Below are 57671 nucleotides of genomic sequence, written 5' to 3'. Positions count from 1 at the left end.
GGAGGCGCGTAAGTCGGTGGTCTGGGCTATCGTGCTGATTGGCCTCTTCTACCTCTTCACTCTGGTGCTGGGCTTCGGCGCTGCAGCTCTGGTGGGTGCGGATGCCATCAAGGCAGCTCCCGGCGGCGTCAACTCGGCAGCCCCCTTGCTGGCCTTCGAGCTGGGTGGTTCCCTGTTGATGGGTGTTATCGCGGCGGTTGCTTTCGCAACCATTCTGGCCGTGGTGGCGGGTCTGGCGATTACCGCGTCCGCCTCCTTCGCCCACGATATCTACACCAACGTTATCTGCAAGGGCAACGCTGACCCCGCCAAGGAAATCCGCGTAGCAAAAACCACCGTGGTTGTTATTGGCCTGCTGTCCATTGCAGGTGGTATCGGCGCTCAGGGGCAGAACGTAGCCTTCCTGGTGGCTCTGGCTTTCGCGGTAGCTGCCTCGGCTAACCTGCCCACCATCGTCTACTCCCTCTTCTGGAAGGGCTTCAAGACCCGCGGTGCCCTCTGGTCTATGTACGGTGGTCTGGGCATCTCGGTGATCCTGATTATCTTCTCCCCGGTGATGTCCGGTGCTGAGACCTCTATGATTCCCGGTGCTGACTTTGCCTGGTTCCCCCTGGCTAACCCCGGTATCGTAGCGATTCCTGCAGCCTTCCTGCTGGGCTTCCTGGGCTCACTCGGTGGCGATAAGGAAGATGAGATCAAGCAGGCTGAGATGGAAGTTCGCTCTCTTACCGGTGTTGGAGCCGAAGGAGCTATCGACCACTAAGAGCCGGTAGGCTCGCGCCCGCTGTAAACCCCCATTGCTGGCCACCCGTGGCAGGGTTCGTCGGTGGTGGGGGTTTCTGTGTGAGGTCGAGGGTATAACGCGGGGAAATGGTAAGCCAACACACTTGTAGCTTGCTTAGCTTTATCTTGGAATTTGATATAAACTAGAAGCACACTGAACAATTCGGGCTCATCCCCGTAACCCTATGAAAGAAGGAAAACATGTCAATTTTCGGTTGGATCGTTCTTGGTCTCATTGCTGGTGCCCTCGCAAAGCTGATTATGCCCGGTAAGCAGGGTGGCGGCATTCTGGTCACCATGGTTCTCGGTATCGTAGGTGCGCTTCTCGGTGGCTTTATCGGTAGCTTCATCCCCGGCCTGTCAGACGGCATCCAGAGCTTCAGCATCGGCACCCTCTTCACCGCCGTTGTAGGCTCACTGCTGGTCCTCTGGATCTACGGTGCCATCACCAAGAACAAGGCCTAAGCCCTAGCGGCCTAGCCCTAAGCACTCAAGCCCCGGCGGGCGTCCGTCCTTACCCAAGGACAAGACGCCCACCGGGGCTTTGTGCTACCCGCGTGGGCAAAAGAACACTGCCCCCTCAACCAGGTGGGCGGACGCCGGCGGTAGGGTAGTGGGGCACCACAAGAACACCGGCAGGTAGGGATTTTCATGAAAAGCATCGCCAGAATCGTTAGAGCCACAAAAGAGCTATGGCCCTACTTCGTAGGAATTATCATCTGTGCGGTGCTGACCAGCGCAACTTCCCTGCTGGCTCCCTTCATTATTTCGGGGGCAACCGATGCCGTTGTGGGGCACCTGAACGGTTCAGCCCCCACCACCGGCACAGCCATCGCCTGGTTCGCGGTTGCCTATCTGGCAGCCCAGCTGGTGAGTGTGCTGACCACCAACATCGGCGGCTATATCGGTGATGTGATGAGCCAGCGCATGCGCACCATCCTGTCGGTGCGCTACTACGAGAAACTGCTCTCCCTGCCCCTGTCCTACTTCGATACCGAGCTGACCGGCACCATTATCGCCCGCCTCAACCGCTCCATCACCGAAGTCACCAACTTCGTGAAGACCATGAGCAACACCTTCATCTCCCTGGTACTCACCACGGTTTCGGTGATTGTGATTAGCTCTATCTACTACTGGCCCCTGGGGCTGCTGCTCATTATTATCTTCCCGGTCTACTTCTGGCTCACCAGCAAAACCAGCGAAAAATGGCAGGTCTGGGAAGGTGAGAAGAACGAGAACATCGACATCGCATCCGGCCGCTTTGCCGAAGTTATCGGGCAGATTCGTGTGGTGAAGTCCTTCGGCCGCGAGCGCCGAGAACTCACTGATTTCGGTGGTCGTTTCGAAAAGACCATCGGGCTCACCCGCGCCCAGTCTAAGTTCTGGCACGCTATGGACGTTGCCCGGCTCTCCTTCCTCAACCTCATCTTCTTCGCCCTCTACCTGCTGATTTTCCTGCGCACCCTGGCCGGGGACTTCACCATCGGTGACATGGTGCTGCTCATTCAGCTTCTGGCCATGGCGGTAGCTCCCATTAATTCGCTCTCCTGGATCGTCGACACCGCCCAGCGCGCTATCGCCGGTTCTAAGGACTACTTCGAGGTCATGGAACGGCAGTCAGACGCCCGCGCCCTGGCCATTACCGCCGGGGCTGCCGGGGCTGCCGGGGCGCGTCCGGACTCCGCTACAAAAACCGCTACTGACGCCGCTGCCGCCAGCATCACCGCTGAACCCGGGGCTGAACTCGTCGGCTTTGAGGGCGTGACCTTCGGCTATGAGGGCGAAGCAGATGTGCTGCACGGGATTGATTTGGTGGTCAAACGCGGGGAGCGTATTGCCTTTGTGGGGGAGTCCGGCGGGGGCAAGTCGACCCTGATGGCCCTGCTTGAGGGTCTCTATGACCCGCGTGAGGGCCGGGTGCTGGTTGATGGTATGGATATTGCCGGCAGTGACCTGGCGCAGGTGCGCTCGCTGATTGGCATGGTATTCCAGGACGCCTCGCTCTTCTCGGGCACCATTGCCGAGAATATTGCCTACGGCCGCCCCGACGCTACCCGGGAGCAGATTATCGAGGCTGCCACTAAGGCGAACGCCCACGATTTCATTTCGAGGTTTGCGGACGGCTACGAGTCACTGATTGGTGAGCGCGGCCTGAAACTGTCGGGCGGGCAAAAGCAGCGCATTGCCATTGCCCGGGCTATGCTGAAGGACGCCCCGATTCTGATTCTTGACGAGGCGACCAGTGCCCTGGACACCAAGGCCGAGCGGGCCGTACAGAAGGGGTTGGAAGAACTGATGGAGGGCCGCACCTCCCTGATCATTGCTCACCGTCTTTCCACCATTGCCACCGTGGACCGCATCGTTACCCTCAAGGAGGGACGCATCGATGAGGTGGGCAGTCCGACTGATCTGGCGGCATCCGGCGGTATCTACGCTGAACTGCTGGGCCTGCAGACCGAGGGCGGTAAGGCGAGTAAGAAGAAGCTGCAGAGCTTCGATATCGTCGGCTAGCAGGGTAGGTACCATCTAGGTCAGAAATGACCATCAACTAGGTGGGTTTTTCTGACCTAGATGGTACCTACCGGGGTGTAAAACTTAAGGTATGAAGAAAAGCACCCTCACCACCTTAGCCGGTGGGCTCGCCCTCGCCACCGCCGGTCACTTTGCCTTTTGGGGCTACCAGCAGTATAAGTACGTCCACCCGGAGCTCCGCCACTGGAAGCTCTTTATCGCACCCCGCCCCGGTTACGTTGCCCTGAAAGGACGCCTGAAGCGCGAGCCCCAGCGCGCCTTTGCCGTCGTTGCGCCCCCGGCCCCCGGCGTCCGCGTCGAAATGGTCGATGTGGCCCAGCCCGACCTGCCCGGTGGCCTGCCCTGCTACCTCAACCTGCCCGAGCACCGCCAGTACGACGGAGCCGTGCTCTGGATTCACGGGGGCGGGCACGTGCTCGGTTCCGCGGGCCCCGACCAGGCAAAAGTCTCCCAGATGGCTGCCGACTTGGGCGTACCCGTCCTCTCCGTCGAATACCGCAACGCCGGTGAGGCCCCCTTCCCCGCCGACCTCGACGACTGCTACGCTGCCCTGCGCTGGCTGCAAACCCAGGCTGAAAAGTACGGCATCAACCCTGCCAAGATTGCCCTGGCAGGTTCTAGCGCCGGTGGCGGCCTAGCAGCCGCCCTGGCCCAAAAAGCCCTGGACACCGGCCACCCGGTCGGCTTCCAACTGCTTGCCTACCCCATGCTCGATGATCGCACCGACCGACCCGCTCAGCCCGGCCAGGGCCGCTGGCTCTGGACCGCCCTCGATAACAAACTGGCCTGGAATACCTACCTGGGCGGACGCGCGGGCGCAGCTTCCCTGCCCGACTACGCCGCCCCTGCCCGCCGCCACAACCTGGCGGGCCTACCGGCAACCTGGATTAGCGTAGGTGATATCGACCTCTTCTACGCCGAGAACTCCTCCTACCACCAGCGCCTGCTGGCCGCCGGGGTCGAAAGCACCCTGTATGAGGTACCCGGCATGTACCACGACGCCCCCGGCCTGAAGCCCACAGCCCCGGTCGTCCGCGAACTTGAAGCTGCCCAGCGGGCCGCCCTGCGGGCCTTCTTCGAGGGCAACTAGAGCCGATGTGAGAACATAGAACCATGCGATTTGGCTCAACTCAGCGCTTCGGCGCCTCCCGCGAAACCCTCACCGACCAGCTAGCAGACTTCCTGCAGGGCGGGCGGACGGTCACCCTGCTCGGCTCCACCGGGTCCATCGGCACCCAGGGCGTGCAGGTCATCGACCACCTCAACTCCCTGGCAGGAACCTCCACAGGTAGCGACGACGCTCCCGTGCGCGTCACCGCCCTCTCAGCCGGCTCCCGCTCCCTGCCCCTTCTGGCAGAGCAGGCCGCCCGCCTGCGTCCGCACCTGGTCGCTACCAGCGGCACCGAAGCGGACGCCGCCACCCTGCGCTCGCTGCTGGCTGAGCTGGCACCGGGCTACAGCCCCCAGATTGAGTGGGGCAAGGACGCCGCCACCGCCGCAGCCCGCGCCGGGGCGGACGTTGTGCTCAACGGCATTACCGGCTCTATCGGCCTGGAACCCACCCTGGCTGCCCTGCAGGCAGGCTCCCAGGTGGCCCTGGCGAACAAGGAATCGCTGATTGCCGGTGGCGAGCTGGTCAAGGCCGCCGTGGACGCCTCACCCCTGGACCAGCCCATGATTCCGGTGGATTCTGAGCATTCTGCCCTGGCCCAGGCTCTAGCATCGGGCACTGACCGGGAGATTGACCGGCTGGTGCTGACCGCCTCGGGTGGGCCCTTTAGGGGCATGACCTATGAACAGCTGCGGGAGGTCACTCCGGCACAGGCCCTGGCTCACCCCACCTGGGACATGGGGCTGGTGGTGACCACCAACTCGGCCTCTATGGTCAATAAGGCCCTGGAGGTGCTGGAGGCCCACCACCTCTTCGGCATTGACCTGGACCGCATTGATGTGACGGTTCACCGCCAGTCGGTGGTGCATTCTATGGTGCAGTTTGTGGACGGCTCGACCCTGGCTCAGGCGTCCCCGCCCACCATGCTGCTGCCCATTGCCCTGGGGCTGACCTGGCCCCACCGTATTCCGGGTATCGCGCAGCCCTGTGACTGGTCGCAGGCTACCGAGTGGACTTTTGAACCCCTGGATAACAAGGCCTTCCCGGCGGTGGAGATGATTAAGCGGGCGGGCCAGCGGGGCGGCACCTTCCCGGCGGTCTTCAATGCGGCGAACGAGGAGGCGGTAGCTGCCTTTCACTCCGGGGCCATTCGTTTTACTGACATGATTGAGGCAACCGGCCGGGTGCTTGATGAGCATGCTAGTTCTTCGGCTCTGGCTGAGTCTGGCTCCCTCACCTTGGACGCGGTGCTGGAGGCTGAGCGCTGGGCCCGTACCCGCGCCAACCAGATTCTAGGGCAGGTCTAGGCAGCTTGCCTTCTAGCTTCGATATTGCATGAGGACGCCCCCGACCCGGCTTCCTGCCCATTGGCAGGGGAACGGGTGGGGGCGTCCTTGTCTTCTGCGATTTAGAAAACGGTGAGCCCGCGTGCGCGGAAGATGTCGCGGGCGGCTTCGGTGGCTTCTTTGCTGGGCGGGTGGACGTCCTTGAGCTTGTAGTCGTAGCCCAGGGACTCCCACTTATCGGTGCCCATCTGGTGGAAGGGTAGCACCTCTACCCGTTCAACCACGTTGCGCCAGCGGCAGACGATGTCGGCGACCTTTTCAATATTGTCGGGGTCATCGGTGTAGCCGGGCACCAGCACAAAGCGGATCCAGATTTTCTTGCCCAGGGCTGAGAGCCTGTCGCCGAAGTCGATGGTGGGTTGTAGGGCGCGACCTGTGAGTTCCCGGTACACCTCTTCAGAACCCGATTTAACATCGAGCAGCACCAAATCAACGTTGTCAAGGAATTCGTCTGAAGCCTGAGCTCCGAGAAAGCCTGAAGTGTCGATGCAGGTGTGAATACCCAGAGACTTGGCACTCATGAGGATGTTCTCGGCGAAGGGGCGTTGCATGAGCACTTCCCCGCCTGAGATAGTGATGCCTCCGCCGGTGGCTTTGAAGACCTTGCGCATGCGCTTAATCTTTTTGATGAGGTCGGCTGCCATAACGGGTTTGCCGTCCTTCATGTTGAAGGTGTCGGGGTTGTGGCAGTAGAGGCAGCGCAGGGGGCAACCGTTCATGAAGATGGTCATGCGGGTGCCGGGCCCATCAACGGCAGTCACCAGCTCCCAGGAGTGTACTGAACCTAGCTGGCCTTCGCGCATGAGTTTGAGTTGGGCGGAGCGTTCGAGTTCGGTGAGTTCGCCGAGACCCCAGGTGCCTGCCCCGGAATGCCGGTCCGCCGGCGGAGCAAATGCTAGCTCGCCGGCGGTATCGGTTATCTCGTGAGAGATATCAAGTGACATGAAGAATCACTAGGCTCCGTGGTGGAAGGTGCGTGAGAGTACGTCGAGCTGCTGCTCGCGGGTGAGGCGCACGAAGTTGACGGCGTAGCCCGAGACGCGGACGGTCAGGTTGGGGTACTTGTCGGGGTTCTCCATGGCGTCCTCGAGGGTTTCGCGGTTGAGGACGTTGATGTTGGCGTGGTAGAGGCCCTTGGGGGCGGTCTTGTTGGCGCGGTTTGCCTTCATGGAAGCGAGGCGCTCTTCGTAGGTCTTGACGGCCATGATGTTCTCCTTTGAGAGTGATGTGGTTGGGATATTGAGGCGACCCAGGTTCGCGGCGAAGCTGCTGGCTCGGTGGCTGGCGTGAATCGCTGGTGATGAGCACCGAGATTCCGAGCGCGCGAGGAAAATAAATCTCGGCGCGAATCTGGCGAGCATGCGAGCCAGCTATCGAACCAGGTGAGAGGGTCGGCAGCGAGCGCGAACCTGGGGAGCCGTTCTGTAGTTTTAGTCCTCTTCAGGAATGAATCCTGCGTCCAAGATTCCGACCAGGTTGGTGACCTGTTCTTCCTTGGTGCGGCCGAGGGCGGTGGGGGTGATGGTGTTGGTCAGGGAGATGCCGTCGAGGGCGTCTTCGTAGTCCAGCTTGCCGACCGAGAGCATGGAGGCGACCATGCCGTGGGTGTCCATGCCGTTTTCGGGGTTGGCGCCGGGGGAGAAGGGGGTGCCTGCGCGGTGGCCGGAGGGGAAGTTGCCAGTTGCTTTGCCGTAGACCACGTTGGAGGTGATGGTCAGTACCGATTGGGTGGGGATGGCGTCGCGGTAGAGGGGGATGGCTTTGATTTTCTCCATGACGGTGTGGACGATGGTGGCGGCGATGTCGTCGGCGCGGTCGTCGTCGTTACCGTAGGCGGGGAAGTCGCCTTCGGTGATGTAGTCGACGATGAGGCCGGTTTCGTCGCGGACGGGGGTGACGGTGGCGTACTTGATGGCGGCAAGGGAGTCGGCGACGATGGAGAGGCCGGCGATGCCGCAGCCCATGGCTCGGATGATGTCTGAGTCGTGGAGGGCCATTTCGATGGATTCGTAGGCGTACTTGTCGTGGCTGTAGTGGATGATGTTGAGGGCTTCAACGTAGGTGGCGATGACCCAGTCGAGCATCTCTTCGTATTTGAGCCAGACTTCGTCGAAGTCGAGGGGGCCGTCGCCCTTGATGGGTTCGTAGCCTTCGACGATGAGTTTGCCGGTCATTTCGTCGCGGCCGCCGTTGATGGCGTAGAGCAGGGCTTTGGCTGCGTTGACGCGGGCGCCGAAGAACTGCATCTGCTTGCCGATTTTCATGGGGGAGACGCAGCAGGCGATGGCGACGTCGTCGCCCCACTGTTCGCGAATCTGGGGGTCTGATTCGTATTGGATGGAGGAGGTTTCGATGGAGATGGCGGAGCAGAATTCCTTGTAGCCGGTGGGTAGGTTTTCGTCCCAGAAGATGGTGATGTTGGGTTCGGGGGCGGGGCCTAGGTTGCGGAGGGTTTGCAGGAGGCGGAAGGAGGTTTTGGTGACGAGGGTGCGGCCGTCGTCGGCGAAGCCGCCGTCTGACCAGGTGGCCCAGTAGGGGTCGCCTGAGAAGATCTGGTCGTAGTCGATGGTGCGTAGGAAGCGGACGATGCGGAGTTTGATGACGAGGGCGTCGATCATTTCCTGGGCGTCGGTTTCGGTGATGAGGCCGGCTGCGAGGTCGCGTTCGAAGTAGACGTCGAGGAAGCCTGAGAGGCGGCCGATGGACATGGCGGCGCCGTCCTGGGACTTGACGGAGGCCAGGTAGGCGAAGTAGGTCCACTGCACGGCTTCCTGGGCGGTGCGGGCCGGGCCGGAGATATCAAAACCGTAGAGGGCAGCCATCTTCTTGAGGCGCTTCAGGGCCTTGATCTGTTCGGAGTGCTCTTCGCGGTAGCGGGCCCAGTGCTCTGAGAAGCCTTGATCGGCAACGGCGTGCTTGGCGCGTTCTTTGTCGGCGATGAGATTGTCGACGCCGTAGAGGGCTACGCGGCGGTAGTCACCGATGATGCGGCCGCGGCCGTAGGCGTCGGGTAGGCCGGTGATGATGTGGGAGGAGCGGGCCGCGCGGATGCGGGGGGTGTAGATGTCGAAGACTGCGTCGTTGTGGGTCTTGCGGTATTCGGTGAAGATTTTCTTGATGTTTTCGTCGGGTTCTTTACCGGCTTCGCGGATTGCGGTTTCGACCATGCGCCAGCCGCCGTTGGGCATCATGGCGCGCTTGAGGGGTACGTCGGTTTGCAGGCCGACGATGACGTTGTCGTCCTCTGAGATGTAGCCTGCGGGGAAGGCGTCGATTTCTGCGGGGGTGTGGGTGTCTACGTCGTAGACGCGGTTTTTGCGTTCGACGGAGAGGTAGTTCTTTTCGAGGGTGTCCCAGACGCGCAGGGTCTTGTCGGTGGGGCCGGCGAGGAAGGCTGCGTCGCCTTCGTAGGGGGTGTAGTTAGCAAGGACGAAGCCGCGCACGTCGATGCTGTCTTGCCAGGGGCCGGGGGTGAAGCCTTCCCAGGCGCTTGCGGATTGTTCGTTGACAAAAACTCCCGTTGCGGGGGCTTCAACCTGTGCAGTCATGATGAGTGCTCCTCGTGAAGTGATGGGGGTGGCGCCTTTGCTGAGGCGGCGCGCTTTCTCCTTCTATTGTGCCTAGTTTGCCCGGTGAAACAAAATAGGTATGGTAAATGCTTAAAAACGCCAATGTGTACTATTGTGTAGTATTTCTCCATGTCAAGGCGACTATTCTGGGCTTATGGCCCCTTGTGGGGCACCTGCCCCCTGCCCGAATGAGGCAGAGAAAACCCTTCTTTAACACTTTGTGACGTAAAGGCTTTTTTGACCCAAAAGTAAAGGTAAAAACCACCCCAAAGCCCTGCTCGCCCTCCCTCTTTGTGGGCAAACTCCAAGGCCATCTAAGGCGACAGCTCCCAGCCCCATGGCGTACTCTGGCAGATGACCTGCCCAACCACCACGGGCGCCGCATCTACAAGGAGCACCCTCGCGTGACCGTCCTACTGTTCATCATCGGTGTAGCGCTGATGGCCCTGGCTATCGCCGCATCTATTGCCCTGCACGAGCTGGGGCACCTGGTGCCCGCCAAACTCTTTGGTGTGCGCGTACCCCAGTACATGATTGGGTTCGGCAAGACCCTCTTCTCCTGGCGGCGCGGCGAAACCGAGTACGGCTTCAAGGCCCTGCCCTTAGGCGGCTATATTTCGATGATTGGCATGTACCCGCCCGGCAAAGACGGGGCGGACGGACGCGCCGGCGGCACCAGCCCCCTCCAGCAGCTAGCCCGCGAGGCAAGGGAAGCGGACGCCGAGCGTATCACCGAAGCCGACCAGGGCAGGCTTTTCTACCAGCTACCGGTCTATAAGCGCATCATCATTATGCTGGGCGGGCCTTTCATGAACCTGCTCATCGGTGTGGTGGCAACCGCGGTGCTCGTGACCGGCTTTGGCTCCTACCAGCCGACCACCAGCGTCCAGAGCGTTGCCCAGTGCGTACAAACCGTTGACTCCACCAACGCCGACACCGCTAACTCCACCGAGTGCGGAGCCGAAGACCCTCGGTCACCCGCCAACGCAGCGGGCCTGCAACCGGGGGATACCGTCACCGTCTTTGCCGGGCAGACCATTACCAGCTGGGACCAGCTGACCGAGCTCATTCGCACTAATGCCGATACCGAGGTGCCTCTCACCGTAGAACGCAAGGGGCAGAGCCTAGAGCTCACCATCACCCCCCTGCTGACCGTACGCCCTATCTACGATGAACTCACCGGAACCTACCTCACTAACTCCGACGGAAGCTACCAAACTCAAGAGGTCGGCTTCATCGGCATTGGCCCCACCAGCGAACTAACCCCCGGGACCATTGGCGAGGTACTGCCGACAGTAGGGGAGTCGCTGCAGCGTATTGGAGCCACCCTCATCAAGCTGCCCGCCCGCGTCTACGGGGTAGCCGTCACCCTGGTCACCAACGGCGAGCGCGACGCCAACAGCCCGGTCTCAGTCGTGGGTGTGGGGCGTATCGCCGGTGAAATTGCCGCCCACGACCAGATTATTCTGCGCGATAAGGCAGCCTCCCTGGTTTCCCTGGTTGCCCAGATGAACCTCATGCTCTTTGCCTTCAACCTCATACCCCTGCTGCCCCTTGACGGCGGGCACGTTCTGGGCGCCCTCTGGGAGGGCTTCCGCCGCAAGACCGCCAAACTGCTCGGACGCCGCGACCCCGGCCCCTTCGACCCCGTCAAGCTCCTGCCCCTGACCTACCTGGTCGCTGGTGCCTTCCTGCTGATGACCGTGATTTTGGTAGCCGCCGATATCTTCAAGCCGGTGAGTATTTTGTAGGGGATAGAACGGACGAGGCGGGGACGCCCACTAGCCGACTAACCTTCTTGAGCTCGCGCCGGGGCGCTCGCGGTTTATTGATGCTAGCCTCACAAGCTCAGCTAGTTGATAGCTGGCTTGTTGTAGCGCTCGCACTTGAAAATTATTACCGCGCGGCATAAAGTTGGTAGTGCGGATCCCCTCTCCCGTACGTGGAGAACCAGGGGATCTAGCTGTTTAACGCTCTGGTAACTGGATAGGGGCCCTCCGTGGGTCTCTTGCCGCTAGATAGTCTTGGTACCAGTCCCAGGCAAACTCTTGACTTTCATGCCGGTTGATAGCGCTATAGGCACTCCAGGCTACCAAATCAGCCATCTGAATTAGTTGAGAATCTTTGGAACTCAGCATTACCGGGTCTTCGATGATGTTTCTGTCCTGTAGCTTCAGCTCTCTATGTATGTGGCGATACATATCATCTTCACCATCTAGGTAGATTTGCCCAAGCGAATTATCAATCTTTAGCTGACCATCAATATCTGCTACAAGCAGCCTGTATAGGTCGGTTCTAGTTTGGGCAAAATCTTCTGGCTTACCCCGGCGGTAGCAGGCTCCTACGCGAACGCCACGGATACTAGAAATTTGTAGAAGACATTCTTGAGCAATGAACTTTCCGAAGTCTTTTTTGTAGGGTGTTCCGTCTGGACCTCGGAATTCGTCGGGAAACCTTTTCGACAGGTCGCCACGACCGTTGGCGAATTCAGTAGTGTGGAGTTCTTTATCAACTGGAATTTTGTATTGACGCCAAAGACGCTTTCTGAAGTCTAGCCAGGATCTCATGACGGCATGCCATTCATATTGCGAAAACTCAATCCATCCATAAACGACTAACCCAGACTGCGGGCGCCCAGAATCATCGATATAAATCATTTTCGCCTCTGACCCAGCGTGCAAAGCACCTCCAACGAAGTATCGAACATATGTCTTATATAACCATATAATAGAATTTATGTTCGATGACTTTAAGTTGGTATTGCTAGATTGCGATTTCAGCGTGGACTGGCTTCCCTTTCTGCCCTTTGGCCTAAGCAGCCTCTCTGCTGTGTGCTTTACCTCAACCGCTCTTTGAGCTGAAGCGTGGCACAATAGATAGTTGAACAGGTGCGCAAGACCGCACCGCCAAAGAACCTTTGGAGGAAGATTTGACCTCGGTCGCCCTTGGAATGCCCGCTGCTCCGCCGCCCGTTTTGGCTCCGCGCCGTAAAACCCGCCAGTTTAAGGTCGGTAGCGTAGGCGTTGGCTCAGAATCTCCTATCTCGGTGCAGTCCATGACCACCACCAAAACCCACGACATTGGCGCGACCCTGCAGCAGATTGCTGAGCTGACGGCTGCCGGTTGCGATATCGTGCGCGTTGCCTGCCCCACCGATAAGGACGCAGAAGCCCTGCCCATTATCGCTAAGCAGTCCCAGATTCCCGTTATCGCTGATATTCACTTCCAGCCCAAGTACGTCTTCGCCGCTATCGAAGCCGGCTGCGGTGCTGTGCGCGTGAACCCCGGTAACATCCGTAAATTTGATGACCAGGTCAAGGAAATCGCCGCAGCCGCTAAGGATCATGGCACCTCGATCCGTATCGGTGTGAACGCCGGTTCGCTCGATAAGCGCCTGCTGGAAAAGTACGGTAAGGCGACCCCCGAGGCGCTCGTCGAATCAGCGGTGTGGGAGGCCTCCCTCTTTGAGGAGCACGGCTTCCAGGACTTCAAGATTTCGGTTAAGCACAACGACCCCGTCATTATGGTTGAGGCCTACCGCCAGCTAGCTGCTGCCGGTGACTGGCCCCTGCACCTGGGCGTCACCGAAGCGGGCCCCGCCTTCCAGGGCACCATTAAGTCTGCGACCGCCTTCGGCGCCCTGCTCTCAGAGGGCATCGGCGACACCATCCGCGTTTCCCTGTCTGCACCCCCGGTTGAAGAGGTCAAGGTCGGCTCCCAGATTCTTGAGTCCCTGAACCTGCGCCCCCGCAAGCTCGATATCGTTTCCTGCCCCTCCTGTGGCCGTGCCCAGGTGAACGTGTGGGAACTGGCTGAGAATGTCACCAAGGGTCTTGAAGGCATGAAGGTGCCCCTGCGCGTGGCCGTCATGGGTTGCGTCGTTAACGGCCCCGGCGAAGCCCGCGAGGCCGACCTGGGCGTAGCTTCTGGCAACGGCAAGGGCCAGATTTTCGTCAAGGGTGAGGTCATTAAGACCGTGCCCGAAGAAGACATCGTGCAGACCCTGATCGAAGAGGCCAACCGCATCGCCCGCGAGATGGAAGAACGCGGCGAAATTGACCTTTCAGGTGAACCCACCGTCTCAGTCTCCTAAGTAGCTGAAGAAAAGCCCACCGTGACCGTCTTTTCACGTTTCTCCCGCGGGGCAGAAGATGCCCTAATCCGCCCCCTTACCATCGATGACCGGGCGGAACTTGAAACCATGATTGAGTCGGACCCGGTGGGCTTTCTCTTTGCCGCCGAGCACCTGCACCACTTCGGCCTACCAGCCCCTAGCGCTCTGACGTCGCTGAAAACTCCCCACGGTTTCATGGGGGTCTTTATGCCTCGCGAAGTCCCCGGAGAGATGGGACCAAAGGACGCTCCCGCCGGGGTGGCTGCGCACCTCACCGAAACCGTGGGGGAGCGCCTGCCCGCCCGTGTGCGGTCCACCCTTGAGGGGCTGTTTGCGAAGGCAGCCGCCAGGGTCGGCACCTCAGCTGGAGCCCACTTTGCCGAAGAGGCAGCTGCTCCGCGCACCGCCATACCAGGTCTGGCAGAGACTCTAGTGCCTGCGTCCGCGCGTACCCCGGCGATTGCCGAACCCCGCTACTGCCTGGTGGGGGCCTTCTGGCTGGGAGCCAACTGCGTTCCGCTCACCCTGCCCGAGGCCCACTACCGCCAGGTTGCAGCCTATATCTGGCGGCACAACCGGCGCATCGGCTCCATCTTTGGCCACCGCGAACCGGTCATGGGAATCTGGTCGCACCTCGCTTCGCGCATGCCCACCCCCTTTGACGTGCGCGAAAACCAGCCCCTGCTAGAGCTGCCCGTGACCGCTGACCTGAGCGAGCTCGTCCGCGCGCCCCTGGCCCGCCCCTCCCTGGGTGCCCCTGCCATCACAGAGCCGGTGCGCTGGGCCCGAACCGACGACAGACCCAGCCTGCTGCGGGCGTCCGTTGCCATGTTCACCGAAGAAGTGGGCTACGACCCCATGACGCGTGACCCGGCAGGCTACACCCGCCGTATCGACGAACTCACCCGTACCGGCCGCACTCTGGTGGCCGTCAACAGCGAGAACGTGGTCATTTTTAAAACTGACCTGGGCTTAGCTCACGACTCCACCTGCCAGCTCCAGGGAGTTTGGCTGCACCCGGCCTATCGCGGTCAGCGCCTAGCCCCCGTGCTCCTAGCGCAGGCCAGCCACCTCATCCGCCAGCGCTTCCCCCATCTCTCCCTCTATGTCAACGACTACAATGCCCCCGCCCGCGCCCTCTACGCAGCAACGGGCTGGCAGCAGCACTCAACCTTCGCAACCGTCCTGTTTTAAACAGACATATCCCCCAGTGGGGCCACATGTGTCCCCCAAAGGGCTGGTTTGCTGGCTGAGTATTAGCTGGTAGTTTTGATGATGCACACTTTTTACCTCTGCATCGCAGGTCTGAAACCCCACCCACCCCAATTTCGGACGCAGAGCACCTGATCCACGAACTTTTAGGGAAAGCATTGAAGAGCCTCCGCACACCTCTTGGCGTCACCACCCTGCTTGGTCTTTCACTGACCATGGCCCCCGGCGCCTTCGCCGCAGAAGCCGTGACCGTAGATACCGACACCCCCATCGGCGCTTACTGGGAAAAGAACAAGGACGCCCTGGGCGCAGCAACCGGTGAACAGCAGACCTTCGCCAACGGCGCCACCCAGCAGACCTTCGAAAACGGTGTAGTCACCCAGGGTAAGTACGGCGGCGTGCAGGCAGTTACCGGCGCAGCGGGCGAGGCTTTCATGAAGGCCGGCGGCGCTGAGAAGTTCGGCAACGCTGAATCAGCCCCCTGGAAGCACAGCCACTGCGGTCTCTCTATCACCACCCACGACGGCAAGACCCGCTGGCTCGTAGTGCTGGATGAAAAGACCCAGGCAGGCTCCTACATCAACCTCAACTCGGCAGAAGCCAAGGCTTGGCAGGCAGAGCGTTCCAAGACCCGCGCTTGCTTCACCAACAACGCTGTTGTTGAAACCACTCCCGTGCTGCCCGAGACTCCTGCTGAGCCTGTAGCTCCTAAGACTCCGGCTGAACCCGAAACCCCGGTTGCCCCTGTTGAACCGGTAGCACCTGAGACCCCGGTTGTTCCTGAAACCCCTGCCGAGCCTGTAGCACCTGAGACCCCGGCTGAACCCGAAACTCCGGTAGTCCCTGAGACTCCTGCCGAGCCTGTAGCACCCGAGACTCCCGCTGAGCCCGAGACTCCCGCCGACACCAATTTCGGCGATGCCGCCAACAAGATTGCTGACGCCCGCGCGGTTGCTGCTGCTAACGGCGTAGCCGTTGCCGAAACCGGCGGTGAGCTGACCAAGGCAACCGCTGACCTGGTAACCCAGAACTTCGGCGGCAACGTCTCTGCGATTTACTCCATCGCCCAGGACCGCGCGCTGATGATCAACACCGACGCGCTCGCATCCTACCTGGCTAACCCCGGCCAGTACGGCACCTACCTCTACCAGAACGAGTACACCAAGCACTGGAAGACCGGTGCCCTCGAACTGCGTGCCCTCTTCTACAACACCACCGCCGAGAACTGCTCAACCCCCGTTACCTGGGATGACCACGGCTACGCCCTGTTCTCCACCGGCACCGCGGTCATTTCCCACTACTTCATCCAGTACGACGATTACGGCACCTGCATCAACTGGGACAACCAGACCACCGCCTCTCCCGTCACCTGGGGTGCGGGTCTGATGGACCGCGCCGCTACCGGCACCGAGATTGACGCCACCTACGACTGGTCAGCTGCTAAGTACATTCCTCTGCAGCAGGTTCTCGAGCTGCGCGTAGACGCCAACAAGATTGTCTACATCAAGGCTGACGCTCAGGGCAAGCCCCTGGCAGGTGCTAAGCCCGTTGAGTCCTCAGCCCTCACCGAGGCGCTCAACCTCTCTGACCGCGGCCGTTTTTCTTCCTACAACGACTGGGCAGCCGGCGGTAACTGGAACATCTGGAACGAGATGACCATGCTCGGTGCCCCCGTTGCTGAAGCAACCGAAGCAACCGCTAACGGCACCACTATCGTGACCCAGCAGTTCGAAGGTGGCACCCTGGTCTGGACCAAGGGCACCGCTTTCATGAACGCCGAGCTCAACGACCTGGGTCAGGCCAAGCTGGCTTGGTACACCGCCCTGGGTCTCTAAGCCCCTAGACTGAGCAGATTTTTCTGCGCGGACGCCGGTGCCCACCTACCTGCCCACGGGCAGGGGAGTGGGTGCCGGCGTCCTCTCTTTAAGGCGGGGTACACACCCCGCCGGTTGGCGGTAAACTGGTAGATAAGTATGCCCACCCCGGCCTGCACGGTCGGTGGACGGGCCCCGTACGAGAGAAGCGAGAAACCACTTGGTCCAGCGCCTGTCCCACCTGTTCCTGCGCACCCTGCGTGAAGACCCCGTCGACGCCGAAGTCGCAAGCCACAAGCTCCTGGTACGTGCCGGCTATATCCGCCGTGCCGCCCCCGGCGTCTACACCTGGCTGCCTCTGGGGCTGAAGGTGCTGGGCAAGATTGAGAACATCGTGCGCGAAGAAATGAACGCGATCGGTGCCCAGGAAGTTCACTTCCCCGCTCTGCTTCCCCGCGAACCCTACGAAGCGACCAACCGTTGGGAAGAATACGGCGACAACCTCTTCCGCCTGAAGGACCGTAAGGGCGCAGACATGCTGCTGGCCCCCACCCACGAGGAAATGTTCACCCTGCTGGTCAAGGACCTCTACACCTCCTACAAGGACCTGCCGGTTTACCTCTACCAGATTCAGACCAAGTACCGCGATGAAGCCCGCCCCCGCGCCGGCCTGCTGCGCGGCCGCGAGTTCATCATGAAGGACTCCTACTCCTTCAACGTCGATGATGAGGGCCTGGAAGAGGCCTACCAGGCCCACCGTGCCGCCTACATCAAGATTTTTGAGCGCCTGGGTCTTGAGATCGCTATCGTCCAGGCACAGTCGGGTGCTATGGGCGGCTCCCGCTCCGAAGAGTTCCTGCACCCCACCCCGATTGGTGAAGACACCTTCGTGCGCTCCGAGGGTGGCTACGCGGCAAACGTTGAGGCCGTCACTACCGTGGTGCCCGAGCCCGTAGATGCGTCAGCCACCCCCGCTGCCCGCGTTGAGCTGACCCCCGACTCACCGACCATTGAAACCCTGGTTGACCAGTCCAACGCCCTGCACCCGCGCGAGGGTGAGCCCTGGACTGCCGCCGACACCCTGAAGAACGTGGTGCTGGCCGTTATCCTGCCCGACGGCAGCCGCCAGCTGGTTGCCATTGGCGTGCCCGGTGACCGCGCTGTTGACCTGGGCCGCGTCGAGGTCAACGTTGGCGCCCTGCTGGGCGTCGGCGGCGAGGTTGAGGTCGAGGCTGCCAGCGAAGAGGACTTCAAGAAGTTCCCGCAGCTGGTCAAGGGCTACATCGGCCCCGGCCTGACCCTGACCGAGAAGCTCCTGGGCACCGAGTCAGCTACCGGTATTCCCTACTTTGTTGACCCCCGCGTGGTTGAGGGCTCTGCCTGGATTACCGGTGCGAATGAAGACCAGAAGCATGTCTACGACCTGGTGCTGGGCCGCGATTTTGAGGCTGACGGCGTGATCGAGGCTTGCGAGGTACGCGAGGGCGACCCCGCTCCGGACGGCTCCGGCCCCCTGATTGCAGCCCGCGGCATCGAGATGGGCCACATCTTCGCCCTGGGCCGCAAGTACGCAGAAGCTCTGGGTCTGAAAGTGCTGGATCAGAACGGCAAGCTGCAGACCGTCACTATGGGCTCCTACGGTGTGGGCGTGACCCGCGCCCTGGCTGCCATCGCCGAGGGCAACCACGACGATAAGGGCCTGATTTGGCCCCGTAACCTGGCACCGGCCGATGTTCACGTGGTGATGACCGGTAAGGGCACCGAAGTCGCAGAGGGCGCAGAAAAGCTGGTTGCTGACCTTGAAGCTGCCGGGCTTGACGTCATGTTCGATGACCGCCCCAAGGTATCTCCCGGTGTGAAGTTTGGCGACGCTGAGCTGCTGGGCGTGCCCACTATCGTGGTGGTCGGCCGCGGCTTTGCCGAGGGCAAGGTTGAAATCAAGGACCGCCGCAGCGGCGAAGCCCGCGAGGTTGCCGTAGCGGACGCCGTGACCGAGCTGCTGGCCGAGATTCAGGGCTAACACCCGCAGTAGGTACCATCTGAGTCAGAAAAGACCACCAACGAGCTGGTCATTTCTGACTTAGATGGTACCTTGTGGTTTAACCGCACTCCCAGGAAAGGCAGAAGCGTGCTCGATACCCTCGGCTTTGACTCTCTCGGCCTTGAGCCGACCACGCTAGTTTTGTTGCTTCTGGCTGCCCTAGCCGCTGGCTGGGTGGACGCCGTTGTGGGCGGCGGCGGCATGATTCAGCTTCCTGCGGTTCTCATGGTTCCTGGGCTTTCACCGGTGCAAGCCCTCGCCGTGAACAAGCTGGGGTCTGTCTTCGGTACCCTCACCAGCGCCGCAACCTACCTGCGGCGCACCCCGGTTGATGTGCGCACCACCCTACCTGCGGCGTCCTTGGCCTTTGTGACCAGCATGGGCGGGGCCCTGGTCGCCACAGCCCTCCCCGAAGAACTCTTCAAGCCCATCATCGTACTGGCGCTGATGCTGGTGCTGGTCTACACAGTGTTCAAGCCTTCACTCGGTGAACTGACCCAGCTAAAACACCGGGGGCTCAAGCACCTCATGGTGGGGCTGGGAATCGGCGCGATCATCGGTTTTTATGACGGGCTGCTGGGCCCTGGCACCGGCTCTTTTCTGATGATGGCCATGGTGTCGTTGATGGGCTACAGCTTCTTGCAGTCAACAGCCCAGACCAAGATTATTAATGCCGCTACTAACCTGGGAGCTCTGGTGCTGTTTGCGGTGGCAGGTCAGCAGGTGTGGGCTCTTGGCCTTTTGCTGGGAGCAGCGAATATGGTGGGTGGCTACCTGGGAGCGCGTACGGCGCTGGCCCGGGGGAGCCGCTTTATTCGCTGGATGATGATTGTGGTAGTCAGCGCCCTCATTATTAAGCTGGGCACCGATATTCTGGGTACCCTTTAGGCAGCAAGCTCCTGGCTATCGAGGGCCAGAATGAGGGCGAGGGCTTCAATATCATCTGCTGACGTTGCGAGGGTCTGGTCGGCCAGGGCAGCGCGGGCGTTGGATTCAATAGCCGCGGTGAAGTCGGTGATCTGCGGGGAAGCGTCCGCTGCTTCGACAAGGGGGTAGGACGCCGCGGGCGCCTCAAAGACCCCGTAGCAGGTCAGCACGGGGGCAGCTAGGTGCCCCATATCGGTGGTAGCTGTTGCTAGCTGAGCTGCCTGGGCTGCTACGTCCGTATAGCCCTGCTCGGCACGGGCGGCGTAGATCTCGCTGACGTAGTTGAGCTGATAGATACTCTGCTGCAGGGGCAGTAGGGAGGCAGGCTGTACAACCTGTTCACTGCCTGAACTATCGGGGGCACCGGCAGTAAGCCCCTCATCACCACAGGTGTAGCTACTGATATGTGCTATCTCATCGGTCAGGGCCTCGGGGTAGGCGGCAGTAGTCAGCCCGTCCTGGCGGGCAGCCTGCCACACATCCGCAACGGCTGTGAGAGCCCGAGCCCGATCACCGGCGTCCTGGGTCGCAAAACCTAGCTCCAGCAGGGCCGAAACCGTGCTCTGGAGCTGCTGCTCTACCGGCTCATACTCCGTAACCGTTACGTCCTGAGCCGCAGGGGCAAGGGTCTCAAGGGCGGCCTGCGCCGCCTGCCCCAGCGCGTCCTGACCCGACTCATCAGCTGCCTGCTGCAGGGCGGTCAGCTGAGCAGCCATGGTGCTCTGATCGCTAAGGTCAGCGCGGACCTGCTCCGCCTGCCGCTGCGAAAACCAGCCCACAGCAAGGAGCACCACCAGCAGACCAGCTAATAGAGCGGCCACAAGTACCGGGGTCAGACGAACAGAGCGATTCATAGGCAGCTACCTCTCACACAAAACAGACGGGCAAGAGCCCACCTCCCATTCTGCCAAAAAGTCCCGTAGCCTGCCCGCCCTCAGCGAATTCTCGGCTGACGTACTGGGAGCCGGTGGTAGGCTTGAATGGATTTACCTACCCCTAGACACCAGGAGCTACGCGCGATGGCATCACCCAAAGCCAGTAAAAAGGACGCCCCCAACGCCCGCGAGCGCCGGGCCGCTGCCCGCGCTGAGCAGGGCATCACCAAGAAAGCCCCTGCCGGTAGCTTTGTGAGCGTCGAGGGCGTGCGTGAGGCCGTCACCCGGGTGGTGGAGCAGGAGTTCAAGCTGGTGCTGGAGAAACTGACCGCTAAGGGCAGCGGCGCTAACCGCACCCTAGAAATCGTGGTGGACTACCCCGAAGACCGTACCGATGCCCTGTCTCTCGATACCATTGCTGAGGTTTCCCAGGCCCTGTCAGCCGCTCTTGATGATGCTGATGACGGTGAAGTGCCCTACTCCCTTGAGGTGTCATCGCGCGGTGTGACCAGTCCTCTGACTGAGACCCGCCACTGGAAGCGGTCTATCGACCGTCTCATCGAGATTACTGAGGCTGGGGGAGAGAAGTACCTGGCCCGACTCGATTTTGTGACCGAGGAAGGCCCGGTCCTGCGCCGGAAGAAAGAAACCAAGAAGGGCCAGCCCGAGAGCTACCGCGATGCCGTCACCCTGCCCTGGGCTACAATTTCTGCCGCAAAGGTAGAAATTGAATTCAACCGCTAGCAAGTACTCGCTAGAATATAGAAACAAGACCACAACTCAATACTTTTGAGGCCGCGTGCCTAGGCGCGCGAACATACACCGCAAGCGGTGCCGGAGCTTTTTGCCCCGGCACCGTGTTACACGGAAGGGCCAACCATGGACATTGATTTGAGCAACCTCCGCCTGCTCGAAAAAGAGCGCGACATCTCAATCGACAACCTGATCCCGATGATTGAGAGCGCCATCCTGCTGGCCTACCAGAAGCAGCCCGGTGCCATCCGTGGCTCACGTGCAGAGCTTGACCGCACCAGCGGTAAGGTCACCATCTGGGCTCCTGAACTCGATGAGAACGACCAGCAGATCGGTGAGTTCGACGACACCCCCAACAACTTTGGTCGTATCGCGGCTTCTACTGCCCGCCAGGTCATCCAGCAGCGTCTGCGCGATGCCCAGGATTCAGCCGTGCTCGGTGAGTTCAAAGACCGTGAGGGTCAGCTGATTTCAGGTGTTATCCAGCAGGGCCCCAACCCCCGCATGATTCACGTTGATTTAGGCACCCTTGAAGCTGTGCTGCCCACCAACGAGCAGGTGCCCGGTGAGCGTTACGCCCACAACACCCGCATCCGCGCCTACGTGCTGGAAGCCAAGCGCGGCCCCAAGGGCCCCTCCATCGTGCTCTCTCGTTCCCACCCCAACCTGGTGCGCCGCCTCTTCGAGCACGAGGTCCCCGAGATTGCTGACGGCTCGGTAGAAATCATGGCGATTGCCCGCGAAGCTGGCCACCGCACCAAGATTGCAGTCCGCGCCACCAAGCCCGGCGTCAACCCCAAGGGCTCCTGCATCGGCGAGATGGGTGCCCGTGTGCGCGCCGTGATGGGTGAACTCAACAACGAGAAGATTGATATCGTCGATCACTCTGAGAGCCCCGAAGAGTTCATCGCCGCCGCCCTTTCACCGGCCAAGGTCAGCGAAGTCACCGTGACCGAGCGCAAGACCTTCTCTGCCCGCGCGATTGTGCCCGATGACCAGCTTTCACTGGCTATTGGCAAGGAAGGGCAGAACGCCCGCCTAGCCGCTAAGCTCACCGGCTGGCGCATCGACATCATCTCAGCCTCCAAGTACGAGGCCGCGATGGCAGCAGCCCGTGCAGCGAACGAAGAGGGTGCTGAAGAAGCCCCCGAAGCTGCCGCTGAATAAGAGAGCTGACTAACATATTTGCCGTTAGCCCCCGCAAGGGGGCTAAACTGGTCTATAGAGGTCACACCACCATAGAGTGCTCATGACTGGTCGGCGGCCAGCCATGCCCGCAGGTTCAGCACTAAAGAGCCTGCTGGAAACAAGCGAACAACACGAAGGGAGCGCTCCAGCTGTACACCCCCGTCCGCACCTGCATCGGCTGCCGAACCACAGCACCCGCCCACGACCTCGTCCGTATCGCCCTCACACAGACTGAACCCCCGCGTGCAGTCTTTGACCGGGCCAAAAACCTCCCGGGGCGTGGAGCCTGGCTCCACCACACACCCGAATGCCTTGCCCTTGCGCTCAAAAAAAATGCGCTGGCCAGGGCCTTTAGAACCCGGGTCGAAGCCAACGAACTGGTGATCCCCGCATAGGGGAGGGCCGGTTCGACCCCGCCAGGGGTGGCGAACCAACAATGTCAACGAGTTTGACGACTTACTGTGTACGAAAGCGAGTCAGAAAACTGATGGAAACCCGATGAGTGCCGCGCAATGAGTACTTTCCTGTGCTCACCCACCGGCAAAAACCCAGCTGAACCCCAGCTGAAACCTCATACAAACTGAAGGTTCGCCCCTGTTCGGTGCGAACCAGAACAGGAGAAAAGTGGCTAAGCCCCGCGTTCACGAGATCGCTAAAGAACTCGGAATCCCCTCTAAAGAAGCTGTCGCTAAGCTTCAGGAACTTGGCGAGTTCGTCAAGGGTGCATCATCAACCCTTGAACCGCCCGTAGTTAAGAAACTGCGTGCCGCCTTCCCCAACGCCGGTGCCTCCGCAGAGGCCCCCGCCGCTGAGAAGAAGGCTGCTACCCCCGCGTCCGCCCCCAAGCCCGGTGCATCTGCGCCGAAGCCGGGTGCGTCCGCCCCTAAGCCCGGTGCTGCAGCACCCAAGCCGGCAGCCCCTGCTGCCCCCAAGCCCGTAGCTGAGGCTGCACCTGCCACCGAGAAGAAGGACGCCGCCGCTAAGCCCGCTGGCCCCCGCCCCGGCAACAACCCCTTCTCAACCACTCAGGGTATGTCTGCTCCTAAGCCGGCAGCTCCCAAACCCGCAGCCCCCAAGCCTGCTGGCGCTAAGCCCGGCCCCCGCCCCGGCAACAACCCCTTTGCCCCCTCACAGGGCATGGGCAAGCGTAACGACCGCAATGAGCGCGGCGAGCGCTCAGGCGGTCCCCGCCCCGCAGGTGGCCGTAACGCCCGAGGCAACAACCCCGGCGGCCCCCGTCCTGCCGGTGCAGGTGGTCCCCGCCCCGCAGGCGGACGCAACAACGCCCCCCGCCCCGCCGGTGCAGGTGCCGGTGGCCCCCGTCCTGCCGGCGGCGCACCCCGCCCCGCACCCGCAGGTGGCGGCAACCGCCCCTCACCCAACATGATGCCCACCAAGATGAGCGGTAACGTCGGTGCCCGTGGCGGCGCCGGTGCCCCCTCAGGTGGCGGCCCCCGTCGTGGCTCAGGCGGCCCCGGCGGCGGTAACGGTGGCGGCGGCTTCAACCGCGGCCCCGGTCGCGGTGGCCCCGGTGGCGGTCGCGGCAACGCCCAGGGCGCCTTCGGTCGCGGTGGCGGCAAAAAGAAGAAGGGCAAGACTAAGTCAGCTCTGCGTCGTGAAGAGCAGCTGCGTCAGCCTACCATCGGTGGCGTAGCCGTACCCCACGGCGACGGTACCACCGAGATCCGTATGCGTCGCGGTGCCTCACTGATGGACTTCGCCGAGAAAATTGGCGCAAACGCCGCAGCCCTGGTGACCGTCCTGATTCACCTGGGTGAAATGGCAACCCAGACCCAGTCCCTCGACGAGGACACCTTCGAGCTGCTCGGCGCTGAACTGGGCTACGTCATCAAGATCGTTTCCCCCGAGGACGAAGAGCGCGAACTGCTCGAATCCTTCGACATCAACCTGGCTGCCGAAGCCGAGGCTGAGGACGACGAAGTACTTGAAGTACGCCCGCCCGTTGTCACCGTCATGGGTCACGTCGACCACGGTAAGACCCGCCTGCTCGACGCCATCCGCAACACCAACGTCATCGACGGTGAAGCCGGCGGCATCACCCAGCACATCGGTGCTTACCAGATCCACACCGAGGTCGAAGGCGAAGAACGCTACCTGACCTTCATCGACACCCCCGGTCACGAGGCCTTCACCGCCATGCGTGCCCGCGGTGCCAAGGTCACCGACATCGCAATCCTGGTAGTCGCAGCGGACGACGGCGTTATGCCCCAGACCGTTGAAGCCCTCAACCACGCCCAGGCAGCTAACGTGCCGATCGTTGTTGCCGTCAACAAGATCGATAAGGAAGGCGCTAACCCCGACAAGATCCGCGGTCAGCTCACCGAATACGGCCTGGTACCCGAAGAATACGGTGGCGACACCATGTTCGTAGAGGTCTCAGCCCGCCAGGGTAAGAACATCGACGAACTGCTCGCAGCCGTCACCCTGACCGCCGACGGCGCCCTCGAACTGAAGGCTAACCCCAACAAGGAAGCCCGCGGCGTAGCCATCGAAGCTAACCTCGACAAGGGCCGCGGTGCCGTCACCACCGTCCTCGTCCAGTCCGGTACCCTGCGCGTCGGCGACGCCATCGTCGCAGGCTCCGCCTACGGCCGCGTCCGCGCCATGTTCGACGAAAACGGCAACAACGTCGAAGAAGCCGGCCCCTCACGCCCCGTGCAGGTACTCGGCCTCAACACCGTGCCCCGCGCAGGTGACACCTTCCTCTCCACCGAAGAAGAGCGCACCGCCCGCCAGATCGCTGAAAAGCGTGAAGCAGCCGACCGCAATGCCCAGCTGGCCAAGCGTCGCAAGCGCGTTACCCTCGAATCCTTCGACGCCGCAGTGGCAGAAGGCAAGATGGACACCCTCAACCTCATCATCAAGGGCGACGTCTCCGGTGCTGTTGAAGCACTGGAAGAGTCCCTCATGAAGATCGAGGCAGGTGGCGACGAAGTTCAGCTGCGCGTCATCCACCGCGGTGTAGGTGCTATCACCCAGAACGACGTCAACCTGGCAACCGTCGATAACGCAATCATCATCGGCTTCAATGTGCGCCCCGCCGAACGCGTGGCAGAACTAGCCGATCGTGAAGGCGTAGAAATGAAGTTCTACTCCGTCATCTACCGCGCTATCGAAGAAGTCGAAGCAGCCGTCAAGGGCATGCTCAAGCCCGAATACGAAGAAGTCGAACTCGGCTCCGCCGAAATCCGCGAAGTCTTCCGCTCCTCCAAGTGGGGCAACATCGCAGGCTCCATCGTCAAGACCGGCATCATCAAGCGCAACTCCAAGGCCCGCCTGGTGCGCGACGGTGCGGTTGTCGCCGATAACCTCACCATCGAATCCCTGCGCCGCTTCAAGGACGACGCCACCGAAGTACGCGAAGGCTACGAGTGTGGTATCGGCCTGGGCTCCTTCAACGACATCAAGGAAGGCGATGTCATTGAAACCTGGGAGATGCAGGAAAAGCCCCGCGTCTAGGCTTCTACCTGGTTGATTATTAAGGACGCCGGCGGGCGGGGCGCCCCACCCGCCGGCATCCCTTAACGCCAGACCCGGCCAGCCGGCTCTGGGGCGCCCCGCCCCGCCGGTATGCCGGGTACATAACCTAGCAATCACGCTAAGGCACCCTAGGGTTCGCGCTTGCTGCAGACCCTCTCGCCTGGTTCGCTTCGCTCACAAGGCGATTCACGCCAGCCGCCGAGCCAGCAGCTTCGCCGCGAACCCTAGGGTGCCTTTACACTTAAACATAGAAACCTCTCTAGAGAAGGAGAACATCATGGCAGATCCGGCACGCGCCGCCCGCCTAGCCGACCGCATCAAGGTCATCGTTGCCCAGGCCCTCGAACGCCGCATCAAAGACCCCCGCCTCGGCTTCATCACCGTCACCGACGCCCGCGTCACCAACGACCTCCAGCACGCCACCATCTACTACACCGTCTTCGGCTCCGAAGAAGAACAGGCATCCACCAAGGCTGCCCTCGAATCAGTCAAGGGCATCCTGCGCTCAGAAGTTGGCAAGAACATCACAGCGCGCCTGACCCCCACCCTCACCTTCGTCCCCGACGAAGTACCCGTCAATGCAGCCCACATCGAAGACCTGCTGCGCAAGACCAAGGAACGCGACGCTGAACTGGCTGCCGCCCGCGAAGGTGCCGAATACGCCGGTGGCGAGGACGCCTACAAGAGCACCGAAACCGAGGAAGACGAAGCCTAAACCGTGGCCAAGAAAGCACCCACCGGGCCCTCGGGCCTCATCGTCGTTGACAAACCCGCCGGACTCACCAGCCACGACGTGGTCTCCAAAATGCGGTGGATCGCCGGCACCCGCAAAGTCGGGCACGCCGGCACCCTCGACCCCATGGCCACGGGGGTGCTCATCCTTGGCGTCAACAAGGCAACCCGCCTACTCACCTGGGTCGTAGGGGAGACCAAGACCTACACCGCCACCATCCGCCTCGGCGTCTCAACCCTCACCGACGACGCAGACGGCGAAGCCACCGCCGTCGCTAACGACGGCGCGTTGGATAGTATCAGCGAGGACGCCATCAGGCAGCACATTGCGGACCTCACCGGCGACATCATGCAGGTACCCTCTGCCGTCTCGGCCATCAAAGTCAACGGGGTACGCTCCTACGCCCGCGTGCGCTCAGGGGAAGAAGTCGAACTCGAAGCCCGGCCCATCACCGTGCACTCCTTCGACCTGCACGAGGCTCGCCCCGCCACTGCCACCTACCAACTGGGCGACGAAGAGGTGAGCACCAGCGTCCTTGACCTCGACGTCACCGTTGTCTGCTCAGCAGGCACCTACATCCGCGCCCTAGCCCGCGACCTCGGTGCAGCCCTAGGGACCGGCGCCCACCTCACCGCCCTGCGCCGCACCGCCATCGGCGAAATCCGTGCCGAAGACGCCCACACCCTCGACGAACTCATCGCCGGGCGAGAAGCAGAACAGGCAGCCCCCCTGCTACCCATCGAAGAAGCAGCCCGCCGCCTCTTTGCCGTCCGCAACCTCACAGCAGCCGAAGCCACCGACCTCGCCAACGGCCGCCGCATCATCCCCACCGAAGGCAGCCCCGCCACCACCGCACCCAAAACCGGCTCTACTGGCGGGTACGACAAACCCACCACCACCGGCCTCACCGCCGCCTTCGCCCCCAACGGCACCCTCGTCGCCATCATCGAAAACACCCGCTTCCGCCGCGAAAACGTAGCCGCCCCCGTGCTCGTCTTCGAAGCCGGAACAACCTTCAAGGAAAACTAACCCGCCATGATGATCGCCGGACTCGACCTCTGGTTCTGGGCCATAACCGCGCTCGGCCTAGCCTCCTTCCTCATCTGCCTCATCCGCTTCCTGCGCGGAGCAGCCCCCGACGACTGGTCACAAGGCTCCGTCATCCTCCTTGAAGCCTTCCTCATCATCTACCTGATCGGCTCCATCATCATGCAGGCCACAACGGACGGCCCCAGCGGCGACTGGCTCGAATACTACGGCTACCTACTCACCGCCATGATTATCCCCGTCGGCACCTTCATCTGGTCACTCTCCGAACGAACCCGCTGGTCAACCCTGGTGCTGGGGCTAACCGGGCCGGTGCTGATTATCATGGTGCACCGTATGAACATGCTCTGGTACTACTATTAGGTCGATGCAGCCACAGGTGAGCGCAGGGCGTGCGCTCTCGCCGACTAACCTTCTTGGGCTCGCGCTGGGGCGCTCACCCAATTCATGCCAGCCCCAGCCAGTCGGCTACAAGCGCACGCCTTGCGCTCAAGGCCAGAAACGCCAGTAAGAGCAGCATCAACATTGCTTGGGAGATGGAAGAAGACAATGAATCAAACACAGAACAAAGCCTCCGCTACAAAAAATAGCGGCTTTGGCCGCCTGCTCGTCGTCATCTACGGCGTCTTTACCCTGTCGGCGGGGGCCCGGGCCCTCTATCAGGTCATCCGTAAGTTCGACGAAGCCCCGCTTTCCATCAGCCTGTCAGCTCTCTCAGCTCTCATCTACCTGGTCGCCACTATCGCCCTGGCCAAGAAGGAGGAGGGGGCATGGAAGGTCTCTCTGCTTGCTGTCGGTATCGAAATGGCGGGCGTGCTCCTGATTGGCGTCTTCTCCTACCTGCAACCCCAGCACTTTGAGCTAGCCTCTGTCTGGTCCCACTTCGGTTCCGGCTACGGCTACATCCCCCTGATCCTGCCCATGGTAGGCCTCTGGTGGCTCAACAAAACCCGCCCCAGCCGCACCCGCTAACTACCGGCGTCCGCCTGCCCTCAGCAGAAGGCCCCAAATACGCGTAGTATAGACACGAAGCAACCCAACCGAGGAGCACAGTGAAGCGCTTTACCGATCTCGCCCAGATCCCCGCCGACTTCGGCCCCACCGTGGTCACCATCGGCAACTTCGATGGCGTACACATCGGCCACCAAAAAGTGCTCTCCACCCTGGTCAATACTGCCCGGGTCCATGGGCTGTCCTCCGTTGCGGTTTCTTTCGACCCCCACCCCGCCCGCGTCCACGGGCCAGCCGGGGTGCATATTGAAATTATGGGGCAGGACGGCCGCCAGCAGATTCTTGCCGACCTCGGCGTCGACTACTATCTGCTGCTGCACTACAACCTTGCCTTTGCCGCCCAAACCCCCGAAGAATTCGTCAAACGTACTTTTGTTGACGCTCTCAAGGCAAAGTTCGTGGTTATTGGCGATGACGTGCGCTTTGGCACCAAGAACTCCGGCGATCTGAACACCATGAAAGAGCTTGGCCAAAAGTACGGTTTTGAAGTGCTGGTGGTTGAAGACCTGCTCGCCCACGATGACCGCCGCTGCTCATCCACCTCTATCCGCCAGCTCCTAGCTGAGGGCAGGGTCGCTGACGCTGCCTCAATTCTGGGCCGCAACCACTACATGAGCGGCGAAGTCGTGCACGGCGCTGCCCGCGGCCGCGAACTCGGCTTCCCCACAGCCAATATGGACGTCGACTCCATTGGCCTCGTACCCGGCGACGGGGTCTACGCAGGCTGGCTGATTGACGAGGCCGGAACCCGCCACCCCGTTGCCGTATCGGTGGGCACCAACCCCACCTTCGAAGGCATCACCACCCGCCAGGTCGAAGCCCACGTCATCGGCCGCCCCGAAGAGAAGGTTGAAGACTTCAACCTCTACGGGCAGCACGTCACCCTAGAATTCGTCGACTACCTGCGCGGCATGGTCGCCTACACCGGCGTCGAAGCACTCATTGAGCAGATGCACGCCGACGTTGAACAGGCCAAGACCATCCTCGGCATCGGCTAGAGAACATATAAAAAGTTCCCGGGATAAGAGTTCTTATTCCGGGAACTTCTTTATGTGGGATCCTTGCTCTTGCGGGAAAAGGTAGGAAGGGCGGCAGGCTCACAGCGAAGCTGCTGGCTCGGGGCTGGCGTGAATCGCCCTTGTGAGCGCTAGCGAACCGGGCGAGAGGGTCGGCAGCGAGCATGAGGCTGCTGCCCCTCCTCCATCTCTTCCTACATCTCTTCGTGAGTATTCGGGTCAAACCCGCGGCCTACGCCAGCTTCGAGTGCGTCGATGCGGGCGATCTGGTCGTCGGTGAGTTCCCAGTCGAAGACTGCCATGTTTTCTTCCATGCGCAGGGCGTTGGAGCTCTTGGGCAGGGGCACCAGGTTCTTCTGGACCTCCCAGCGCAGTATCACCTGGGCTACGGTTTTACCGGTCTCGGCGGCGATGGTTTCTAGGGCGGCGTCCTTGAGCAGGTCGGTTTTGCGGCCCAGGGGTGACCAGCACTGGGTGAGAATGGCGTGGTCGAGGTTGTAGGCTGCCCAGTCCTGTTTCTGGGAGTAGGGGTGCAGCTCGATCTGGTTGATGGCGGGGGTTACGCCGGTTTCTTCAATCAGACGGTCGATGTGCTCGGGCAGGAAGTTAGAGACGCCGATGGACTTGACCAGCCCTTCTTCCTGGGCTTTGATGAGAGCCCGCCAGGTGTCGACATAGAGGCCCTGGGAAGGGTTGGGCCAGTGGATCAGGTAGGCGTCGAGGTAGTCAAAACCCATACGGCTCAGGGTGCCTTCGAGAGAGCGGAGGGCTGGCTCGTAGCCGTGGTCGCGCCCCGGCAGCTTGGACTGCACGAAGATTTCATCGCGTGCAGTGCCTGAGCGCAGGACGCCGCGGGCAACACCCACCTCGTTCTCATAGTTCACCGCGGTGTCAATGAGGCGGTAGCCGCGGGCGATGGCCTCAGAGACGGCGACCTCGGCGTCTACGTTGTTGAGCGGGTAGGTGCCTAAGCCCAGGGGAGGGATTGAGGTGCCGTCGCGCAGGGTATGGTTTTGCATTGGTTTTCCTCTCGGGTGGAGCGGGGGGCGGACGCGGGCTAGCGGCTGAGCAGGTCAAGCACCAGGGTGGCGCTTCGTTCGGCCACGATGGGGGCATCCATGTGGAAGTCCTGGTCGGCTGCCGGGCCGCAGAGGTCAGAGATACCGCGTACCGCGATGAAGGGTAGGGAACGACTGGAGCTAACCTGGGCCAGGGCGGTGGTTTCCATGTCGGTAGAAAGTGCCTGGGGGAAGAGTTGGCGGGTGTCTTTGACGTTATGGGCGGTAACAAAAGACCCACCGGCTAGCATCTGCCCAAAGAGGGCGCTACCTTCACCGGTGTAGGCCGCCGCGGCAGCGCGGGCCTTCTCAACCAGCGCCGGGTCGGTGGCGTAGGTTGCGGGCATGCCGGGAACCTGCCCGAACTCGTAGCCGAAGGCGGTGGCGTCCGCGTCCGTGTAGGTGTAGTCGGTGCCGATAGCCAGGTCGCCCACATTTACGTCGGCGCGCAGGCCGCCGGCGGTACCGGCAGACACAATGACGCGCGGGGTGGGTACCAGTGCCAGCGCAACAGACAGGGCAGTGGCAGCATTGACCAGGCCAATCTTTGAACGCACCAGCAGAATCTTCAGCTCGTCAGTACCGGTAGCAAGCCCCCGGGGGTAGAAGAGGGCCTCACCCAGGGCGTAGGCCTCACCGACCGGCTCGGTCTTGGCGAGGAAGGGGGCAGCCTCTTCGTCCATGGCTACCTGCACGATAGCGGCGTTATCAAAACCGCCGGGAAGATCAAAAGCCGACACTAGGCCATCACCTGCTCCCACTCGTCCTTCTTCTCGAGGAAAGCACGAACCGCAGCCTGGGCCTCGTCGAGCGAGTGGTTAGCACCCCAGCCGCACTGCACCTCGTTCGCTGCCGGAACCTCATCGGCCTCCAGCAGATCATTCATGGTAGCTTCAAGAACCTGCATAAAATCGGCAGGCTCAAGGCCCAGGGTCAGGGCGTAGAAACCGGTCTGGCAACCCATGGGGGAGAAGTCAATCAGAGCGTCGGTGTGATTGCGCATATGGTGGGCGGTCATGTGCTCAATCGAGTGAACCGCTTTCATGCCCAGGTGACCCTTGTTCGGCTGGGTGAAACGCACATCGTACTTAATCAGGACGTCCCCACCCGGCAAGGTCTTACGGTCAGCTACGCGCACGTAGGGGGCCGCCACAGCGGTATGATCCAGGTCGAAAGACTCAACGTTAGTCTTCTGCTTCTCAAAATTCTCAGTGATTTGCATGCTTACTATTCTCCCAGGCTCAGGGCACAAGCGCTAGCTGCGGAGTAATCTACTCACTGTAGGCATATTCAGCAGGCTATGAAGGCTCGTGCACTGCAGGTTGCACAGGCTCACGCTCGCTGCCGACCCTCTCGTCTGGTTCGCTAGCGCTCACGAGACGATTCACGCCCCGCCTTGCGGCGGATTCCGTTCGCTCTTGTGTGCTGACGCACCCGCTCACTCTATCGAGCCAACAGCTTCGCTGTGAGCCTGCTTCACCTGCTCAACAAACCCAACAAAACTGTGGAGTGTAAACCATGAACGTACTGATTCCCACCGCTGCTGCCTCAGCCGGCCTAATGGGCGGCTACAAGGTTGCCCGTGTTACTAACGTCCGCGCCCTGGGCGGGGTCGCCCTAGCCGCTGGTGGTGCTGCTGCCTTTGCCGGCTGGAAGAAGAACGCCGGAACCGGCACCGCCGCTGCCCTCACCGCCGTCTACCTCGGCGCCTTCGGCTACTCCCACGCCCTGCACAAGAAGATTGGCCCCTGGCCCGCCGTCTGCGCTGTCACCGGCGCTACCGCGCTCGCTTCCCTGGCCTTCGGCCGCGAAAAGAAATAGCAAGGGGAGGTCTCCCCGCCGGCTTGACCAGGTTTGTACCACGCCCTGCCCGCAAGCGGTACTAAAAATGGGCCGCGCGTGGTACAAACTGTTGTTGCGGGCATGGCCAATAGAGCGGAGCAGGTGAGCAAGCTACCACCGGGGCCTCTCTTCCCGGTGGCTAGCTTGTGCTGTAGAGTTGACTATGCATGTGACTGCAGTCCGTGGCAGTTACCTGCAGCGGGAAAGCCGCCCACCGGCGTCCTTGCCCCTCAACCCGGCAGCAAAAATGTTGACCGGGCCGCACACGGCACTAACTCTAGGAGTTAACCCATGGCTCTTGATCCCAAGATCAAGCAGGAAATCATGAAGGAATACGCAACCCACGAAGGTGACACCGGTTCACCCGAGGTTCAGGTTGCAGTTCTGACTCGTCGTATCACCGACCTGACCGAACACCTCAAGTTCCACAAGCACGACCACCACTCACGTCGTGGTCTGATGATTCTCGTTGGTCGCCGCCGCAACCTGCTCGGCTACCTCAAGAGCGTCGACATCGAGCGTTACCGCGCCCTCATCGAGCGTCTCGGTATCCGCCGATAACACAAGGTTTGTGAGCGTGAGGGCGACACCGCAACCCGCGCATCCGGCTTGATAGCCGGACGCCGCTGGTCGAGGGTGACGCCCTCACCCACACCTACCACCCACAGAATAGAAATAAGTCGCCGCGTGCTTTGACGGTCCTCGGTAGCGGTTTACAGAAAGCCCCATTGGCGGGGTCTGTGAGCCTCAATCGATGACCGAAGGCGCGGCGCAGACAACAGAAATGGAGGAACCTTGGAAGGTCCCGAAATTCAGTTTGCAGAAGCAATCATTGACAACGGCAAGTTCGGTAAGCGCGTAGTGCGCTTCGAAACCGGCCGCCTCGCCAAGCAGGCCGCAGGCTCTGCCCTGGTCACTATCGACGACGACACCACCCTGCTCTCAGCCACCGCTATCGGCAAGAGCCCCCGTGACGGCTTCGACTTCTTCCCCCTGACCGTAGACGTTGAAGAGCGCATGTACGCAGCCGGTAAGATCCCCGGCTCCTTCTTCCGCCGTGAAGGCCGCCCCTCAACCGAAGCGATCCTGGCTGCCCGTCTGATCGACCGCCCCCTGCGTCCTGCCTTCAAGAAGGGCATCCGCAACGAGGTGCAGGTCGTCGTCACCGTGCTCACCATTGAGCCCGACGAAATCTACAACACCGTAGCAATCAACGCAGCCTCCTGCTCCACCACCCTCTCCGGTGCCCCCTTCGCGGGCCCCGTTGGCGGTGTGCGCGTTGCCCTGATCGACGGCCAGTGGGTTGCCTTCCCCAAGCACTCCCAGCTTGAGAACGCTGTCTTCGATATGGCTGTTGCCGGTCGCGTTGTGACCAAGGCTGACGGCACCGAAGACGTCGCCATCATGATGGTTGAGGCTGAAGCTACCGATAACTCCTGGAAGCTCATCAAGGAAGACGGCGCCACCGCACCGACCGAAGAAGTTGTTGCTGAGGGTCTCGAAGCTGCTAAGCCCTTCATTGCTGCCCTCTGCAAGGCCCAGGCTGACCTGGCTGAGCGCGCTGGCAAGCCTGCCCTGGAGCTGCCCATCTTCGGTGAGCGTGCCGCAGAAATCGACGAAGCCGTCAAAGCTTTTGAACCCAAGATCGTTGAGGTCTACTCCATCGCCGGTAAGCAGGACCGCGAAACCGCGTCCGCTGACCTGCAGCAGGAAATCGTAGAGTCCCTCGCCGGTGAAGGTAAGGAATTCGAAGGCCGCGAGGACGAAGTCAACGCAGCTTTCAATGCCCTGACCAAGCACGTTGTGCGTCAGCGCATTCTCACCGACCAGGTCCGTATCGACGGCCGCGGCCTGACCGACATCCGTCAGCTCACCGCTGAGGTTGAGGTACTGCCCCGCGTCCACGGCTCTGCTATCTTCGAGCGCGGCGAAACCCAGATCATGGGCGTCACCACCCTGAACATGCTCAAGATGGAGCAGCAGCTGGACTCCCTCTACCCGGTCAAGTCCAAGCGCTACATCCACCACTACAACTTCCCGCCCTACTCAACCGGCGAAACCGGCCGTGTGGGCTCACCCAAGCGTCGCGAAATCGGCCACGGTGCTCTCGCTGAGCGCGCCCTGACCCCGGTTCTGCCGTCACGCGAGGAATTCCCCTACGCTATCCGCCAGGTCTCTGAGGCCCTGGGCTCTAACGGTTCTACCTCCATGGGTTCCGTCTGTGCCTCCACCCTCTCCCTGCTGAACGCCGGTGTGCCCCTGCGCGCACCCGTCGCCGGTATCGCTATGGGTCTTGTCTCTGACGAGGTCAACGGCGAAACCCGCTACGCAGCCCTCACCGATATTCTCGGTGCTGAGGACGCCCTGGGCGATATGGACTTCAAGGTCGCAGGTACCTCTGAGTTCGTGACCGCTATCCAGCTGGACACCAAGCTCGACGGCATCCCCGCCTCCGTTCTGGCCGGCGCTCTGACTCAGGCCCGTGAAGCCCGCCTGCACATTCTTGAGGTCATCAACGCAGCGATCGACGCACCCGACGAGATGAGCGACTATGCACCCCGCGTGATCTCCGTCCAGGTTCCCGTTGCCAAGATCGGTGAGGTCATCGGCCCCAAGGGCAAGATGATTAACCAGATCCAGGAAGACACCGGCACCGACATCTCTATCGAGGACGACGGCACCGTCTACATCGGCGCTACCGACGGCCCCTCCGCCGAAGCAGCCCGCGCAGCAATCAACGCGATTGCCAACCCGCAGGTTCCCGAGGTCGGCGAACGCTACCTGGGTACCGTCGTGAAGACCACCACCTTCGGTGCCTTCGTCTCACTGACCCCCGGTAAGGACGGCCTGCTGCACATCTCCGAGCTGCGCAAGCTCAACGACGGCAAGCGCGTGGACGACGTCGAGGACGTCGTCGGCGTAGGCCAGAAGGTCCAGGTCGAGATCTCCAAGATTGACGACCGCGGCAAGCTGTCACTGGTACCCGTCGTAGCCGAAGGTGAAGAGAGCGGCGACGAAGAGTAATGACCGCTCCGTAGCTTCTACCGTACGAAGCAGATAGAGGGGGCAGACACCCGGTGTCTGCCCCCTCTTACTCATTCAATTTCTTACTTTCCCCATCAGAAAGACCTGACTGATATGCCCGTCCTTCTACCCCTTGAAACCGCTGACCTCACCGACGAGCTCAATTACCGCACCGGCCGTCTCATCTACGCCGGTGGGGGAGGCAACGAAGTGCGCCGTTCCGTGCTGCCGGGCGGCGTCCGCGTCATCACCGAACGTATGCCCTCCCAGCGCAGCGTCTCCATCGGTTTCTGGGTAGGGGTAGGCTCCCGCGACGAACAGCCCGGCATGCTGGGCTCCACCCACTTCCTCGAACACCTGCTCTTTAAGGGCACCGAAAGCCGCACCGCCCTCGACATCGCCCACGCTTTTGACCGGGTAGGCGGCGAATCCAACGCCCTCACCGCTAAGGAGCACACCTGCTACTACGCCCGTGTGCTCGATGAGGACACCCCCATGGCTATCGACGTTATCGCCGACATGGTCACCGGAGCCAAACTAGACCCCGCCCTGCTTGAACAGGAACGCGGCGTCATCCTCGAAGAAATCGCCATGGATCAGGACGACCCCACCGACGTAGCCTTCGAATCCTTTATCGAACAGCTCATGGGCAGCAACCCCCTGGGGCGCCCTATCGGTGGCACCCCGCAGGAAATCACCGACGTTGCCCGCGATAAGGTCTGGGAGCACTACAAGAAGTTCTACACCCCCGACCGCTTGGTCATTTCCGCCGCCGGTAGCCTCAATCACTCAGAGATCGTCAACCTGGTTCTTGACTCTCTGGCCAACCGCGGCTGGGACCTGACTGAAGGTGCCCTACCTGCCCCGCGCCGCGTCCGCCAACAGAGCAACATCGTGCCCGGTGCCCGCGAAAAAACCCTCGAAAAGGGCTTTGAACAGACCAACATCGTGATGGGCTGCCCTGGCCTCATCGCTGGCGACGAGCGCCGCTACGCCATGAGTGTGCTCAACTCCGCTCTGGGCGGGGGCATGTCGTCCCGTCTCTTCCAGGAAATCCGCGAAAAGCGCGGCCTGGCCTACTCCACCTTCTCCTTTACCGGATCCTACTCAGACGCCGGCTACTTCGGCATGTACGCTGGCTGCCTGCCTGCCAAGGCAGAGCAGGTCACCGAGCTCATGCGCTCTACCTTCGATGAATTTGTGCGCTACGGTATTACACAGGAAGAGCTTGAGAAGGTCGTCGGGCAGCTCGGCGGTTCTACCGTGCTAGGAAGCGAGGACGCCGGCTCCCGCATGAGTCGCCTGGGCCGGGCAGAACTGGACTCGGGCAAGTTCCTCTCGATTGATGAGCTGCTCGATGGGGTTCGGTCAGTAACCGCCGACCAGGTTAACGACCTGGCCCGCTATCTGGCAGACCAGGAGTGGGTCACCACCATCGTCAAATAAACTTTAGGGAGGGCGCCTGCTTATCTGCGGGCGTCCTTCTTTTTTGCGCTCTCTACGGGTACCTTGCCGCTTTGTACCGCGCCCTGCCCACTTTTGGGGCTAAAACTGGGCAGTACGTGGTACAAAGTGAGGGGAAAGCAGGGCAGGCGGACGGGGCTCCTCCCCGAAACGGGTAAACGACAGCCGGTCAACCCCTGTGGATAGAAGGCGAAACAAAGCGTCTTCACTGCACCAAAAGAACGCCCCAAAGACCCCTGGCTAGGCCCAAGATCCTTATCCGCTATCCACAAGCTGCCGTATGGTAGAAAACCTCAGACACCGTGAGCCAAACTCACCCTATGCGGATCGCTGAACCTCTAACCTTCGTTTCCACCCGTGCCGAACTTGTAGCCGCCGGCCTATGCAACTCCACCATCACACGCAAAATGCACCGCGGCGAGCTCGTGCAATTACGCCCCGGCATATTCTGCCCAAGCTCTATCTATAACTCTCTGCGACCAGCTGAGCGATACCCCTACGCCATAGCTGCCTATGCAAAACAGAACCCTGATGCTATCTTCAGCCACAGGAGCGCTGCCTGGCTCCATGGCCTTAGCGTCATTGCTTCAGAGAACCTGGTCGATATTCTGGCTGGCTCGAATACCCGAGGCCGCGCTCAAGGAATCATCAAACATTACACTGTAAAACCTTCTGTGCCTATCGCATACATATCAGGAACAGTGCGAGCAACTAGCCTGCTACAGACACTCGATGACTGTGCGAGATACCTGGAGCTGAGCGAATCGGTGTGCATTATCAACTCGGCTTTGAACCGGCAACTTACAACGAGTGAAGCTGTAGAAGAGCGGCTGTATAGGCTCAAGGGCCGGGGAGCACGCCGAGCGCGGGCTACACTTCCGTATCTCAGTAGCCTGTGCGAAAGCCCCGGTGAAACTCTTCTATTGATCGCAATTATTGACGGTGGCCTACCGAGACCTGCACAGCAAGTAAATGTAGTGGTTGGAGGTAGGGTATATAGACCTGATTTTCTGTACGAGGATGAGAAGGTCATTGTCGAGTTTGACGGCCACATCAAATACACGGACTACGGGCCTACTGATCGGGCTGTTATGTCAGAGCGCAGGCGTGAGAAACAGCTGCAGAATCAGGGCTGGATTGTTCTTCGGTATAGCTGGGCGCAGGTGAGAAACCATCCGGAGCAGGTAGCCAGTGAAATTGCTGCAATGCTTGAACTGCGCAGAGGGGCACCGCTCTAGCTACTTTGTACCGCGCCCTGCTCACATTTGGGGCTAAATATGGGCAGCACGTGGTACAAAGTGAGGGGAAAAGCGGGCAAACGCGGGAAAGACGCCGGGAGCCGGGAAACAGCCCGTGACACGGCACAGACCTGACGGCCCGGCCCTGCAACGACCTTATCCCGCCAGCGTCTTCGCCACCGCGTCCTTGACGGTCTGAGCATAGACGGTCAGGCCCTCGCCCTGAGGGTGCACGCCGTCGGAGACCAGGTACTCGGGGTGGCCCTTGGCAGCGGCCTGCCAGTCAGCGATAAAGACCGTGCCGGGGTTCTGCGCCGCGAACTCGCGAATTACCTGGTTAGAGGGCTCAATCCAGGTCAGGTTTGCCGGGCCAACGCCGGTGACCAGCACAATCTTGCGCTCCCCGTTGGGCGACACCGAGGCCTTGAGCTGTTCTAGCTGGGCAACGGTGAAAGTAGAGTTGGCGGTTACCGATAGTACAAGTACCTCACGCATCTGCCCCGAATCTACCAGCTGCTCCACAACGGGCAGGGCAGCTGCGCTGGTGCGGGAAACTTCCGCATTGACCAGGGCCTGAGGCATAGCCTCCCCCAGAGCAATCGATGAAGCCAGTGTGACCGAGTCACCCACAATCGTCACCTGGGAACCATCAACGTTAGCGGACGGTGTGGTGGACGAAGCAGGGGAGGGGCTGGCACTTTCCGTCGGTTCAGCTGAGGCGCTGGGGCTGGCAGAAGAGCTGGGAGCGGCTGGGACAGCGGTCGGCTGGGGCGCCGGTGCGGACGCCTGCGCGTAGTTGGCACCGGCTGCCACCACAGCTTCAGCCTGGGTCATGGTAGGTGCGGTACGCACCGCAAAAACGGTGGCAATCAGGGTTACTCCGGCAAGGACGGCTGCGCCCACCGGTAGGGCCCGGCCAGTCGGTGCCACCATGGCTGAGAACCAGGCTGAAAGCGCTCCGCGGAAGCCCAGCTGGCGCACGGGCTGCTCCACATACATATACGACAGACCCGCAACAATCAGGGTTAAGAACAGCACACCGACGTTCACCCAGGGGGAGCGCGCCGCACCAAAGGTGTAGTGGGCCAGCACCATCAGGGGCCAGTGCCAGAGGTAAATACCGTAGGAGCGCTGGCCGATCCAGCGCAGGGGAGCTAGGGACAGCAAGCCCCGAAAGAGCCCGGAGGTGCCGCCGCGGACGTCCGGAAGCAGGGCCTGAATAATGCCCATACCCAAAAGAGAACCCACCAGCAGGCCCCAGGGCATGAGCCAGGAGCTGTGGTCTGAAAGGGTCAAGGCAAAGGGCAGAACGGCGACCAGGCTCACCCAGCCGACCAGCTGGCGCAGCCAGCCCCAGATACCGTTGCCGTAGCCGACCAGGGGGTAGAGGCGGTCATCAACGGGCGGGTACATGGACCAGGGAATCATCATGGCCAGCAGGACGCCCAGCATCAGGCCGTAGAGGTGGGTGTCGGTGCCGTAGTAGAGGCGGGTGGTGGAAGCACCCAGTAGGCCCAGCACGACAGCAGCCAGCAGCGACAGGGCCCCCAAAACACCAGGAACAAGAGCCCGCTGCCACCACTTGGCGGTAAACATAAAGACAAAGACCATCACCACGGGCCAGAACAGGTAGAACTGCTCTTCAACTGCCAGTGACCAGAAATTGGTCATGAGCTCAGGAGAGGTTTGCGTGAAGTAGTCGTTACCGGCCCAGATCAGCAGCCAGTTCGACGAGTAGGTAAAGGCACCGAGAATCTGGCGGCCCAACCCCACCTGGGCGTCCCCACCCACCAGCAGGGCCAAGGACCCCACCACCAGCGTCAGCAGGGCAAAAGCCGGTACCAGGCGGCGCAGGCGCCGAACCCAGAAAGAGACGATATCCATCTTGCCGGTATAGGCACCCTCACGTAGCAACAGAGCGGTGATGAGGTAACCAGAGATGACAAAGAAAATATCGACACCAATCATGCCCCCGGGTAGATACTGGGGCCACAGATGGTAGACCAGCACCAGCAAGACCGCGATAGCGCGGATGCCATCAAGACCGCGCAAGACGAAGCGTCGCTGCCCCTCATGGGGGTGCACGGCGGAGTAAAAAACGTGGTCGTCTTTCATAGTTCCCTTGGGTTGGTGAGCTGGGGTGCAGGCGCACCTTTCTAGTGTAAGAGTTTGCCGGGTTTTCTTGCGTCGCACCCGCCGGGTAGTTTTCGCAACAGGCAGGCCAAAGGCAGTTCCGGATGCTGAAATATCCCGGTCTGGCCGTAGATGTTCTCGCAGGTGACATAGCCCTTGGGTGAGGTAAGGCGTGCGGTGGGGCTCCCCTCTTCGCTAGAGTAGTGTGATGTGGCTTGTTGATGCGATACAGGTGCCAGCCGGTGCTATGCGTGTGAGCGAGTACTGCCAGGTGTCACCCGGCACCCGTAACATCAACGTACTAAAGGGGTAAAGAAGGTATGAGCAAGATTTGGAAGGTCGCTGTTGTCGGCGCCGCAGGACGTATGGGCTCAGAGGCGGTCAAGGCCGTCAACACCGCAGAAGACATGGACCTGGTAGCTGCCCTGGGCAACGGAGACTCCCTAGATCTCTTAGTCGAGTACGGCGCGGACGTCATGATTGACCTGACCGTCCCCTCCGCCACCGAGGCGAACGTACGCTTTGCCGTTGAACACGGTATTCACGCGGTGGTCGGCACCACCGGTTGGAACGAAGAGCGCCTAGCCTCCCTCGAAGCCCTGCTTGCCGAGCATCCTCGGGTGGGCGTACTCATCGCCCCCAACTTCGCCATCGGCTCCATTCTAGCTACCGAATTTGCCGCTAAGGCAGCAAAGTTCTTCGAGTCAGTAGAAGTCATCGAAATGCACCACCCCAACAAGGTCGATGCGCCCTCGGGCACAGCCGTCCACACCGCCCAGAAAATTGCTGCTGCCCGGGCTGAAGCCGGGGTGCCTGCCTCACCTGACGCCACCGAAACCGATGAGGGCGGCTCCCGCGGCGCTAAGGTTGCCGGCGTCAACGTACACGCCGTCCGCCTGCGCGGCCTCACCGCCCACCAAGAAATCCTGCTCGGTGACGCCGGCCAGCAGCTGGTCATCCGCCACGACTCCTTCGACCGCACCAGCTTCATGCCCGGCGTCCTGCTGGGCGTCCGCCAGGTCGAACAGCACCCCGGCCTGACCGTGGGCCTTGACCGCTACCTCAACCTGGACTAACCCATGACCTCGCTGCGCGCCTTCACCGCCGGAGCTATTACCCTGGCCGTCCTCACCGTACTGATTTTGCCCCTACCCCTGGGCACCCGCCTCTTCCTGCTGGCAGTAGGCGTGTTCTGCGCGGTCTTCATCGCGGTGGACGCCGGTGGGCGAGGCAAAGCCTTCGCCGCCCTGGTGACGGTAGCCCTCAGCCTCTACCTGGTGCTCACAGTCCAAAGAGGCTTCATCTTCCTGCAGAACGCGGGGGCACTAGGCGCTCTGCTGGGTGGGGCCCTCATCGTCCTACCCGTCCTGGGTGCCTGGGCCATGGTTCGCGAAATTATCTTCGGCTCCCGCACCCAGGCGCTGGGCCAAGAACTTGCCGCAACCGGGGAACTGCCCGAAGACACCTTACCCCGCACAGAATCCGGCCGTATCGACCGTACCGCCGCCGACGCCCAGTTTACTCGGATTGCCGCAGCAACCGAGGCAGAACCCACCAACTGGAAAAACTGGTTCCACCTCTCCCTGGCCTACGACGCCTCCGGCGACCGAAAACGCGCCCGCAAAGCCATGCGCACCGCCATCGCCCTTCACCGCGGCAAAACCCCGGCCCAACTCTCCGTCTAGAAGCTGCACGCAGGCGTCCGCCCCGCCAAGCCACCTAGCTTTAAGCAAACTCACCCCACCCCACCCAGCCAGATAAGGTAACGTAGTAGATATGTCTGAGACCGCACAGAACACCTCAACCGCAGCAGAACCCGTCTTCGGGCGCCTGCTCACCGCCATGGTCACCCCCTTTGCCGCCAACGGCGAAGTGGACGAACAAGCAACCGCAGCGCTCGCGACCAACCTGGTGGACCGAGGCCACGACGGTCTCATCGTCTGCGGCACCACCGGCGAATACTCCACCATGACCGATGAGGAAAACGAAAATGTCTTCCGCATTGTCAAAGAGGCCGTCGGCGACCGCGCAAAAATCGTAGCTGGCGTTGGCTCCAACGACACCGCCCACACCCTGCACCTGGCCTCCCGCGCCGAAGCAGTAGGCGTAGACGGCCTGCTCGTGGTCACCCCCTACTACAACAAGCCCACCCAGACCGGCCTGGAAGCCCACTTCCGCACCGTAGCTGACGCCGTCAAAACCCCCGTCATGCTCTACGACATCCCCGGTCGTGCAGGCATCCCCATCACCCCTGCTGTCTACCGTGCCCTGGCAGACCACGAGAACATCGTGGCAGTCAAGGACGCCAAAGCAGACTTCACCGCAGCCACCGAGGTCATGGAAACCACCGACCTCGACTACTACTCAGGCGATGACGGCCTCACCCTGCCCTGGCTCGCCATGGGCGCAGTCGGTCTTGTAGGCGTCACCTCCCACGTAGCCCCCGAACACTTCCGCCAGCTCATCGACGCAACCATCGCCGGTGACCTGGCAACCGCCCAGAAACTGCACCTCGACCTGGCCCCCGTCGTCCGCGCCGCTATGAGCCGCGTACCCGGCTGCGTCGCCGCCAAGCAGATTCTCACCTGGCAGGGCATCCTCGACTCAGCTACCGTGCGCCTGCCGCACGTACTGGCTACCGACGAAGAAGCCGCCCTCATGCGCTCCGACCTCGAAGGCTCCATCATCGCCTCAACCCTGGTCAAGTAAAAACGTACTGCGGGTACCCGGCGGGCCCACCCAAAATCACGGCGATTTTGGGTGGCCCGCTTTGCCCGTATTCAGAAAAAGAAAAACGAACGAAAGAGAAACTATGCAAACAGTTGAAAGCCCGCACCTTCCCCCCAAACTGAAAAAAGACACCCTGCGTGTAGTACCCCTGGGCGGTCTCGGCGAAGTTGGCCGTAACATGACCGTCTACGAAATCAACGGCAAACTGCTCGTGGTCGACTGCGGCGTGCTCTTCCCCGAAGAGTCCCAGCCCGGCGTAGACCTGATCCTGCCCGACCTTAACTACATCAAGGACCGCCTGCAGGACATCGTGGCGATCGTGCTGACCCACGGCCACGAAGACCACATCGGCGCTGTACCCTACCTGCTGCGTATGCGCCCCGATATTCCCCTGGTAGGCTCTCAGCTGACCCTGGCCCTGGTGGAAGCCAAGCTCCAGGAACACCGCATTAAGCCCTACACCATGGACGTTGTTGAGGGCCAGGTTGAGCGTTTCGGCCCCTTCGAATGTGAATTCGTAGCCGTTAACCACTCCATCCCCGATGCCCTGGCAGTCTTCATCCGCACCAAGGCGGGCAAGGTCCTGCACACCGGCGACTTCAAGATGGACCAGCTGCCCCTGGATGGCCGCATCACCGACCTGCGTCACTTCGCCCGCCTGGGTGAAGAGGGAATCGACCTCTTCCTGCCCGACTCCACCAACGCAGAGGTTCCCGGCTTCACCCCGACCGAAAAGAACATCGGCCCGGTGATTTCCAACGTTATGCGCGATGCTAAGCGCCGCGTCATTGTTGCCTCATTCTCTTCCCACGTGCACCGTGTACAGCAGGTGCTCGATGCAGCTGCTGAACGCGGCCGCAAGGTGGTCCTGGTCGGCCGCTCCATGGTACGCAACATGACCATTGCAGAGAAGCTGGGCTACCTGAACGTACCCGAAGGCATTCTGGTTGACCTCAAGAAGGTCGATGACTACCGCCCCGAGCAAATCGTCATGATGTGCACCGGCTCCCAGGGCGAGCCTATGGCGGCTCTCTCCCGTATGGCCAACGGTGACCACAAGATCCAGGTCGAAAAGGGCGACACCATTATCCTGGCCTCATCCCTGATTCCCGGTAACGAAACTTCTGTCTACCGCGTGATCAACGGCCTGATGAAGCTGGGCGCCAACGTGGTTCACAAGGGCAACGCTAAGGTACACGTCTCGGGTCACGCTGCTGCCGGTGAGCTACTTTACTGCTACAACATCCTGCAGCCCAAGAACGTCATGCCCGTGCACGGTGAAGTCCGCCACCTGCTGGCCTCAGGCAAGCTGGCTATCGAAACCGGAATCAAGAGCGACCGGGTGATCATTGGTGACTCCGGTACCGTCGTCGATTTGCGCGACGGCCGTGCTGACATTGTCGGTCAGGTACCCTGCGAATATGTCTACGTTGACGGTAAGTCTGTAGGTCACGTTACCGAAGATGACCTCAAGGACCGCCGCGTCCTGGGCGAAGAAGGCTTCGTCTCTATCGTCACCGTAGTTGACCGCGCCACCAAGCGCGTGGTCACCGGGCCCGACATCCATGCCCGCGGTATCGCCGAAAATGATTCCGTCTTCGACGACATCACCCCCAAGATCACCGCAGCCCTTGAGGACGCCCTGCACCGGGCTCCTGAGCGCGTGCACACCACGCATCAGCTGCAGCAGATCGTCCGCCGCACCATGGGGGCTTGGGTAGCCCGCCGCTTGCGTCGCAAGCCCATGATTGTGCCCGTGGTCATCGAGACCCACACCCCCGAGGCTGACGGCAACTAGCAACCTCTGAGCTTACCCGGCGGCAGTTTTACCTGCCGCCGGGTAAGCTATTTAAACGCAACCGATCATCAAGCAGTATTGGGAAGAATGGCTCCGCGAAAGTCTGCATCGAGTAAATCAGCCCCCCGCGCCGCGGGGAGCCGCTCCAAGACGTCCTCACGTCGCTCAACCTCAGCTCAAGGTAGAAGCCGGAAGGCCTCGTCAGCACCCCCGCAGGAAAGTAACGCCTTTGTGCGTGCCCTGGTAGGAGCCTGGCAGGCCCTGGCCTTCACCGTGGGCGGTGCTGTACGCCGTATGGGCGAGCTCCGCACCGATATTGAACTCCACGAACGCCGCGACGGCGGTGCCCTGCTGGTGCTGGCTATCGGCCTGCTGACCGCCGGCGTGGAATGGTGGGGCTGGCGGGCGGACCCCGCGAACCTGGCCTGGTACGAGTGGCCCCTGCATCTGTGGCACATCGCTGTGGGCGGTCTCTTCGGCCAGGGCTCCCTGCTGATTCCTATCCTCTGCCTGATTTTCGCTATCCGTATCTTCCGCCACCCGCTGGAGGTGCGAGCTAACAACCGCATCGCCATTGGCTTTACCATCATGACGGTCTCTGCCTCGATGATGGGGGCTAAGGTGGCGGGCTACCCCTCTTTCTCATCGAGTTTTGATGAATTCTGGGGCGGCGGCGGTACCGTTGGTGTGCTGATTGGCACCCCCGCCAGCCGTATCGTAGGCGGCGTGAATGTGCTGGAATGGCTCCTGATTGCCCTGGTTTTCCTGGCCGGTCTGCTGGTGGCCACCGATACGCCCCTGCGCCAAATCTGGCCCAAGGTCGTGCATATTTTCGGCCTGCTGCTGGGCGAAAAGCCCCACGGCTCTGTTGCCGACGCCGGGCGTCCTTCCCGCGCCTCCCGTTCTCAGGATGAGGCCGAAACTCGCGTGCTAGAGGGCGAACACGACCGCTCCTATCTCTACGAGGACGCCCCCGCCCCGGCTCCCCGCCGTCGCGGTGGCTTACTGAGCTGGTTGGGCTTTGGCCCCCGTACCGAGAGCGACCGCAGGTTAGACCGCTACGAGGCGGACGAGGCCTACCAGACCGCTGTGATCGATGACGGCTCTGAGGCTGACCCCGAGACAGCCCGCGTTGAGCAGGTGGCCCCGGCACCCCGCCGTGCTGCCCAGAACGCAGCCCGCCCGGTGGAAGCCTTTGACGTTGAGGCCCCCCGCAAGCAGACCTGTAAAGAGAAGAAAGCAGCGGCTAAGGCCGCCAAGAAACAGGGCGAGCTCTTTGACCAGGGCCTGTGGGAGAGCGAGGACGAGCTCGCGGCCAGCTACGCCGAGCAGGAGCGTTCGGACGCCCCCGCCCAGCGCCTCGACCAGGCACGCCAGGCTGCCGCGGATCACGGCTACAGCCCTGAACCGGTAGAAGCAGACCGTGACGGCTTTGAGCCCGAGACTGCTGCACCACAGCCTGTTAGCCGACCGGCTGCTGCTCCTGCAGCGGCACCCGCACCCGCATCAGCTCCTGCCGTACCCCGCCCCGGCAAGGGGAGCGCTTCTGCCCGCCTGCAAAACAACACCGTGGCAGAGCGAACCGAGCAGCCACGTGGCGAGCTGGTCGTGGAATCGTCGACCGGCTCCTACACCCTGCCCACCGAGTCCATGCTCGAGGCTGGCCCGCCGGCCAAGGAAAGCTCCGAAGCCAACGAGCAGGTGGTCGATGCCCTGACCAACGTGCTCCAGCAGTTCAACGTGGATGCCGAAGTCACCGGCTTCTCCCGCGGCCCCACCGTCACCCGATACGAGATTGAGCTGGGCCCCGGCACCAAGGTGGAGCGCGTCACCGCCCTGTCCAAGAACATTGCCTACGCCGTAGCATCTGCCGACGTGCGCATTCTCTCGCCTATCCCGGGTAAGAGCGCTATCGGTATCGAAATTCCCAACACCGACCGTGAAATCGTGGTGCTGGGCGACGTGCTGCGCTCGGCTAAGGCCCACGCTACCGACCACCCCATGGTCATGGGTGTGGGTAAGGACGTTGAGGGCGGCTTCGTCATCGCTAACCTGGCTAAGATGCCCCACATGCTGGTGGCAGGTGCTACCGGTGCCGGTAAATCCTCGTTCGTGAACTCCATGATTACCTCGATTCTGATGCGGTCTACCCCCGATCAGGTGCGCCTGATTATGGTTGACCCCAAGCGCGTGGAGCTCACCGCCTACGAGGGGATTCCCCACCTGATTACCCCCATCATCACCAACCCCAAGAAGGCCGCCGAGGCCCTGCAGTGGGTTGTGCGAGAGATGGACGCCCGCTACGACGACCTTGCTCACTACGGCTACAAGCACGTGGACGACTTCAACAAGGCCGTCAAGGCTGGCAAGATTCAGCCGGAGCCCGGCTCCAAGCGCCAGATTAAGGCCTACCCCTACCTGCTGGTGATTGTGGACGAGCTTGCCGACCTGATGATGGTTGCCCCGCGCGATGTGGAAGAGTCCATCGTCCGTATCACTCAGCTGGCCCGCGCCGCCGGTATCCACCTGGTGCTGGCGACCCAGCGTCCGTCCGTCGATGTGGTCACCGGCCTGATTAAGGCCAACGTGCCCTCTCGCATGGCCTTTGCGACATCCTCGGTCACAGACTCCCGCGTGGTGCTCGACCAGCCCGGCGCCGAGAAACTGATCGGCCAGGGTGATGCTCTCTTCCTGCCCATGGGCGCGTCGAAGCCCATGCGTGTGCAGGGCGCCTGGGTGGGTGAATCTGAGATTCACGAGGTCGTGGAGCACGTAAAGAAGCAGGCCCCCGCGGTCTACCGCGACGACGTGATCGCCGCTGCCCCCTCCAAGAAGATTGACGACGACATCGGGGACGACCTGGACGACCTGCTGCGGGCAGCTGAACTGGTGGTCAACACCCAGTTCGGTTCGACCTCCATGCTGCAGCGCAAGCTACGCGTGGGCTTTGCTAAGGCAGGGCGCCTGATGGACCTGCTCGAATCGCGCGAAGTCGTTGGCCCCTCCGAAGGCTCGAAGGCCCGCGACGTGCTGGTCCAGCCCGATGACCTGCCCGCCGTCCTCGCTAAGATTCGGGGTGAAGAGCCTCCGGCCCCTGTAGGCAGCGACCCCTACGGAGGGGACCCCGTCGCCCACATGAACGACGGGGTGCCGCAGGCCGTTGACTACTACGACGAGGCGGACGACCCCGACAGCGAAGACGCCTGGAACCTGACCGGCCGCTAGCCGGCCTTCCCCTGCCAGACCCAACCGACGGCGTCCGCCCCGCTTATCGCGAGCGGGGCGGAACCACCCTAAGGAGAACACCGTGGCCGACCAGACCGCAACTGCTTCTAACTGGAACATCCCGAATGCGCTGACCGCCCTGCGCATTGTGATGGTTCCCCTGTTCGTCTGGGCCCTCTGGGCCGGCGGGCCCCACGGCGAGGCCAACCTGAGCCTGCGCTGGTGGGCAGCCGCCGTGTTCGTACTGGCCATGATTACCGACTGGCTCGATGGCTACCTGGCCCGCAAAAACAACCTGATTACCAGCTTCGGTAAAATCGCTGACCCCATCGCCGATAAGCTGCTCACCGGGGCTGCCTTCGTGGTGCTGTCGATGCTGGGGGAGCTGTGGTGGTGGGTCACCATCGTCATTCTGGTGCGCGAGTGGGGTATCACGGTGATGCGCCTGTTCATCATCAAGTACGGGGTCATGGCGGCCTCTAAGGGCGGTAAGCTCAAGACCGTGCTGCAGACGGTGGCACTGGTGCTGATGATTCTCCCGCTGGGGCAGCTGGGCTCCTGGGCTCTGTGGCCCGGCTACCTGGTGATGGCCGCTGTGGTGGTTGTGACCGTGGTGACCGGTATCGACTACGTCATCAAGGCCATGCAGCTGCGCCGCGACTACTTCGCGGCTCAGGGGAAGTAGCTCGGCATGGTAGAGATGATGCCTCAGGACCTTGAGCGTGCAGCTGCCCGCCTGGTTGCCGCTGCGGTAGCTCGCGCAGCCGATGGGGCGCAGAAGGGGGCGGACGCCGGTGCTCAGCTGGCAACGGCAGAGTCCCTGACCGGGGGTATGGTAGGCCAGCTCATCTGCACGGTTCCCGGGGCATCTGCGGTATATCGGGGTGGCGTTATCTCCTACGCCACCGAGGTCAAGGCCTCTGTGCTGGGGGTACCTGCCGGTTTGCTCGCTGAGCGAGGGGCGGTAGACCCAGACGTTGCAATCGCCATGGCACAGGGAACCGCCCGGGTCTGCGGGGCTGATTTCGGCGTAGCCACCACCGGGGCTGCCGGGCCGGAGCCCTGCGATGGCAAACCGGTAGGGCGCGTCTACCTGGCTGTAGCGCACCCGGCGAGCGGGGGCGGCCGCGTGCTTGAAAAAAACTATGCGGGCAACCGGGCAGAAATTCGTGCCCAAGCCGCCCACGATGCCTTGAACCTGCTTGCAGAGTTTCTTGCTGAAACCGCTAAGTAAGCTCCCAGAAAATTTTCAGATGAATTTTTCAGCTAACAGGGAATGAAAACACAGCCCTGTGGGTTTAGATAGATGTAACAAGAAAAAGTCGTAAGTAAACGAAATATTCTTGAGGTCAGCTGACGAAAGCGCGAACATGCGATAGGCTGATAACACCCGCTCCTGATATAACGGGAGCATGACAACCAGGAGATTGGTATAAAAATGACTAAGCAGCCCGTATCCGTGAACGGTGTCGTCCGTTGGAAGGATGTGGGTCAGACCGAGAACGCTGCCCCCGCCCAAGACACCGGTAAAGTAATCCTGCTCCGCCACGCTATCGGCGAAGTTCTGCGCGATGTTCGCCAGCGCCAGGGCCGCACCCTCCGCGAAGTTTCCCATTCAGCCCGAGTGTCACTGGGCTACCTCAGCGAGGTCGAGCGCGGCCAGAAGGAAGCTTCATCAGAGCTGCTGGCTTCCATCTGCCAGGCACTGAACATCTCCCTCTCAGCTATGCTGGCCGAAGTCTCAGCCCGCATGGCTGTTGAAGAAGGCTTCTCGGTACCCGATACCGTGCCCGCTGAATTCTCAGAACAGTTCAAGCGCGAATACGGTATTGCCGCAACCTCAAGCCGCGATATTCCCGCCGTCGAGCGCCCCCTGGCAGCTCGCTAGATAATTCGCTCTCTAGGTAACTAAGAGATGGAGCCGGGCCCCGCAAGGGCTCGGCTCTCTTTGTGCCCTGTGGTGCCTGTGTACTGTGGAGGAAGGAAGAAGATGAAGCTCAGCGAATTTTGGGCGGCGATGGACCATGAGTTTGGTCCGGTCTATGCCCGCCATCTAGCCCGTGATCTGGTGCCCGGGGACTTCGGTGATTTGACGGCCCAGCAAGCCCTGGACGCCGGCGCCAACGTGCGCGAGGTATGGCTGGCTATCTGCCGGGTGCAGGACGTTCCTGTGGAGCGGCAGCTGGGGCCCGATATCGAACCGCGGCCCTAGGCTAGAAAGTCGTTCGTACTTAATAGAAAATGTGTTCGAATTCCTGTAGGATTGTGAACAAACGACCGGCAGCCCGCGACACATAACCGGGTTATCCACAGATTTTCAAAATCTTCGCGCTGAACCCTTAAAGTGTCAGCCCTAGGTATTACCGTGGTAGCCAGAGAAGAACTCTCGTACCGCGATAAGAAATGAGGAACATACATGGCAGCGAAAACTCGCATGCAGTCAGTAGGTCAGGTGCCCGCCGAAGGGCGCGAAAAGGCACTTGAGGCCGTCCTTGCCCAGATCGATAAGAACTACGGCAAGGGCTCCGTCATGCGCCTGGGAGACCGCGAGGCCAGCAAGGTCGAAACTATTTCAACCGGTGCTCTGGCCCTGGACGCCGCCCTCGGCATTGGCGGCCTGCCCCGCGGCCGCGTGGTAGAAATCTATGGCCCTGAATCTTCCGGTAAGACTACCGTCGCCCTCCATGCCGTGGCTAACGTGCAGAAGGCCGGCGGTATCGCAGCCTTCATCGATGCTGAACACGCCCTTGACCCGGTCTACGCAGCCAAGCTGGGTGTAGACACCGACGCCCTGCTGGTCTCCCAGCCCGATACGGGTGAGCAGGCCCTGGAAATCATGGATATGCTGGTGGGCTCTGGCTCCATCGACATCATCGTGGTTGACTCCGTTGCCGCTCTGGTGCCCCGCGCCGAAATTGAGGGCGAGATGGGTGACTCCCACGTGGGTCTGCAGGCCCGTCTGATGTCCCAGGCTCTGCGTAAGATTACCGGCCGCCTGTCAGCAACCAACACCACTGCTATCTTCATCAACCAGCTGCGCGAAAAGATTGGCGTTTTCTTCGGCTCACCCGAAACCACCACCGGTGGTAAGGCTCTGAAGTTCTACGCCTCGGTACGTATCGATATTCGCCGTATTGAGACCCTCAAGGACGGCGCTAACCCCATCGGTAACCGTACCCGCGCCAAGGTTGTCAAGAACAAGATGGCTCCGCCCTTCAAGCAGGCTGAATTCGATATTCTCTACGGTGAGGGTATCTCTGTTGAAGGCGGTATTCTTGACCTTGCCGTCGAGCACAACGTGGTCAAGAAGTCCGGCGCCTGGTTCACCTACGAGGGCGATCAGCTGGGCCAGGGTAAGGAAAACGTGCGCCGTTTCCTCAAGGACAACCCCGAACTGACCGAAGAGATCAAGTACAAGACTATGGTCAAGCTCGGCATCATTGAGGGCGAAGAGGAAGAGCTGGACGAGGTAGAGCCCAGCACCTCTGTTGACCCGCTCGATGATATCTCTGAGAACTTCTAAACTCATAACAGCGAGCTAGTAGCCGCCACCACCGGGAAAAGCCCCGGTAGTGGCGGCTTTCGACATGACACGATGTAGGTAGTAGGAGGGGAATGTGAGCGCAGAAAACCCAGGAGTCGAAGATTTTCTTGCCCCTGAGGAGTACCCGGCCTGGCACCCGGCGGCACAGGGCCTGGTCCAGGACCTCCCGGGGGAGTCTGGCGCCTACGCCAGTACGCAAACCGCTACCCCCTATACCGGTAAAGCATCAGCCGCAGCGGCCAGTAACCGGGACGGTGGGCAAGCAGCCGAGGCTGCGGAACCAGCCCATCAGAGCAAATACACCCGCCGTCGCAACCCCAACCTCAAAAAAGGGTTCCGCAAGCCGCCCGCCAAATACGCTGCCCGCTCGCCCTTCGCACCCGCTATCGGGGCGGCGTCCGCCCCAGAGAACGAAGCTCCCCAACGCAAGCGCTCGCAGCCCCTCTTCCGTGAAGGTTCAGCCCTGAACGAGCCGGTCACCGACGAAGAGATGCTGGTGCAGGGGGTCACTCCCATGCCCGAGAAGAGAGGCCGCGCCGGTAAGGAACCGGAGAGCGAATTTACGCGGGCTAAAAATATTGTGCTGAATCAGCTGGCTGCCTCGCCTAAGTCCCGGGCCATGCTGGAGAAAAAGCTGGTTGAGAAAGAAATTTCGGCCGAGGTTATTGAGGATATCCTGAACCGTTTTGAGGCGGTCAACCTGATTAACGACGCTGAGTTCGCCGACATGTATGTGCGTACTCGAATGAACGTGAAGAAGCTGTCGCGGTCGGCTATCCGGCGGGAGCTGAAAACCAAAGGGGTTGAGGGTGAGCTTGCCGAAATAGCTCTGGAGCAGCGCACTGAGGAGGACGAGCGCGCCGACGCCCACGAGCTGGTGCGCAAAAAACTGCGCCCCTCAATGGATCTGGGGGACAGGGCTGAGAAAGAGAAGGTTATGCGCCGCCTGGTGGCTATGCTGGGCCGTAAGGGCTACCCGGCGGGCCTAGCTTTTAGCGTGGTGCGCGAAGAGGTCGAGAGCTACGCGCAGGAGATGGGTATGAGCAGTGACTCTCCTTACTATGATTAGCTGATGAAAAGCACGTAGAAGGGAAACAGCAAAAATGCGCAGAGGGAAAAGTATCAACCTGTACCTAATGGACGGTACACCCAGTGAACGGGTCAAATGTACTTTGGCTAACTGGACAGGGGTTGCCTACAAAATACCTCGCACAATGCTCGACCAAGCGCAACGGATAGAACATCTAAACCAAACCGGTGTATATATTTTGTTTTCTGGGCGGCAGGCGGACGCCGGGGAATCCGCTTATATAGGGCAATCGAATCTACGCAGCAATGCTCGAGGCCTCATCGGACGTTTATTTGAACATAGGGCTGACCCGGAGAAAGACTACTGGAATGAAGCGGTTGTCCTAACGACCTCCAATAACTCTTTCGGCCCGACCGAGATTAGCTACCTTGAAAACCGTTTCTATAACATTGCTCGTGAGACCGGTCGATACGACATACAGAATGGGAATAACCCCAACTCCGGGCATGTAACAGAAGAAAAAGAGTCAGAACTTGAGGACTTTATCGACTACGCAAAACTTGTAGTAGGAGCTTTAGGGTACGACATCTTTGAGCCGCTGATTAGAGAAAACGCCCCCTCTGCTGTCGAAAGCACTTCTCAAGACACGGCACCCTCTGACTATTTCCTGGCAGGGAATGGCTACTTTGCGAAAGGGCGGCAGACTACTGAAGGTTTTGTTGTGCTGAAGGGTAGCTCTATTAGTTCTGTGGTTTCATCTTCTGCTCCCGTCATCGTCCGTCGTGTGCGAGAAGAGCGAGCAGCTGATATCTCAAATACATACGAGTTGCTGGATAACTTTAAATTTAATAGCCCTTCGTCAGCAGCTTCTTTTGTTGCTGGCAATAGTAGAAGCGGCAACGCTTCGTGGAAGAATCAGGCCGGAGACACTCTGGGAGAGGTTGAATCCCGAGTTTCCCCAGAGTGAAACAAGTTATCTGCGGAAATTATGAACTATACCCATGCCTGTGGTTATACGGGGTGAGGGAAAATCCAACATTTATAGAACATTTTGTTCTGCCATAATCGCCTGCACCGCTACCTTTGCTGCAGCTACCTGGGCGTCATCGTGTGCGCTCCCGCGGGGGCTCGGAGCCACCTGCTCATAGAAACGCTGTACGGCCCCCTGCCACAGAGTGTTCTCCACAAGGCCCGCTGAAACCGGCCCCTCTGGCCAGGACGGAAAACCCAGCAGGAGTTCAGCCACCGGTAGCGCCCAGTGGTGCCAGCAAGTTCCCTCAGCGTCGATACCGCGAACCCCCGTCCCAGGGGCTGCCTGCTGCAACAGGTTGGCCGGAGAAAAATCGCCGGACGACAGCACCCTCTCACTCGGCGCCGGGTAGATAATGCCCTCCACAGCCTGCTCCATCTGCGTGAACTCAACCGACCCCACGGGCACACCCTCTCTCTCAGCAAGCAGGTGCAGACCCTTGAAGGCAAGCTGGGGTGAGGGCAGGGACCCCGGTGCGGACGCCCGCGCGTCAGCGCTCGCAAGCTCAGCGGCAAAAGATACCTGGGCGGCAGCCTGGGCGGGGGAGCCCAGAATACTAGCCCAGGTATTCACCCAAGCGTCCAGGGCCTGCCGGGGTGCGGCGTCCGCCCCGGACGACAGCAGCAGCTCACCCAAGCTGATAGCAGACGAGAAGCCGCCGGTGACATCCTCAAGAATCAGCAGACGGGCAGCGTCGTCGGTAGCCAGCAGGCGGGGGTAGAGCCCCGGTGCGACCTGCTCCAGGGCAGCAAGGCCGTGTTTTTCGCGCAGGTAGCCAAAACCGCCAGAGTTGCGGGCTGAATCCTTGCGGCGAAAATACTTGAGCACACAGCTCGCCCCGCGATGATCCCGCACCCGAACCACCACCGACCGCATCCCACTCGACAGAATCTGGGCATCAGCAACCTGAACGCCGGTTAGTTCCACAGACCGCTCTAAAAGCCCGGCCAGCAGGCGCAAAAAAGCGGGGGAATCTACGGGCTGCTCCACCGCGCTAGGGGAGTAGGCGCTCGCAGCCTGGGCGGCACGTGATGCAAAGAATGAGGGAGAAGGGCGAACCGGCATAGAGCCCAGAATAGCAACCTAGTAGACTGTACGGGTGAGTATTGACGTGAACACCGACAAGCCCGTGGCAGCACCCAAAACCCGCACCTACGAGGTGCGTACCTTCGGCTGCCAGATGAACGTACACGATTCAGAGCGCATGAGCGGCCTGCTTGAGGCATCAGGCTACGTGCCCGCAGAAGAGGGAACCACCCCCGACCTGGTCGTTTTCAACACCTGTGCCGTGCGCGAAAACGCCGATAATAAGCTCTACGGCAACCTGGGCCAGCTCGCCCCGGTCAAGCGTGAGAACGAGGGCATGCAGATTGCCGTAGGTGGCTGCCTAGCGCAGAAGGACCAGGACGTCATTCTGAAGAAGGCCCCCTGGGTCGACGTGGTCTTCGGTACCCACAACATCGGATCCCTGCCCACCCTGCTTGAGCGCGCCCGTCATAACAACGAGGCCCAGGCTGAGCTGCTGGAGGCCCTGGAGGTTTTCCCCTCCACCCTGCCGACCAAGCGCGACCACGTGTACTCCGGCTGGGTCTCTATCTCGGTGGGCTGCAACAACACCTGTACCTTCTGCATCGTGCCCTCTCTGCGCGGTAAGGAAGAAGACCGCCGCCCCGGCGAAATCCTGGCAGAAGTACAGGCCCTAGTCGACGACGGCGCTATCGAAGTGACCCTGCTGGGCCAGAACGTCAACTCCTACGGTGTGGGCTTTGGCGACCGTCAGGCCTTTTCGAAGCTGCTGCGAGCCTGCGGCGAGATTGAGGGGCTGGAGCGCGTCCGTTTTACCTCCCCCCACCCGGCCATGTTCACCGACGACGTCATCGACGCAATGGCTGAAACCCCCAACGTTATGCCCGTACTGCACATGCCCCTGCAGTCCGGCTCTGACAAGGTGCTCAAAGATATGAAGCGCTCCTACCGCTCCAAGAAGTTCCTGGGCATCCTGGAGAAGGTGCGCGAGCGCATCCCCGATGCCGTCATCACCACCGATATTATTGTCGGCTTCCCCGGCGAAACCGAAGAGGACTTCCAGGAGACCCTGCGCGTGGTGGAGGAGTCCCGTTTCTCGTCCGCTTTTACTTTCCAGTACTCGATTCGCCCCGGCACTCCGGCAGCGACCATGCCCAACCAGGTGCCCAAGGCTGTGGTGCAGGAACGCTACGAGCGCCTCATTGCCCTGCAGGACCGCATTGCCGGTGAAGAAAACCGTAAGCAGCTGGGTAAGACCGTTGAGCTGATGGTTACCGCAGAGTCAGGGCGCAAGGCAGAAGAAACCGGCCGCCTGTCGGGCCGCGCCCGCGACCAGCGCCTGGTGCACTTCACCGTGCCCGAAGGCTGCGAGGTGCCCCGCCCCGGCGACCTGGTGACCCTGCCCATCACCGAGGCAGGCTCCTTCCACCTGATTTCTGACCCCACTGCCGACCAGTACTCGGTGCGTCGCTCCCGCGCAGGCGACGCCTGGGACCGCGCCCAGGCCGACTCCTGCGGAACCGGTACCACCCAGGTGCCCGGCACCCCGGTTTCCCTGGGCTTCCCCACCTTCAAGCCCGCCCTCTAGCCCATGACAGAGAAGGACGCCGCCAGCAGCTCCCTGCCCATCATTGCGGTGGTGGGCCCCACCGGCTCAGGTAAAAGCGCCCTCGCTATCGAGCTGGCACGGGCTGTGGGCGGGGAGTGTGTCAACGCCGATTCCATGCAGTTCTACCGGGGTATGGATATCGGCACCGCCAAGGTCACTGCCGAAGAAATGCGGGGGGTTCCCCACCACCTGCTCGACACCCTCGATGTCACGGAGGAAGCCTCGGTCGCTACCTTCCAGGCTCAGGCCCGGCAGATTTTTGATGAGATTCGTGCTCGCGGGAACTACCCGATTCTGGTCGGTGGCTCCGGCCTGTATGTGCGAGCTGCCCTGGACGTTCTGGAATTTCCCGAAACCGACCCAATGGTGCGCTCCCGGCTGGAAGCTGAACTGGCGGCGTCCGGCCCCGGCCCCCTACTTCAGCGCCTGCGCACGGTTGACCCCGAATCAGCTGAGCGGGTGAAGGACGACCGCCGCCTGGTGCGCGCCCTTGAGGTCTTTGAGGTGACCGGCCGCCCCTTCTCGTCCTTCATGCCCACCCGCACCTACCACCAGCCTGCCCTGCAAATTGGTCTCAACGGCGACCGCGCTCAGCTGCACCAGCGGCTGCACCAGAGGGTAGTTACCATGGAAGAAGCCGGGCTGCTGGCCGAGGTAGAAGCCCTCGAAGCCAAGGGACTGCGCCGGGGCAAAACCGCCCCGGCAGCTATCGGCTACCGGGAATTTCTCAAGGTTCTGGACGCCTCCCGCGGCTTGCTGCCTGCCGGTGAGGAATATTCTGTCGCCCAGGCAGTTGAAGATACCGTCACCGCCACCCGCCAGTTCGCCCGCCGCCAGCTCACCTGGTTCAGGGCAGATGAACGGGTGCACTGGCTTGACTGGTCCAGCCCCGATCTGCTCACCGAGGCCCTGGCCATCATCAAGGGCCACCAGGCACTAGACTAAGAAGAAAAAGCGCCCCACAACGGAAAGGCAAAACCCGTGGCAACCCACACCGTAGAAACCCCCGTCTGGGGCGATTTGACCGGCAAGACCCTCACCAAGGGGCAGGCAACCGGCAACGACTTCATCTTCGTCACCGACCCCGAAGCTAGGCTCGACCTACCGGCTGAGCTCATTGCCAAGGTGACCGACCGCCACTTCGGCATCGGCGCCGACGGCTTTATCCGCGCGGTCAAGACCGAGCACCTGGATTTTGCCTCCCACCTGCTGGAAGAGGCCCCCGAAGCTATCTGGTTCATGGACTACCGCAACGGCGACGGCTCAATCGCCGAGATGTGCGGTAACGGGGTACGTGCCTTTGTTGACTACCTGCTGACCGAGAAACTGGTTGAGCTCGAAGAGGGC

At 61.3% G+C, this 57671-nt stretch carries 50 protein-coding genes (2 of these 50 cut by a window edge); 40 read left to right on the top strand and 10 right to left on the bottom strand.

Annotated elements, in window-relative coordinates; all coding sequences use genetic code 11:
- The 5 genes from L6762_RS08800 to dxr form a co-directional block, all read left to right on the top strand.
- Nucleotides 1-763, top strand: the end of a protein-coding gene (locus L6762_RS08800) for a solute symporter family protein (RefSeq protein ID WP_237186884.1). 860 nt of this gene lie to the left of the window's left edge; 763 of the gene's 1623 nt are visible here — the last part of the coding sequence; the start codon falls outside the window, past its left edge; it ends in the stop codon at nucleotides 761-763.
- Nucleotides 764-984: 221 nt separating this feature from the next.
- Nucleotides 985-1248 carry a GlsB/YeaQ/YmgE family stress response membrane protein gene (locus tag L6762_RS08795; protein ID WP_185173300.1) on the top strand — a complete coding sequence of 88 codons (264 nt, stop codon included), beginning with the start codon at nucleotides 985-987 and terminating at the stop codon, nucleotides 1246-1248.
- A gap of 186 nt (nucleotides 1249-1434) precedes the next feature.
- The gene (locus L6762_RS08790) at nucleotides 1435-3294 is read left to right on the top strand and encodes an ABC transporter ATP-binding protein (protein ID WP_237186883.1); all 1860 of its coding nucleotides are present in this window, start codon (nucleotides 1435-1437) and stop codon (nucleotides 3292-3294) included.
- Nucleotides 3295-3385: 91 nt separating this feature from the next.
- Complete coding sequence (locus tag L6762_RS08785) at nucleotides 3386-4405, top strand: alpha/beta hydrolase fold domain-containing protein (protein WP_237186882.1); 1020 nt, start codon at nucleotides 3386-3388, stop codon at nucleotides 4403-4405.
- 23 nt (nucleotides 4406-4428) lie between these two features.
- On the top strand, nucleotides 4429-5733 hold the full coding sequence (gene dxr, locus L6762_RS08780) for a 1-deoxy-D-xylulose-5-phosphate reductoisomerase (protein WP_237186881.1): 1305 nt from the start codon (nucleotides 4429-4431) through the stop codon (nucleotides 5731-5733).
- A gap of 101 nt (nucleotides 5734-5834) precedes the next feature.
- On the opposite strand, the gene pflA is transcribed toward dxr, so the two are convergent.
- The 3 genes from pflA to L6762_RS08765 form a co-directional block, all read right to left on the bottom strand.
- On the bottom strand, nucleotides 5835-6716 hold the full coding sequence (pflA, locus tag L6762_RS08775) for a pyruvate formate-lyase-activating protein (protein ID WP_237186880.1): 882 nt from the start codon (nucleotides 6714-6716) through the stop codon (nucleotides 5835-5837).
- A 9-nt stretch (nucleotides 6717-6725) separates the two neighbouring features.
- The gene (gene grcA2, locus L6762_RS08770; protein WP_083093496.1) at nucleotides 6726-6977 is read right to left on the bottom strand and encodes an autonomous glycyl radical cofactor GrcA2; all 252 of its coding nucleotides are present in this window, start codon (nucleotides 6975-6977) and stop codon (nucleotides 6726-6728) included.
- Nucleotides 6978-7202: 225 nt separating this feature from the next.
- Nucleotides 7203-9320, bottom strand: a complete 2118-nt coding sequence (locus tag L6762_RS08765) for a pyruvate formate lyase family protein (RefSeq protein WP_237186879.1) — start codon at nucleotides 9318-9320, stop codon at nucleotides 7203-7205.
- A 425-nt stretch (nucleotides 9321-9745) separates the two neighbouring features.
- Between L6762_RS08765 and L6762_RS08760 the strand changes: the two genes are divergently transcribed.
- Complete coding sequence (locus L6762_RS08760; protein WP_237186878.1) at nucleotides 9746-11092, top strand: M50 family metallopeptidase; 1347 nt, start codon at nucleotides 9746-9748, stop codon at nucleotides 11090-11092.
- Nucleotides 11093-11308: 216 nt separating this feature from the next.
- Here the strand turns inward: L6762_RS08760 and L6762_RS08755 are convergent, their stop codons facing one another.
- On the bottom strand, nucleotides 11309-11998 hold the full coding sequence (locus L6762_RS08755) for a DUF3800 domain-containing protein (RefSeq protein WP_237186877.1): 690 nt from the start codon (nucleotides 11996-11998) through the stop codon (nucleotides 11309-11311).
- 272 nt (nucleotides 11999-12270) lie between these two features.
- Here L6762_RS08755 and ispG point away from each other — a divergent pair, with 272 nt between their 5' ends.
- From ispG to L6762_RS08730, 5 genes are all read left to right on the top strand, one after another.
- Complete coding sequence (ispG, locus tag L6762_RS08750) at nucleotides 12271-13434, top strand: flavodoxin-dependent (E)-4-hydroxy-3-methylbut-2-enyl-diphosphate synthase (RefSeq protein WP_185173294.1); 1164 nt, start codon at nucleotides 12271-12273, stop codon at nucleotides 13432-13434.
- A gap of 21 nt (nucleotides 13435-13455) precedes the next feature.
- Complete coding sequence (locus L6762_RS08745; protein ID WP_237186876.1) at nucleotides 13456-14649, top strand: DUF4081 domain-containing GNAT family N-acetyltransferase; 1194 nt, start codon at nucleotides 13456-13458, stop codon at nucleotides 14647-14649.
- Nucleotides 14650-14825: 176 nt separating this feature from the next.
- Complete coding sequence (locus L6762_RS08740) at nucleotides 14826-16502, top strand: hypothetical protein (RefSeq protein ID WP_237186875.1); 1677 nt, start codon at nucleotides 14826-14828, stop codon at nucleotides 16500-16502.
- 199 nt (nucleotides 16503-16701) lie between these two features.
- The gene (locus L6762_RS08735) at nucleotides 16702-18501 is read left to right on the top strand and encodes a proline--tRNA ligase (protein ID WP_237186874.1); all 1800 of its coding nucleotides are present in this window, start codon (nucleotides 16702-16704) and stop codon (nucleotides 18499-18501) included.
- Between the two features lie 108 nt (nucleotides 18502-18609).
- Complete coding sequence (locus L6762_RS08730) at nucleotides 18610-19410, top strand: TSUP family transporter (RefSeq protein ID WP_237186873.1); 801 nt, start codon at nucleotides 18610-18612, stop codon at nucleotides 19408-19410.
- Here L6762_RS08730 and L6762_RS08725 read toward each other — a convergent pair.
- The gene (locus L6762_RS08725; RefSeq protein ID WP_237186872.1) at nucleotides 19407-20303 is read right to left on the bottom strand and encodes a hypothetical protein; all 897 of its coding nucleotides are present in this window, start codon (nucleotides 20301-20303) and stop codon (nucleotides 19407-19409) included. The two genes, L6762_RS08730 and L6762_RS08725, sit on opposite strands and share 4 nt — an antisense overlap.
- A 165-nt stretch (nucleotides 20304-20468) precedes the next feature.
- Here L6762_RS08725 and rimP point away from each other — a divergent pair, with 165 nt between their 5' ends.
- The 9 genes from rimP to L6762_RS08680 all read left to right on the top strand — a co-directional run bounded on the left by rimP (nucleotide 20469) and on the right by L6762_RS08680 (nucleotide 29555).
- On the top strand, nucleotides 20469-21068 hold the full coding sequence (gene rimP, locus L6762_RS08720; protein ID WP_237186871.1) for a ribosome maturation factor RimP: 600 nt from the start codon (nucleotides 20469-20471) through the stop codon (nucleotides 21066-21068).
- A gap of 135 nt (nucleotides 21069-21203) precedes the next feature.
- Entirely contained in the window at nucleotides 21204-22244 is a 1041-nt protein-coding gene (gene nusA, locus L6762_RS08715) for a transcription termination factor NusA (RefSeq protein WP_237186870.1), read from the top strand.
- Nucleotides 22245-22414: 170 nt separating this feature from the next.
- The gene (locus L6762_RS08710; protein WP_336603592.1) at nucleotides 22415-22660 is read left to right on the top strand and encodes a YlxR family protein; all 246 of its coding nucleotides are present in this window, start codon (nucleotides 22415-22417) and stop codon (nucleotides 22658-22660) included.
- 229 nt (nucleotides 22661-22889) lie between these two features.
- Nucleotides 22890-25745 (top strand): translation initiation factor IF-2, encoded by a 2856-nt coding sequence (gene infB / locus L6762_RS08705; protein WP_237186869.1) that lies wholly within the window; start codon nucleotides 22890-22892, stop codon nucleotides 25743-25745.
- Nucleotides 25746-26043: 298 nt separating this feature from the next.
- The gene (rbfA, locus tag L6762_RS08700; RefSeq protein ID WP_237186868.1) at nucleotides 26044-26481 is read left to right on the top strand and encodes a 30S ribosome-binding factor RbfA; all 438 of its coding nucleotides are present in this window, start codon (nucleotides 26044-26046) and stop codon (nucleotides 26479-26481) included.
- 3 nt (nucleotides 26482-26484) lie between these two features.
- Nucleotides 26485-27528, top strand: coding sequence for a tRNA pseudouridine(55) synthase TruB (gene truB, locus L6762_RS08695; protein ID WP_237186867.1), 1044 nt, complete (start codon nucleotides 26485-26487; stop codon nucleotides 27526-27528).
- 6 nt (nucleotides 27529-27534) lie between these two features.
- Nucleotides 27535-27909, top strand: a complete 375-nt coding sequence (locus L6762_RS08690) for a hypothetical protein (RefSeq protein ID WP_237186866.1) — start codon at nucleotides 27535-27537, stop codon at nucleotides 27907-27909.
- 186 nt (nucleotides 27910-28095) lie between these two features.
- Nucleotides 28096-28518, top strand: a complete 423-nt coding sequence (locus L6762_RS08685; protein WP_237186865.1) for a hypothetical protein — start codon at nucleotides 28096-28098, stop codon at nucleotides 28516-28518.
- 80 nt (nucleotides 28519-28598) lie between these two features.
- The gene (locus tag L6762_RS08680) at nucleotides 28599-29555 is read left to right on the top strand and encodes a bifunctional riboflavin kinase/FAD synthetase (protein WP_237186864.1); all 957 of its coding nucleotides are present in this window, start codon (nucleotides 28599-28601) and stop codon (nucleotides 29553-29555) included.
- 212 nt (nucleotides 29556-29767) lie between these two features.
- Here L6762_RS08680 and L6762_RS08675 read toward each other — a convergent pair whose 3' ends face one another.
- The 3 genes from L6762_RS08675 to L6762_RS08665 are packed head-to-tail and all read right to left on the bottom strand — an operon-like array spanning nucleotide 29768 to nucleotide 31853.
- Complete coding sequence (locus tag L6762_RS08675) at nucleotides 29768-30592, bottom strand: aldo/keto reductase (RefSeq protein WP_237186863.1); 825 nt, start codon at nucleotides 30590-30592, stop codon at nucleotides 29768-29770.
- A 38-nt stretch (nucleotides 30593-30630) separates the two neighbouring features.
- A complete protein-coding gene (gene mtnN / locus L6762_RS08670; protein WP_237186862.1) occupies nucleotides 30631-31392 on the bottom strand; it encodes a 5'-methylthioadenosine/S-adenosylhomocysteine nucleosidase in 762 nt (253 codons plus the stop codon).
- The gene (locus L6762_RS08665) at nucleotides 31371-31853 is read right to left on the bottom strand and encodes an S-ribosylhomocysteine lyase (RefSeq protein WP_237186861.1); all 483 of its coding nucleotides are present in this window, start codon (nucleotides 31851-31853) and stop codon (nucleotides 31371-31373) included. Before L6762_RS08665 ends, mtnN begins: the two co-directional genes overlap by 22 nt.
- Nucleotides 31854-32149: 296 nt before the next feature.
- Between L6762_RS08665 and L6762_RS08660 the strand changes: the two genes are divergently transcribed.
- The 5 genes from L6762_RS08660 to L6762_RS08640 all read left to right on the top strand — a co-directional run bounded on the left by L6762_RS08660 (nucleotide 32150) and on the right by L6762_RS08640 (nucleotide 38199).
- Nucleotides 32150-32452: a hypothetical protein gene (locus L6762_RS08660; RefSeq protein ID WP_237186860.1), complete on the top strand. Its 303-nt coding sequence runs from the start codon at nucleotides 32150-32152 to the stop codon at nucleotides 32450-32452.
- Nucleotides 32453-32764: 312 nt separating this feature from the next.
- Nucleotides 32765-33034, top strand: a complete 270-nt coding sequence (gene rpsO / locus L6762_RS08655; protein WP_135012745.1) for a 30S ribosomal protein S15 — start codon at nucleotides 32765-32767, stop codon at nucleotides 33032-33034.
- Between the two features lie 234 nt (nucleotides 33035-33268).
- Nucleotides 33269-35497: a polyribonucleotide nucleotidyltransferase gene (locus tag L6762_RS08650; RefSeq protein WP_237186859.1), complete on the top strand. Its 2229-nt coding sequence runs from the start codon at nucleotides 33269-33271 to the stop codon at nucleotides 35495-35497.
- A gap of 114 nt (nucleotides 35498-35611) precedes the next feature.
- A complete protein-coding gene (locus L6762_RS08645; protein ID WP_237186858.1) occupies nucleotides 35612-36943 on the top strand; it encodes a M16 family metallopeptidase in 1332 nt (443 codons plus the stop codon).
- 692 nt (nucleotides 36944-37635) lie between these two features.
- A complete protein-coding gene (locus tag L6762_RS08640) occupies nucleotides 37636-38199 on the top strand; it encodes an endonuclease domain-containing protein (protein ID WP_237186857.1) in 564 nt (187 codons plus the stop codon).
- Nucleotides 38200-38355: 156 nt separating this feature from the next.
- On the opposite strand, the gene L6762_RS08635 is transcribed toward L6762_RS08640, so the two are convergent.
- The gene (locus L6762_RS08635) at nucleotides 38356-40314 is read right to left on the bottom strand and encodes an acyltransferase family protein (protein WP_237186856.1); all 1959 of its coding nucleotides are present in this window, start codon (nucleotides 40312-40314) and stop codon (nucleotides 38356-38358) included.
- Between the two features lie 338 nt (nucleotides 40315-40652).
- On the opposite strand from L6762_RS08635, the gene dapB reads away from it, so the two are divergent.
- From dapB to L6762_RS08575, 12 genes are all read left to right on the top strand, one after another.
- Nucleotides 40653-41408 carry a 4-hydroxy-tetrahydrodipicolinate reductase gene (gene dapB / locus L6762_RS08630; protein ID WP_237186855.1) on the top strand — a complete coding sequence of 252 codons (756 nt, stop codon included), beginning with the start codon at nucleotides 40653-40655 and terminating at the stop codon, nucleotides 41406-41408.
- Nucleotides 41409-41411: 3 nt separating this feature from the next.
- Nucleotides 41412-42017 (top strand): hypothetical protein, encoded by a 606-nt coding sequence (locus L6762_RS08625; RefSeq protein ID WP_237186854.1) that lies wholly within the window; start codon nucleotides 41412-41414, stop codon nucleotides 42015-42017.
- 91 nt (nucleotides 42018-42108) lie between these two features.
- Nucleotides 42109-43041 (top strand): 4-hydroxy-tetrahydrodipicolinate synthase, encoded by a 933-nt coding sequence (gene dapA / locus L6762_RS08620; protein ID WP_237186853.1) that lies wholly within the window; start codon nucleotides 42109-42111, stop codon nucleotides 43039-43041.
- A 103-nt stretch (nucleotides 43042-43144) separates the two neighbouring features.
- Entirely contained in the window at nucleotides 43145-44860 is a 1716-nt protein-coding gene (locus tag L6762_RS08615) for a ribonuclease J (protein WP_237186852.1), read from the top strand.
- Nucleotides 44861-44947: 87 nt separating this feature from the next.
- A complete protein-coding gene (locus L6762_RS08610; RefSeq protein WP_237186851.1) occupies nucleotides 44948-48085 on the top strand; it encodes an FtsK/SpoIIIE family DNA translocase in 3138 nt (1045 codons plus the stop codon).
- Between the two features lie 82 nt (nucleotides 48086-48167).
- A complete protein-coding gene (pgsA, locus tag L6762_RS08605) occupies nucleotides 48168-48770 on the top strand; it encodes a CDP-diacylglycerol--glycerol-3-phosphate 3-phosphatidyltransferase (RefSeq protein ID WP_237186850.1) in 603 nt (200 codons plus the stop codon).
- 18 nt (nucleotides 48771-48788) lie between these two features.
- Nucleotides 48789-49319 (top strand): CinA family protein, encoded by a 531-nt coding sequence (locus L6762_RS08600; RefSeq protein ID WP_423817101.1) that lies wholly within the window; start codon nucleotides 48789-48791, stop codon nucleotides 49317-49319.
- Between the two features lie 204 nt (nucleotides 49320-49523).
- Nucleotides 49524-49973, top strand: a complete 450-nt coding sequence (locus L6762_RS08595; protein ID WP_237186848.1) for a helix-turn-helix domain-containing protein — start codon at nucleotides 49524-49526, stop codon at nucleotides 49971-49973.
- Between the two features lie 102 nt (nucleotides 49974-50075).
- Nucleotides 50076-50297 (top strand): DUF3046 domain-containing protein, encoded by a 222-nt coding sequence (locus L6762_RS08590; RefSeq protein ID WP_185173269.1) that lies wholly within the window; start codon nucleotides 50076-50078, stop codon nucleotides 50295-50297.
- A 204-nt stretch (nucleotides 50298-50501) separates the two neighbouring features.
- Complete coding sequence (gene recA, locus L6762_RS08585; protein ID WP_185173268.1) at nucleotides 50502-51608, top strand: recombinase RecA; 1107 nt, start codon at nucleotides 50502-50504, stop codon at nucleotides 51606-51608.
- Nucleotides 51609-51702: 94 nt separating this feature from the next.
- Nucleotides 51703-52698: a RecX family transcriptional regulator gene (locus L6762_RS08580; protein ID WP_237186847.1), complete on the top strand. Its 996-nt coding sequence runs from the start codon at nucleotides 51703-51705 to the stop codon at nucleotides 52696-52698.
- Between the two features lie 145 nt (nucleotides 52699-52843).
- Complete coding sequence (locus L6762_RS08575; RefSeq protein ID WP_237186846.1) at nucleotides 52844-53626, top strand: GIY-YIG nuclease family protein; 783 nt, start codon at nucleotides 52844-52846, stop codon at nucleotides 53624-53626.
- 72 nt (nucleotides 53627-53698) lie between these two features.
- Here the strand turns inward: L6762_RS08575 and L6762_RS08570 are convergent, their stop codons facing one another.
- Nucleotides 53699-54754, bottom strand: coding sequence for a hypothetical protein (locus L6762_RS08570; RefSeq protein ID WP_237186845.1), 1056 nt, complete (start codon nucleotides 54752-54754; stop codon nucleotides 53699-53701).
- Nucleotides 54755-54788: 34 nt separating this feature from the next.
- Here L6762_RS08570 and miaB point away from each other — a divergent pair, with 34 nt between their 5' ends.
- The 3 genes in view from miaB to dapF are tightly spaced (at most 36 nt apart) and all read left to right on the top strand, a layout consistent with a single transcriptional unit that may run on beyond the window.
- Nucleotides 54789-56303 (top strand): tRNA (N6-isopentenyl adenosine(37)-C2)-methylthiotransferase MiaB, encoded by a 1515-nt coding sequence (gene miaB / locus L6762_RS08565; protein ID WP_185173265.1) that lies wholly within the window; start codon nucleotides 54789-54791, stop codon nucleotides 56301-56303.
- A 3-nt stretch (nucleotides 56304-56306) separates the two neighbouring features.
- Entirely contained in the window at nucleotides 56307-57269 is a 963-nt protein-coding gene (miaA, locus tag L6762_RS08560) for a tRNA (adenosine(37)-N6)-dimethylallyltransferase MiaA (protein ID WP_237186844.1), read from the top strand.
- Between the two features lie 36 nt (nucleotides 57270-57305).
- Nucleotides 57306-57671 carry the 5' end (the start) of a diaminopimelate epimerase gene (gene dapF, locus L6762_RS08555; RefSeq protein ID WP_237186843.1) on the top strand. 591 nt of this gene lie beyond the right edge of the window, so the window shows 366 of its 957 coding nt (coding positions 1-366); its start codon is at nucleotides 57306-57308; the stop codon falls past the right edge of the window.

This window comes from Rothia nasimurium (assembly GCF_928381705.1).
In the GTDB taxonomy this organism is placed as follows: domain Bacteria; phylum Actinomycetota; class Actinomycetes; order Actinomycetales; family Micrococcaceae; genus Rothia; species Rothia nasimurium_G.
Note: the sequence above shows the minus strand (reverse complement) of the source record. Positions and strands in the feature narration are given on the sequence as shown.

What these genes read in the sequence shown, in the direction of transcription:
- L6762_RS08795 (WP_185173300.1), top strand. Translation starts at nt 985, where the DNA reads ATGTCAATTTTCGGTTGGATCGTTCTTGGTCTCATTGCTGGTGCCCTC.
- L6762_RS08790 (WP_237186883.1), top strand. Translation starts at nt 1,435, where the DNA reads ATGAAAAGCATCGCCAGAATCGTTAGAGCCACAAAAGAGCTATGGCCC.
- L6762_RS08785 (WP_237186882.1), top strand. Translation starts at nt 3,386, where the DNA reads ATGAAGAAAAGCACCCTCACCACCTTAGCCGGTGGGCTCGCCCTCGCC.
- dxr (WP_237186881.1), top strand. Translation starts at nt 4,429, where the DNA reads ATGCGATTTGGCTCAACTCAGCGCTTCGGCGCCTCCCGCGAAACCCTC.
- pflA (WP_237186880.1), bottom strand. Translation starts at nt 6,716, where the DNA reads ATGTCACTTGATATCTCTCACGAGATAACCGATACCGCCGGCGAGCTA.
- grcA2 (WP_083093496.1), bottom strand. Translation starts at nt 6,977, where the DNA reads ATGGCCGTCAAGACCTACGAAGAGCGCCTCGCTTCCATGAAGGCAAAC.
- L6762_RS08765 (WP_237186879.1), bottom strand. Translation starts at nt 9,320, where the DNA reads ATGACTGCACAGGTTGAAGCCCCCGCAACGGGAGTTTTTGTCAACGAA.
- L6762_RS08755 (WP_237186877.1), bottom strand. Translation starts at nt 11,998, where the DNA reads ATGATTTATATCGATGATTCTGGGCGCCCGCAGTCTGGGTTAGTCGTT.
- L6762_RS08725 (WP_237186872.1), bottom strand. Translation starts at nt 20,303, where the DNA reads ATGAATCGCTCTGTTCGTCTGACCCCGGTACTTGTGGCCGCTCTATTA.
- rimP (WP_237186871.1), top strand. Translation starts at nt 20,469, where the DNA reads ATGGCATCACCCAAAGCCAGTAAAAAGGACGCCCCCAACGCCCGCGAG.
- nusA (WP_237186870.1), top strand. Translation starts at nt 21,204, where the DNA reads ATGGACATTGATTTGAGCAACCTCCGCCTGCTCGAAAAAGAGCGCGAC.
- rbfA (WP_237186868.1), top strand. Translation starts at nt 26,044, where the DNA reads ATGGCAGATCCGGCACGCGCCGCCCGCCTAGCCGACCGCATCAAGGTC.
- L6762_RS08690 (WP_237186866.1), top strand. Translation starts at nt 27,535, where the DNA reads ATGATGATCGCCGGACTCGACCTCTGGTTCTGGGCCATAACCGCGCTC.
- L6762_RS08685 (WP_237186865.1), top strand. Translation starts at nt 28,096, where the DNA reads ATGAATCAAACACAGAACAAAGCCTCCGCTACAAAAAATAGCGGCTTT.
- L6762_RS08675 (WP_237186863.1), bottom strand. Translation starts at nt 30,592, where the DNA reads ATGCAAAACCATACCCTGCGCGACGGCACCTCAATCCCTCCCCTGGGC.
- L6762_RS08665 (WP_237186861.1), bottom strand. Translation starts at nt 31,853, where the DNA reads ATGCAAATCACTGAGAATTTTGAGAAGCAGAAGACTAACGTTGAGTCT.
- L6762_RS08660 (WP_237186860.1), top strand. Translation starts at nt 32,150, where the DNA reads ATGAACGTACTGATTCCCACCGCTGCTGCCTCAGCCGGCCTAATGGGC.
- rpsO (WP_135012745.1), top strand. Translation starts at nt 32,765, where the DNA reads ATGGCTCTTGATCCCAAGATCAAGCAGGAAATCATGAAGGAATACGCA.
- L6762_RS08645 (WP_237186858.1), top strand. Translation starts at nt 35,612, where the DNA reads ATGCCCGTCCTTCTACCCCTTGAAACCGCTGACCTCACCGACGAGCTC.
- L6762_RS08635 (WP_237186856.1), bottom strand. Translation starts at nt 40,314, where the DNA reads ATGAAAGACGACCACGTTTTTTACTCCGCCGTGCACCCCCATGAGGGG.
- dapB (WP_237186855.1), top strand. Translation starts at nt 40,653, where the DNA reads ATGAGCAAGATTTGGAAGGTCGCTGTTGTCGGCGCCGCAGGACGTATG.
- L6762_RS08625 (WP_237186854.1), top strand. Translation starts at nt 41,412, where the DNA reads ATGACCTCGCTGCGCGCCTTCACCGCCGGAGCTATTACCCTGGCCGTC.
- dapA (WP_237186853.1), top strand. Translation starts at nt 42,109, where the DNA reads ATGTCTGAGACCGCACAGAACACCTCAACCGCAGCAGAACCCGTCTTC.
- L6762_RS08615 (WP_237186852.1), top strand. Translation starts at nt 43,145, where the DNA reads ATGCAAACAGTTGAAAGCCCGCACCTTCCCCCCAAACTGAAAAAAGAC.
- L6762_RS08610 (WP_237186851.1), top strand. Translation starts at nt 44,948, where the DNA reads ATGGCTCCGCGAAAGTCTGCATCGAGTAAATCAGCCCCCCGCGCCGCG.
- L6762_RS08600 (WP_423817101.1), top strand. Translation starts at nt 48,789, where the DNA reads ATGCCTCAGGACCTTGAGCGTGCAGCTGCCCGCCTGGTTGCCGCTGCG.
- L6762_RS08595 (WP_237186848.1), top strand. Translation starts at nt 49,524, where the DNA reads ATGACTAAGCAGCCCGTATCCGTGAACGGTGTCGTCCGTTGGAAGGAT.
- L6762_RS08590 (WP_185173269.1), top strand. Translation starts at nt 50,076, where the DNA reads ATGAAGCTCAGCGAATTTTGGGCGGCGATGGACCATGAGTTTGGTCCG.
- recA (WP_185173268.1), top strand. Translation starts at nt 50,502, where the DNA reads ATGGCAGCGAAAACTCGCATGCAGTCAGTAGGTCAGGTGCCCGCCGAA.
- L6762_RS08575 (WP_237186846.1), top strand. Translation starts at nt 52,844, where the DNA reads ATGCTCGACCAAGCGCAACGGATAGAACATCTAAACCAAACCGGTGTA.
- L6762_RS08570 (WP_237186845.1), bottom strand. Translation starts at nt 54,754, where the DNA reads ATGCCGGTTCGCCCTTCTCCCTCATTCTTTGCATCACGTGCCGCCCAG.
- miaA (WP_237186844.1), top strand. Translation starts at nt 56,307, where the DNA reads ATGACAGAGAAGGACGCCGCCAGCAGCTCCCTGCCCATCATTGCGGTG.